55 protein-coding genes and 1 pseudogene are annotated in these 52,620 nt (G+C 67.5%); 33 read left to right on the top strand and 23 right to left on the bottom strand.

Going from position 1 to position 52,620, the window contains the following annotated elements:
• Nucleotides 1-133 precede the first annotated feature (133 nt).
• Together N5J73_RS13700 and N5J73_RS13705 are read right to left on the bottom strand one after the other, a co-directional pair.
• Nucleotides 134-709 (bottom strand): TlpA disulfide reductase family protein, encoded by a 576-nt coding sequence (locus N5J73_RS13700; protein ID WP_049447345.1) that lies wholly within the window; start codon nucleotides 707-709, stop codon nucleotides 134-136.
• Entirely contained in the window at nucleotides 706-1,980 is a 1,275-nt protein-coding gene (locus N5J73_RS13705) for a YihY family inner membrane protein (protein WP_049447343.1), read from the bottom strand. The genes N5J73_RS13700 and N5J73_RS13705 overlap by 4 nt, the downstream gene beginning before the upstream one ends.
• A gap of 77 nt (nucleotides 1,981-2,057) precedes the next feature.
• On the opposite strand from N5J73_RS13705, the gene wrbA reads away from it, so the two are divergent.
• From wrbA to N5J73_RS13720, 3 genes are all read left to right on the top strand, one after another.
• Nucleotides 2,058-2,651 (top strand): NAD(P)H:quinone oxidoreductase, encoded by a 594-nt coding sequence (gene wrbA, locus N5J73_RS13710; RefSeq protein WP_049447341.1) that lies wholly within the window; start codon nucleotides 2,058-2,060, stop codon nucleotides 2,649-2,651.
• On the top strand, nucleotides 2,648-2,983 hold the full coding sequence (locus tag N5J73_RS13715; RefSeq protein ID WP_049447338.1) for a DUF2069 domain-containing protein: 336 nt from the start codon (nucleotides 2,648-2,650) through the stop codon (nucleotides 2,981-2,983). The genes wrbA and N5J73_RS13715 overlap by 4 nt, the downstream gene beginning before the upstream one ends.
• A 79-nt stretch (nucleotides 2,984-3,062) precedes the next feature.
• Nucleotides 3,063-3,548 (top strand): asparaginase domain-containing protein, encoded by a 486-nt coding sequence (locus tag N5J73_RS13720; RefSeq protein ID WP_041864473.1) that lies wholly within the window; start codon nucleotides 3,063-3,065, stop codon nucleotides 3,546-3,548.
• Between the two features lie 89 nt (nucleotides 3,549-3,637).
• Here the strand turns inward: N5J73_RS13720 and N5J73_RS13725 are convergent, their stop codons facing one another.
• The 3 genes from N5J73_RS13725 to sufT all read right to left on the bottom strand — a co-directional run bounded on the left by N5J73_RS13725 (nucleotide 3,638) and on the right by sufT (nucleotide 7,543).
• Nucleotides 3,638-5,380, bottom strand: a complete 1,743-nt coding sequence (locus N5J73_RS13725; protein WP_049447337.1) for a S8 family peptidase — start codon at nucleotides 5,378-5,380, stop codon at nucleotides 3,638-3,640.
• Nucleotides 5,381-5,837: 457 nt separating this feature from the next.
• A complete protein-coding gene (locus N5J73_RS13730) occupies nucleotides 5,838-6,932 on the bottom strand; it encodes a branched-chain amino acid aminotransferase (RefSeq protein ID WP_010481775.1) in 1,095 nt (364 codons plus the stop codon).
• A 59-nt stretch (nucleotides 6,933-6,991) separates the two neighbouring features.
• Complete coding sequence (gene sufT / locus N5J73_RS13735; protein ID WP_024957743.1) at nucleotides 6,992-7,543, bottom strand: putative Fe-S cluster assembly protein SufT; 552 nt, start codon at nucleotides 7,541-7,543, stop codon at nucleotides 6,992-6,994.
• Nucleotides 7,544-7,665: 122 nt separating this feature from the next.
• Here sufT and N5J73_RS13740 point away from each other — a divergent pair, with 122 nt between their 5' ends.
• Nucleotides 7,666-8,085: a hypothetical protein gene (locus tag N5J73_RS13740; protein ID WP_049447335.1), complete on the top strand. Its 420-nt coding sequence runs from the start codon at nucleotides 7,666-7,668 to the stop codon at nucleotides 8,083-8,085.
• Nucleotides 8,086-8,284: 199 nt separating this feature from the next.
• Here the strand turns inward: N5J73_RS13740 and N5J73_RS13745 are convergent, their stop codons facing one another.
• Nucleotides 8,285-9,745, bottom strand: coding sequence for an NAD(P)(+) transhydrogenase (Re/Si-specific) subunit beta (locus N5J73_RS13745; RefSeq protein ID WP_049447332.1), 1,461 nt, complete (start codon nucleotides 9,743-9,745; stop codon nucleotides 8,285-8,287).
• Complete coding sequence (locus tag N5J73_RS13750) at nucleotides 9,742-10,062, bottom strand: NAD(P) transhydrogenase subunit alpha (RefSeq protein ID WP_005408173.1); 321 nt, start codon at nucleotides 10,060-10,062, stop codon at nucleotides 9,742-9,744. The genes N5J73_RS13745 and N5J73_RS13750 overlap by 4 nt, the downstream gene beginning before the upstream one ends.
• Nucleotides 10,063-10,160: 98 nt before the next feature.
• Between N5J73_RS13750 and N5J73_RS13755 the strand changes: the two genes are divergently transcribed.
• Genes N5J73_RS13755 through N5J73_RS13765 form a run of 3 tightly spaced genes read left to right on the top strand, consistent with a single transcriptional unit; the run spans nucleotide 10,161 to nucleotide 11,533 of the window.
• Complete coding sequence (locus N5J73_RS13755) at nucleotides 10,161-10,745, top strand: RNA polymerase sigma factor (protein ID WP_080354889.1); 585 nt, start codon at nucleotides 10,161-10,163, stop codon at nucleotides 10,743-10,745.
• The gene (locus N5J73_RS13760; RefSeq protein ID WP_049447330.1) at nucleotides 10,742-11,068 is read left to right on the top strand and encodes a hypothetical protein; all 327 of its coding nucleotides are present in this window, start codon (nucleotides 10,742-10,744) and stop codon (nucleotides 11,066-11,068) included. The genes N5J73_RS13755 and N5J73_RS13760 overlap by 4 nt, the downstream gene beginning before the upstream one ends.
• Nucleotides 11,069-11,071: 3 nt before the next feature.
• Nucleotides 11,072-11,533: a DUF3106 domain-containing protein gene (locus tag N5J73_RS13765; RefSeq protein ID WP_049447349.1), complete on the top strand. Its 462-nt coding sequence runs from the start codon at nucleotides 11,072-11,074 to the stop codon at nucleotides 11,531-11,533.
• A gap of 100 nt (nucleotides 11,534-11,633) precedes the next feature.
• Here N5J73_RS13765 and N5J73_RS13770 read toward each other — a convergent pair whose 3' ends face one another.
• Both N5J73_RS13770 and N5J73_RS13775 read right to left on the bottom strand, forming a co-directional pair.
• Nucleotides 11,634-12,713: an NAD(P) transhydrogenase subunit alpha gene (locus tag N5J73_RS13770; protein WP_164078722.1), complete on the bottom strand. Its 1,080-nt coding sequence runs from the start codon at nucleotides 12,711-12,713 to the stop codon at nucleotides 11,634-11,636.
• A gap of 52 nt (nucleotides 12,714-12,765) precedes the next feature.
• On the bottom strand, nucleotides 12,766-15,087 hold the full coding sequence (locus tag N5J73_RS13775; RefSeq protein WP_164078723.1) for a DUF1631 domain-containing protein: 2,322 nt from the start codon (nucleotides 15,085-15,087) through the stop codon (nucleotides 12,766-12,768).
• Between the two features lie 331 nt (nucleotides 15,088-15,418).
• Here N5J73_RS13775 and N5J73_RS13780 point away from each other — a divergent pair, with 331 nt between their 5' ends.
• From N5J73_RS13780 to N5J73_RS13795, 4 genes are read left to right on the top strand one after another with little or no spacing between them, the layout of a single operon-like run.
• Nucleotides 15,419-15,997: a nitroreductase gene (locus N5J73_RS13780; protein ID WP_049447348.1), complete on the top strand. Its 579-nt coding sequence runs from the start codon at nucleotides 15,419-15,421 to the stop codon at nucleotides 15,995-15,997.
• On the top strand, nucleotides 15,982-16,938 hold the full coding sequence (locus N5J73_RS13785; protein ID WP_170272475.1) for a 5'-3' exonuclease H3TH domain-containing protein: 957 nt from the start codon (nucleotides 15,982-15,984) through the stop codon (nucleotides 16,936-16,938). Before N5J73_RS13780 ends, N5J73_RS13785 begins: the two co-directional genes overlap by 16 nt.
• On the top strand, nucleotides 16,935-17,489 hold the full coding sequence (locus tag N5J73_RS13790) for an NUDIX hydrolase (RefSeq protein WP_010481791.1): 555 nt from the start codon (nucleotides 16,935-16,937) through the stop codon (nucleotides 17,487-17,489). The genes N5J73_RS13785 and N5J73_RS13790 overlap by 4 nt, the downstream gene beginning before the upstream one ends.
• Nucleotides 17,482-18,279, top strand: a complete 798-nt coding sequence (locus tag N5J73_RS13795; protein ID WP_049447325.1) for an N-formylglutamate amidohydrolase — start codon at nucleotides 17,482-17,484, stop codon at nucleotides 18,277-18,279. Before N5J73_RS13790 ends, N5J73_RS13795 begins: the two co-directional genes overlap by 8 nt.
• A 136-nt stretch (nucleotides 18,280-18,415) precedes the next feature.
• On the opposite strand, the gene N5J73_RS13800 is transcribed toward N5J73_RS13795, so the two are convergent.
• A complete protein-coding gene (locus N5J73_RS13800) occupies nucleotides 18,416-19,834 on the bottom strand; it encodes an MFS transporter (RefSeq protein ID WP_049447323.1) in 1,419 nt (472 codons plus the stop codon).
• A gap of 105 nt (nucleotides 19,835-19,939) precedes the next feature.
• Between N5J73_RS13800 and N5J73_RS13805 the strand changes: the two genes are divergently transcribed.
• Nucleotides 19,940-20,824 (top strand): LysR family transcriptional regulator, encoded by an 885-nt coding sequence (locus N5J73_RS13805; RefSeq protein WP_049447346.1) that lies wholly within the window; start codon nucleotides 19,940-19,942, stop codon nucleotides 20,822-20,824.
• 72 nt (nucleotides 20,825-20,896) lie between these two features.
• On the opposite strand, the gene pip is transcribed toward N5J73_RS13805, so the two are convergent.
• Nucleotides 20,897-21,838: a prolyl aminopeptidase gene (pip, locus tag N5J73_RS13810; RefSeq protein ID WP_049447322.1), complete on the bottom strand. Its 942-nt coding sequence runs from the start codon at nucleotides 21,836-21,838 to the stop codon at nucleotides 20,897-20,899.
• Nucleotides 21,839-21,886: 48 nt separating this feature from the next.
• On the bottom strand, nucleotides 21,887-22,744 hold the full coding sequence (prmC, locus tag N5J73_RS13815; RefSeq protein WP_049447320.1) for a peptide chain release factor N(5)-glutamine methyltransferase: 858 nt from the start codon (nucleotides 22,742-22,744) through the stop codon (nucleotides 21,887-21,889).
• Nucleotides 22,745-23,087: 343 nt separating this feature from the next.
• On the opposite strand from prmC, the gene ahpC reads away from it, so the two are divergent.
• From ahpC to N5J73_RS13840, 5 genes are all read left to right on the top strand, one after another.
• Nucleotides 23,088-23,651: an alkyl hydroperoxide reductase subunit C gene (ahpC, locus tag N5J73_RS13820; protein ID WP_005408159.1), complete on the top strand. Its 564-nt coding sequence runs from the start codon at nucleotides 23,088-23,090 to the stop codon at nucleotides 23,649-23,651.
• A 226-nt stretch (nucleotides 23,652-23,877) separates the two neighbouring features.
• The gene (ahpF, locus tag N5J73_RS13825) at nucleotides 23,878-25,470 is read left to right on the top strand and encodes an alkyl hydroperoxide reductase subunit F (protein WP_049447318.1); all 1,593 of its coding nucleotides are present in this window, start codon (nucleotides 23,878-23,880) and stop codon (nucleotides 25,468-25,470) included.
• A gap of 85 nt (nucleotides 25,471-25,555) precedes the next feature.
• Nucleotides 25,556-26,518 (top strand): LysR substrate-binding domain-containing protein, encoded by a 963-nt coding sequence (locus N5J73_RS13830; protein ID WP_049447316.1) that lies wholly within the window; start codon nucleotides 25,556-25,558, stop codon nucleotides 26,516-26,518.
• 123 nt (nucleotides 26,519-26,641) lie between these two features.
• Nucleotides 26,642-27,046 carry a nucleoside diphosphate kinase regulator gene (rnk, locus tag N5J73_RS13835; protein WP_049447312.1) on the top strand — a complete coding sequence of 135 codons (405 nt, stop codon included), beginning with the start codon at nucleotides 26,642-26,644 and terminating at the stop codon, nucleotides 27,044-27,046.
• A gap of 50 nt (nucleotides 27,047-27,096) precedes the next feature.
• The gene (locus tag N5J73_RS13840) at nucleotides 27,097-28,053 is read left to right on the top strand and encodes a transaldolase (protein ID WP_049447310.1); all 957 of its coding nucleotides are present in this window, start codon (nucleotides 27,097-27,099) and stop codon (nucleotides 28,051-28,053) included.
• Between the two features lie 566 nt (nucleotides 28,054-28,619).
• Here N5J73_RS13840 and msrA read toward each other — a convergent pair.
• Together msrA and N5J73_RS13850 are read right to left on the bottom strand one after the other, a co-directional pair.
• Nucleotides 28,620-29,285 (bottom strand): peptide-methionine (S)-S-oxide reductase MsrA, encoded by a 666-nt coding sequence (gene msrA / locus N5J73_RS13845; protein WP_032968772.1) that lies wholly within the window; start codon nucleotides 29,283-29,285, stop codon nucleotides 28,620-28,622.
• Between the two features lie 30 nt (nucleotides 29,286-29,315).
• Nucleotides 29,316-29,579 (bottom strand): DUF2007 domain-containing protein, encoded by a 264-nt coding sequence (locus N5J73_RS13850; protein WP_049444214.1) that lies wholly within the window; start codon nucleotides 29,577-29,579, stop codon nucleotides 29,316-29,318.
• A gap of 250 nt (nucleotides 29,580-29,829) precedes the next feature.
• On the opposite strand from N5J73_RS13850, the gene N5J73_RS13855 reads away from it, so the two are divergent.
• The 6 genes from N5J73_RS13855 (at nucleotide 29,830) to N5J73_RS13880 (ending at nucleotide 35,203) form a co-directional block, all read left to right on the top strand.
• Entirely contained in the window at nucleotides 29,830-31,578 is a 1,749-nt protein-coding gene (locus N5J73_RS13855) for a glutamine--tRNA ligase/YqeY domain fusion protein (RefSeq protein ID WP_164078730.1), read from the top strand.
• A gap of 43 nt (nucleotides 31,579-31,621) precedes the next feature.
• Nucleotides 31,622-32,275 carry a membrane protein gene (locus tag N5J73_RS13860; protein ID WP_049444218.1) on the top strand — a complete coding sequence of 218 codons (654 nt, stop codon included), beginning with the start codon at nucleotides 31,622-31,624 and terminating at the stop codon, nucleotides 32,273-32,275.
• A 51-nt stretch (nucleotides 32,276-32,326) separates the two neighbouring features.
• On the top strand, nucleotides 32,327-33,049 hold the full coding sequence (locus tag N5J73_RS13865) for a DUF6348 family protein (RefSeq protein ID WP_049444219.1): 723 nt from the start codon (nucleotides 32,327-32,329) through the stop codon (nucleotides 33,047-33,049).
• 98 nt (nucleotides 33,050-33,147) lie between these two features.
• Nucleotides 33,148-33,708, top strand: coding sequence for a nucleoside deaminase (locus N5J73_RS13870; protein WP_004154307.1), 561 nt, complete (start codon nucleotides 33,148-33,150; stop codon nucleotides 33,706-33,708).
• On the top strand, nucleotides 33,692-34,759 hold the full coding sequence (gene rlmM / locus N5J73_RS13875) for a 23S rRNA (cytidine(2498)-2'-O)-methyltransferase RlmM (protein ID WP_005408149.1): 1,068 nt from the start codon (nucleotides 33,692-33,694) through the stop codon (nucleotides 34,757-34,759). The genes N5J73_RS13870 and rlmM overlap by 17 nt, the downstream gene beginning before the upstream one ends.
• A 48-nt stretch (nucleotides 34,760-34,807) precedes the next feature.
• Nucleotides 34,808-35,203, top strand: a complete 396-nt coding sequence (locus N5J73_RS13880) for a hypothetical protein (RefSeq protein ID WP_049444221.1) — start codon at nucleotides 34,808-34,810, stop codon at nucleotides 35,201-35,203.
• Nucleotides 35,204-35,271: 68 nt separating this feature from the next.
• On the opposite strand, the gene N5J73_RS13885 is transcribed toward N5J73_RS13880, so the two are convergent.
• The gene (locus N5J73_RS13885) at nucleotides 35,272-36,453 is read right to left on the bottom strand and encodes a UbiH/UbiF family hydroxylase (protein ID WP_164078729.1); all 1,182 of its coding nucleotides are present in this window, start codon (nucleotides 36,451-36,453) and stop codon (nucleotides 35,272-35,274) included.
• Nucleotides 36,450-37,658: a 2-octaprenyl-6-methoxyphenyl hydroxylase gene (gene ubiH, locus N5J73_RS13890; protein ID WP_164078728.1), complete on the bottom strand. Its 1,209-nt coding sequence runs from the start codon at nucleotides 37,656-37,658 to the stop codon at nucleotides 36,450-36,452. Before ubiH ends, N5J73_RS13885 begins: the two co-directional genes overlap by 4 nt.
• 107 nt (nucleotides 37,659-37,765) lie before the next feature.
• Here ubiH and N5J73_RS13895 point away from each other — a divergent pair, with 107 nt between their 5' ends.
• From N5J73_RS13895 to N5J73_RS13940, 10 genes and pseudogenes are all read left to right on the top strand, one after another.
• On the top strand, nucleotides 37,766-38,350 hold the full coding sequence (locus N5J73_RS13895; protein ID WP_088024424.1) for a hypothetical protein: 585 nt from the start codon (nucleotides 37,766-37,768) through the stop codon (nucleotides 38,348-38,350).
• A gap of 8 nt (nucleotides 38,351-38,358) precedes the next feature.
• Entirely contained in the window at nucleotides 38,359-38,913 is a 555-nt protein-coding gene (locus N5J73_RS13900; RefSeq protein WP_154348549.1) for a cob(I)yrinic acid a,c-diamide adenosyltransferase, read from the top strand.
• 9 nt (nucleotides 38,914-38,922) lie between these two features.
• Nucleotides 38,923-39,861, top strand: a complete 939-nt coding sequence (locus N5J73_RS13905) for a histone deacetylase family protein (protein WP_049446378.1) — start codon at nucleotides 38,923-38,925, stop codon at nucleotides 39,859-39,861.
• Nucleotides 39,862-39,950: 89 nt separating this feature from the next.
• Nucleotides 39,951-42,452 carry an LPS-assembly protein LptD gene (gene lptD / locus N5J73_RS13910; RefSeq protein ID WP_088479747.1) on the top strand — a complete coding sequence of 834 codons (2,502 nt, stop codon included), beginning with the start codon at nucleotides 39,951-39,953 and terminating at the stop codon, nucleotides 42,450-42,452.
• A pseudogene (locus N5J73_RS13915) lies at nucleotides 42,449-43,777 on the top strand (peptidylprolyl isomerase); the annotation flags it as partial. The gene lptD and the pseudogene N5J73_RS13915, both read left to right, overlap by 4 nt.
• A gap of 18 nt (nucleotides 43,778-43,795) precedes the next feature.
• On the top strand, nucleotides 43,796-44,776 hold the full coding sequence (gene pdxA / locus N5J73_RS13920; RefSeq protein ID WP_164078727.1) for a 4-hydroxythreonine-4-phosphate dehydrogenase PdxA: 981 nt from the start codon (nucleotides 43,796-43,798) through the stop codon (nucleotides 44,774-44,776).
• On the top strand, nucleotides 44,773-45,576 hold the full coding sequence (gene rsmA, locus N5J73_RS13925) for a 16S rRNA (adenine(1518)-N(6)/adenine(1519)-N(6))-dimethyltransferase RsmA (protein WP_049446386.1): 804 nt from the start codon (nucleotides 44,773-44,775) through the stop codon (nucleotides 45,574-45,576). The genes pdxA and rsmA overlap by 4 nt, the downstream gene beginning before the upstream one ends.
• A 13-nt stretch (nucleotides 45,577-45,589) precedes the next feature.
• On the top strand, nucleotides 45,590-45,973 hold the full coding sequence (gene apaG, locus N5J73_RS13930) for a Co2+/Mg2+ efflux protein ApaG (RefSeq protein WP_049446387.1): 384 nt from the start codon (nucleotides 45,590-45,592) through the stop codon (nucleotides 45,971-45,973).
• A gap of 15 nt (nucleotides 45,974-45,988) precedes the next feature.
• The gene (locus N5J73_RS13935) at nucleotides 45,989-47,014 is read left to right on the top strand and encodes a symmetrical bis(5'-nucleosyl)-tetraphosphatase (protein WP_164078726.1); all 1,026 of its coding nucleotides are present in this window, start codon (nucleotides 45,989-45,991) and stop codon (nucleotides 47,012-47,014) included.
• On the top strand, nucleotides 47,011-47,658 hold the full coding sequence (locus N5J73_RS13940; RefSeq protein WP_049446391.1) for a DUF1287 domain-containing protein: 648 nt from the start codon (nucleotides 47,011-47,013) through the stop codon (nucleotides 47,656-47,658). Before N5J73_RS13935 ends, N5J73_RS13940 begins: the two co-directional genes overlap by 4 nt.
• An 88-nt stretch (nucleotides 47,659-47,746) precedes the next feature.
• Here the strand turns inward: N5J73_RS13940 and N5J73_RS13945 are convergent, their stop codons facing one another.
• The 7 genes from N5J73_RS13945 to N5J73_RS13975 are packed head-to-tail and all read right to left on the bottom strand — an operon-like array spanning nucleotide 47,747 to nucleotide 52,547.
• Nucleotides 47,747-48,238 (bottom strand): dihydrofolate reductase, encoded by a 492-nt coding sequence (locus N5J73_RS13945; protein ID WP_049446393.1) that lies wholly within the window; start codon nucleotides 48,236-48,238, stop codon nucleotides 47,747-47,749.
• 13 nt (nucleotides 48,239-48,251) lie between these two features.
• Nucleotides 48,252-48,815, bottom strand: a complete 564-nt coding sequence (locus N5J73_RS13950) for a hypothetical protein (RefSeq protein ID WP_239508906.1) — start codon at nucleotides 48,813-48,815, stop codon at nucleotides 48,252-48,254.
• Nucleotides 48,812-49,606 (bottom strand): thymidylate synthase, encoded by a 795-nt coding sequence (locus tag N5J73_RS13955; protein ID WP_154348545.1) that lies wholly within the window; start codon nucleotides 49,604-49,606, stop codon nucleotides 48,812-48,814. The genes N5J73_RS13950 and N5J73_RS13955 overlap by 4 nt, the downstream gene beginning before the upstream one ends.
• Nucleotides 49,603-50,490, bottom strand: a complete 888-nt coding sequence (lgt, locus tag N5J73_RS13960) for a prolipoprotein diacylglyceryl transferase (RefSeq protein ID WP_099589460.1) — start codon at nucleotides 50,488-50,490, stop codon at nucleotides 49,603-49,605. Before lgt ends, N5J73_RS13955 begins: the two co-directional genes overlap by 4 nt.
• Before the next feature lie 51 nt (nucleotides 50,491-50,541).
• Nucleotides 50,542-51,036: a TPM domain-containing protein gene (locus N5J73_RS13965; RefSeq protein ID WP_049446399.1), complete on the bottom strand. Its 495-nt coding sequence runs from the start codon at nucleotides 51,034-51,036 to the stop codon at nucleotides 50,542-50,544.
• Nucleotides 51,036-51,923: a TPM domain-containing protein gene (locus N5J73_RS13970; protein ID WP_279941081.1), complete on the bottom strand. Its 888-nt coding sequence runs from the start codon at nucleotides 51,921-51,923 to the stop codon at nucleotides 51,036-51,038. Before N5J73_RS13970 ends, N5J73_RS13965 begins: the two co-directional genes overlap by 1 nt.
• 3 nt (nucleotides 51,924-51,926) lie before the next feature.
• On the bottom strand, nucleotides 51,927-52,547 hold the full coding sequence (locus N5J73_RS13975; protein ID WP_049446403.1) for a LemA family protein: 621 nt from the start codon (nucleotides 52,545-52,547) through the stop codon (nucleotides 51,927-51,929).
• Nucleotides 52,548-52,620: the final 73 nt, after the last annotated feature.

Consider the following 52,620-nt stretch of genomic DNA (forward strand, 5'->3'; position numbering starts at 1 on the left):
CGTACTTGCAGCGGCCCCCGCAACCGGCCCCACCCCGCCATCCCTCAGGAGACCCGCCTTTGCTTCGGCTGTTGCCGTTGCTGTTGCTCTGGCCTCCACGGGTGCAGGGCCGCAGGCCCTGCCGACCAACCCACTACTTGGCAGCTGCGATCTGCTTTTCGATGTCGGCGGCCGTCACCGGGCCAAGGAACGTGTGCGCCAGCTTGCCCTGCGGATCCAGCAGGTGCGTCAGCGGCAGGCCACGCGGTGTGGCGAAGTCCGCCGGCGGATCGAACGGGTCCACGATCACGATCGGATAGGTCACCGGATGCTTGGTCAGGAACGACTGCATCTCCGGCACTTCGATGTCCTCATAAGCCAGGCCGACCACTTCGATGTTGCTGCGCATCGCATGCAGCGCGGACAACTCCGGCATCTCCTTCCGGCACGGTGCGCACCAGGTGGCCCAGAAGTTCACCACCACCCACTTGCCACGATGCGCGGCCAGATCGTAATCACTGCCATCCACCGCCTTCATCTTCAGCGTCGGGAACTCGGCGGTGGTGCGCTCGGCCGGGGTTTCATCGACCGGCGCCGGTGCGGCCGGCGTCGGTGCCTGTGCCGGCGGCTGGCTGCTGGCCGGGGTCGGCTCCTGCGCCGGCTTGCAGGCCGACAGGGCCAGCAGCAGGGTCAACGGGAGCAGCAGCGGCAACGTCGTCTTGCGGGTCATGGCATGTCTCCGGAATCGGTATAGATATCACTGACCTTGCGCTTCAGGCGTTCACGCAGGGGCAGTCGCAGATCGTCCAGCGCCGCCAATGCGGCACGGCCCAGGCTGTCGTCGCGGTACGGCAGGTGCTGCTCGGCTACCGGGATGCGCAGCTGGGTGCATTCGTACAGATCGGCCAGGCTCACCTGGTTCAGGTCGCGCGACAGCAACCACTCGCCGCGCTCGTCACGGCGCAGCAGGTCGATCTCCTGCAGGTTGCAGACCAGGTCATGCAGCAGCGAGTCGGTCAGCATCGGCTCCAGCCGCAGGATTTCATCATCGGCCAGGCCCCTGCCCTTGGCGCGTGCATGGTGGAAGCGGCCGAGCAGGCGCAGCAGGCCGTAGAACTCGTAGCCCTGCGGCAAGCGCAGTTCCACTGGCTGGTAGCGGAAGGCGGCCATCGACGAGGACAGCGACGCGCCCAGCAGCACCGCCACCCAGCACAGGTAGATCCACAGCAGCAGGATCGGCACGAAGGCGACCGTGCCATAGAGCTTCTGGTAGGACTGGAAGCTGCCCAGGTAGGCGCCGATGCCCCACTTCACCAGCTCCAGGATCACCGCGGCCAGGATCGCGCCGGGAACTGCGTGCCGCCATTTCACCGTGTGATGCGGCACCACCCGGAACATCAGCGTGATGCACACGAACTCGATCAGGATCGGCGCCACCCGCAGCGCAAGCTCGGCCAGCCAGCGGCCCTCCTGCGTGCCGAACAATGGCATTGCGAACACCCGCGCCGATACTGCCAGCGAAGCAGCGGCGAGCATTGCGCCCAGGGTCAGCACGGTCCAATAGACCAGGAAGCGGGTCAGCTTGGGCCGGGTCGAGCCGACCCGCCAGATCTGGTTGAAGGTCTCTTCAACACTGTTGAGCGTGATCAGCAGCGAGACCACCAGCGCAATGAAGCCGGCGGCGGTGAGCTGGCCGGCACTGGCCGAGAACTGCCGCAGGTAGCCCTCCGCGGCGCGCGCAGCGTTGGGCACGAAGTTGGAAAAGACGTAATCGCTGAGCTGGTCGCTCCAGCGGTCGAAGACGGGGAAGGCCGAGAGCACGCCGAACACCACGATCGCCAGCGGCACCAGCGCGAACACCGTGGTGTAGGCCAGCGCCGCCGCTGCCTGGAACAGGCGGTCGTCGAGGAAGCGATGCCACAGGAAGCGGCCGAAACTGATGGCCCGTGCGCGATCCCGCGCACGCTCCATCCACAGGTTGAGCGTATCCAAAGGTTCCATCGGTGGAAGGGTACCCGATGCGGAATGCTGGCAGGATAGCCATACTGGCGACCACACGACGAGGAGAAGCGGGCACGATGGGCGAGATTCTGGTGCTGTACTACAGCCGGGGCGGTTCGGTGGCACGGCTGGCGCGCCAGATCGCGCGGGGCATCGGCGAAGTACCGGGCATGAGCGCGCGCCTGCGCACGGTGCCGCCGGTGGCCGCCGTGACCCAGACCGCACAGCCGCCGGTGCCCGACGATGGCGCGCCCTACGTGAGCGTGCAGGACCTGGTGGAATGCCAGGGCCTGCTGCTCGGCAGCCCCACCCGCTTCGGCAACATGGCCGCGCCGGTCAAGCATTTCCTGGACGGGCTCGGCGCCGAATGGGTCAACGGCACCCTGTCAGGCAAGCCGGCCGGCGTATTCACCTCCACCGCCTCGATGCACGGCGGCCAGGAATCGACCCTGCTGTCGATGCAGGTGCCGCTGCTGCACCACGGCTGCGTGATCGTCGGCATCCCGTTCACCGAACCGGCGTTGAGCCACACCACCAGTGGCGGCACGCCCTATGGCGCCAGCCACGTGGCCGGCGCCGCCGATGACCCGCAGCCGACCGATGACGAGGCCGTGCTGGCCCGCGCGCTGGGCCGCCGGGTGGCCGACATCGCGCAACGGTTGTCCCGATGAGCCGCCCGGCGCGCACGGTCCTGCTGCTGGCCCTGATGGGGCTGGCTGCCCTGTTCGCCGGCTGGTTCATCAATGACAAGCACTGGCTGGCCACCCAGCTGGTGTTCACCGCGCCGCCACTGGCGTTGGCTGTTGCCCTGCAACTGGGTTGGCGCAAGGCCGGCTTCTGGGCCTCGGTGCTGGCGCTGGGCTGGTTCAGCCACGGCGTGATGAGCGCCTGGAGCCACCCGGAGACGCGCTGGCTGGCGTTGATCGAGATTGCATTGGCCCTGCTGGTGATCTTCAGCGCCAGCCTGCCGGGGCTGCGCGCCCGCTTCGGCAAGCGACGCTGACGCTGCGGCCGCCGGGCCGTATCATCTGTGTTCCTGGCCCCGCGCCGCTGTACCTGTCCTGGTTTCGCGCATGCACATGATGGAAGAGCTCCTGGTCGTCACCACCGGTGGCACGATCGACAAGATCTACTTCGACGACAAGTCGGACTACCAGATCGGCGACCCCCAGATCGGCATGATCCTGCGCGAGCTGGGCGTGACGTTCCGCTTCAACGTGATTCCGATCCTGCGCAAGGATTCGCTGCACATCAACGATGAGGACCGCGAACTGATCCGCGCCACCATCGCCGCGCAGCCGACCCGGCACGTGTTGGTGACCCACGGCACCGATTCGATGGTGCAGACCGGCCAGGTGCTTGCGACGATTCCGGAAAAGACCATCGTGATGACCGGCGCGCTGAGCCCGGCACGCTTCCGCGGCTCGGATGCCGAGTTCAACATCGGCTGCGCGATCGGTGCGGTGCAGTCGTTGCCGAGCGGCGTGTACATCGCCATGAACGGCCGGATATTCGATCCGCAGCACGTGCGCAAGAACGTGGCCGCGAACCGCTTCGAGTCGGTCTGAGGAACAGCGTGCCGACCAAGGTCGGCACCTACCCAAAGAGAAAACGCCCCGGCCTGGGCCGGGGCGTGCCCATGGAGAGGGACTTGGGCTCAGTACTGGGCGCTGAGGGTCAGGCCCGAGAAGGTGCTGTACGCCTTCACCCGCACATACCAGGTGCCGGCGGTGGGACTGTTGATGGTGCAGGTCTCGCTGTTTCCGCTCAGGTACGGACGGCAGGTGTAGGTGGTATCGGTCGGGGCACTGCCCTGGCGCACGTACAGGTCGGCATCACCGCTGCCGCCACTGATCGCAACGCGCAGCTGGGTGCTGCCGGCCGGAACGGCGACGGTGTAGTTCAGCTCGGCACCGGTCGCGGCGCCCAGGCCGGTCACCGGCACGTTGTTCTGCAGCACGTTGCCGCCCGGGTTCGGATTGCCGCCACCGTTGATCGCCGCAGCCACAGCGGCATTGGCGTCGATGATGCCGGCGCCGCAACCACCCGAGCAGGCGCCCGGCAGCGGACGTGCGGTGCTCTTGATGATGCTCTCGACCTGCGCCGGGCTCAGCGCGCTCGGCGCCACCGACTGCATCAGCGCGACCACACCGGCCACATGCGGCGCCGCCATCGAGGTGCCGTTGTAGGACGCGTAGGTGGCGCTGCCCGGCGTGGTGGTGCCGGTGTTGAGGGTGGACAGGATGCTCTGGCCCGGGCCGGAAATGTCGATGCCGGCACCATAGTTGGAGAAGCTGGCACGCGCACCGGCCGAGGTCGTGGCCGCCACCGCGATCACGTTCGCGCAGTTGGCCGGCACCGACGAGGACACGTTGGTGTTGCTGTTGCCGGCGGCAACCACCACGGTGGTACCACGGCTGACCGCGCCATTGATCGCGTTCTGGTAGGTAGCCGAGCAGGTGCCGCCACCGCCCAGGGACATGTTGATGACTTCGGCCGGGTTGGCATTGGCCGGCACGCCACTGACGGTGCCGCCGGATGCCCACACGATCGCATCGGCGATGTCGGAGGTATAACCACCGCACTTGCCGAGCACGCGCACGGGGACGACCTTCGCATTGAACGCCGTGCCAGCCACGCCGGTGCTGTTGTTGGTCACGGCCGCCACGGTGCCAGCAACGTGGGTGCCGTGCCAGCTGGAATTGGAGGCCGGGATGCCCGAGCCACACTCGTTGGCGCCGTACCAGTCGCCTTCGTCGTTCGGATTGTTGTCGCGGCCACCGCCATCACGGGCCATCGCGGCGTCGCTGATGAAGTCGTAGCCGGGCAGGATGTTGGCGTTGAGGTCGGGATGGTTGGTGATGCCCGTGTCGATCACGGCCACCACCACGCCGGTGCCGGTGGACTTGTCCCAGGCCGGCTGGATGTTGATGCCGGCGCTGGAGGTGCCAAAGCCCCACTGCTCGCTGAAACGAGTGTCGTTCGGGGTCAGCGTCGCGCGCATGATCTGGTCGACTTCGACGTATTCCACGTTCGGATCGGCGGCGAGCTTGCGCATCAGCAGCTCGGATTCGGCCTGGTCGAGCGGACGGTCGGTCTTGACCAGGGTCGGGCCCACGGCCAGCTTGCGGACCTGCTGCAGGCCCAGCGCGCGGCCCTGGCTCGTGGCCATGCCAGCGGCGGCGCTCTTCAGCGAAGAGGCCAATGCGGTGGTGTTGGCCACCGGGGCACTGCCGTCGCGGTACTTCACGATGAAACGCTGGTGGGTCGGCGCGGACTGCAGGCCGCTGAGCTGGACATCACCGGCCAGCGCAGGCGTGGCCAGCAGCAGCGATGACAGAACGGACGCACCAAGGACCACCCACACTCGACGCACACGCGGTTGCGTTACCTGGGACATCGTATTTCCCTTCCTAGTGGTGTGAATGCCGGAATCGGCAGAAGCACCGGCCGAACCATGGGCTGGCTTTCGTTGGCGAGGTTCGAAGTCCGGCGAGTCAGCGGATTCCCCTATCAATCCGCCGTGCAGATGACGCTAATGACCAAAACCGGACACCACAAGATTTTCAGCGTCTTTTCAGCAAGATGAAATGTCTGATCTGAGACTTTACGGGTCGAGGGTTTGTGAAGGTGAAGGAACTTTCTCGTGCCCTGCACAGACCTGACTGGGTCGTCACGTGTCCTGGAATGACTTTGCCGACATCGGCGTCCTCCGATCCCGGTCAGGTCCCTTTTCCCAAGGAAAGGGATCTGACCCCGTCCGCCTGACCAGAACGCAGAAAGCCCGTCACGGGGACGGGCTTTCCAGAAGAGCAGCCGAGCGTCGGCTCGGCTCTACAGTTCAGCGTGGGCGATCATCAGCCCAGCTTGACCAGCCAGTTGTGGCGGTCCGGCAGGCGGCCGTACTGGATGTCGGTCAGTTCCTTGCGCAACGACATGGTCACTTCGCCGGCCGGGGCGTTGATGTCGCCCACCGAGAAGCCCTCGCCCTTCAGCTGGCCGATCGGGGTGACCACCGCCGCGGTACCGCAGGCGAACACTTCGGCGATCTCGCCGGAGGCAACGCCGTCCTTCCACTCGTCGATGCTGACCTTGCGCTCTTCGACCTTCATGCCGCGGTCGCGGGCCAGCTGCAGGATGCTCTCGCGGGTGATGCCCTCAAGGATGCTGCCCGAGAGCTGCGGGGTGACCAGCGTGCCGTCCTTGTAGACCAGGAACACGTTCATGCCACCCAGTTCTTCCAGGTACTTGCCTTCGACCGGGTCGAGGAACAGCACCTGCGAGCAGCCCTGTGCCTGTGCCTTCTGCTGCGGCAGCAGCGAAGCCGCGTAGTTGCCACCGCACTTGGCGGCGCCGGTGCCGCCCTTGGCCGCACGCGCGTATTCGGTGGACAGCCAGATCGACACCGGGGCGACGCCCTTGGCGAAGTACGGGCCGGCCGGGCTGGCGATGACGTAGTAACCGGCCTTGTGCGCACCGCGCACGCCGAGGAAGGCTTCGTCGCCGATCATGAACGGACGGAAATACAGGCTCGACTCATCGGCCGACGGCACCCAGGCGCTGTCCACGGCGATCAGCTGCTTCAGCGATTCGACGAAGATCTCCACCGGCAGTTCCGGCAGCGCCAGGCGCTGCGCCGAACGCTGCAGTCGACGGCCGTTGGCATCCGGGCGGAAGGTCCAGATCGAACCGTCGGCATGGCGGTAGGCCTTGATGCCTTCGAAGATTTCCTGGCCGTAGTGCAGCACGGCCGCGGCCGGATCCAGCTGCAGCGGGCCGTAGGCACGCACGTTGGCGTTGTGCCAGCCGGTGTCCTTGTCCCAGCGCACTTCCACCATGTGGTCGGTGAAGTGCAGGCCGAAGCCCGGCTTCTCCAGGATCTGGGCGCGCTCTTCAGCGCTGCGCGGGTGGTCCGAACGGGTGACGGCGAAGCTGGGAATGGACTGGGACACCGGAGATTTCCTGTTCTGGTTGCGGGTAATGCCGGGCCCGCGTCACTGCGGGCCGTGGGTCAAAGCATGCCGGTCTCGAGCCGGGCCGCCTCGGACATCATGTGCTGGTTCCACGGCGGGTCGAACACCAGGTCGACGTCGGCCTCGGCCACTGTCGGGATCATTTCGAGCTTGCTGCGCACGTCGTCGACGAGGATGTCGCCCATGCCGCAGCCGGGTGCGGTCAGGGTCATCTTCACGTCGATCTCGCGCTTGCCTTCGTCCAGGTGCTTGATCTCGACTTCGTAGACCAGGCCCAGTTCGACGATGTTCACCGGAATTTCCGGATCGAAGCAGGTGCGCAGCTGCTGCCATACCAGCTGTTCCACCTGTTCATCGGTGGCATCGGCCGGCAGCTCCAGCGGTGCCGGCGCCTCCTTGCCGATGGCGTCGCCGTCTTTGCCGGCGATGCGGAACAGGTTGCCCTCGACAAACACCGAATAACTGCCACCCAGCGCCTGGGTGATGTACCCATAGCTGCCGGCGGGCAGGGTCACGGTATCGCCCTGCGGGACCATCACGGCCTCGCAATCGCGTTCGAAGTGGACAGGTTCGCTGCTACGGGAATACATGGGGACCGATATGGGGCCGTGGCCGCGGCCACGCAAGACGGCATTCTAGCCCAGCCGCCCTGCTGCCGCCGGTGCACTGCGGCAAACCACAGTATCCTGTGGGTGATCTTCAGGAAGCTTCGATGTCCTTCAATGCCGCGCGTGCCAGGACCGTGACCTGGCTCTGGCCCATCATGCTGTTGCTGGGCCTGTTTGTTGCTCCCCTCGCCTGGACGGTGCTGGCGCTGATGACCGGCCGGCAGGTCGGCTGGATGGCGGTACTGACCGCCCTGGAACTGGTGTTCATGCTGCGCATGGGTACGCTGGGCCCGGGCCGGCTGCGCATAGCTCTGGTCGTGCTGGGCACCCTGCTGGTGGCCGCCGTGGCCAACTGGACCATCGCCAGCGCCTGGATGGGCGGTTCGATCGGGCTGGACCTGTGGGACGCCACGATGCGGATGGGTCCGCACCTGGCCTGGACCCTGATTACCCTGGCCAACGGCGCGGTGGAATGGCTGTGGCTGGCCGTCGCCGTGGTCGTAGGCGCCTGGCTGGCGCGCTGACCGCGTAGATCCACGCGTGGATTCGGTAGTGCCGGCCGCTGGCCGGCAGAGCGTGCGGACCAAGGTCCGCACCTACCAGATCCAGCCGCGGCCTAATGCCCGCCGTAGATCCACGCCACGCGTGGACGGGGTCGTTCCGGCCGCTGGCCGGGAAAAAGCGTGCGGACCAAGGTCCGCACCCACCGGATGCAGCCGGATCTCAATGCCCGCCGTCGAGCGCTTTCAGTTCGCTCACCAGCGAGGCTGCCGCTTCCGCACCATCGCCGTACAGCATGCGCGTGTTGTCGGCATAGAACAGCGCATTCTCGATGCCGGCAAAACCGGTGCCCTTGCCGCGCTTGATCACCACCACGTTGCGCGCGTTGACCACGTCCAGCACCGGCATGCCGTAGATCGGGCTGGCCGGGTCGGTGCGTGCCACCGGATTGACCACGTCGTTGGCACCGATCACCAGCACCACGTCGGTGTTGGCGAACTCCGGGTTGATGTCGTCCATGTCGGCGATCAGATCGTACGGCACGCCCGCTTCGGCCAGCAGCACGTTCATGTGCCCGGGCATGCGCCCGGCCACCGGGTGGATGGCGAACTTCACCTTCACCCCGCGCTGGCCCAGCCGCTGTGCCAGCTCCCAGATCTTGTGCTGGGCCTGCGCCACGGCCATGCCGTATCCCGGCACGATCACCACGCGTTCGGCGTAGGCCATCATCGCTGCAACGTCCGACGCTTCAATCGGCTTCTGCGCACCGGTGATCGCCTGCGCTTCGCCCCCGGCACCGCCGCCGAAGTTGGAGAACAGCACGTTGCGGATCGGCCGGTTCATCGCCTTGGCCATCAGCCGGGTCAGCAGGATGCCGGCCGCGCCGACCATCATGCCGGCGATGATCAATGCCTCGTTGCCCAGCACGTAGCCTTCGAACGACACCGCCAGGCCGGTAAACGCGTTGTACAGCGAGATCACCACCGGCATGTCGGCGCCACCGATCGGCAACGTCATCAGCACGCCCAGCGCCAGCGCCAGCACGAAGAACGCGACGATCGCCCAGGTATTGAGGGTGCTGGCCGCGATGATCGCCAGCACCACCACCGCCAGTGCCACCAGCAGGTTCATCACCTGCTGGCCGGGCCAGGTCACGCGCTTGTCCAGGCGCCCATCCAGCTTGGCCCAGGCGATCACCGAACCGGACAGCGACACCGCACCGATCGCCGCGCCGACCACCGCCAGCAGCAGCATCATGCCCGATGGCTGGCGCGCGGCCAGGTCGGCCAGTGCCTGTGCACTCCAGTGGCTGGTATCGCGGTTGGCGAGGAAGGCGTAGCGCAGCAGTTCCACCGCGCCGATGGCCGCCGCCGAGCCACCGCCCATGCCGTTGTACAGCGCCACCATCTGCGGCATGTCGGTGATGGCAACCTTCCCGGCCGACCACCAGGCCAGGCCCGCGCCCAGCAGCAGCGCCACCAGGATCAGCGGCACGTTGTGCAGTTCGGGAAGGAAGAACGTCGCCACCGTGGCCAGCAGCATGCCCAGCCCCGCCCAGCGGATGCCGCTGCGCGCGGTCAGCGGCGAGGCCATGCGCTGCAGGCCCAGCAGGAACAGCGTGGCGGCGACGAGGTAGCTGGCCTTGACCAGCCAATCGAGCAGTTCGACGGTGCTGATGTTCAAGCCTGCGGCTCCTTCGGCTCGTCCTTGCCGCCTTTGGGCGCACTCGGCTTGAACATTTCCAGCATGCGCGCGGTGACCACGTAGCCACCGGCGGCGTTGCCGGCACCGAGCACCACGGCGAGGAAGCCCAGGGCTTTCTCCAGCGGTGTCTGCGCGTGCCCCAGCACCACCATCGCGCCGATCAGCACGATGCCGTGGATGAAGTTGGAGCCCGACATCAGCGGGGTATGGAGGATCACCGGCACCCGCGAAATGATCACGTGGCCGGCGATGGCCGCCAGCATGAAGATGTACAGCGCTACGAACCCGTCACTCACTGGCAACGCTCCTGCTCTGTCTTCGTCGTCCCATCATAACCATGGGCTGAATCCGGTGCGCGCCCGGCGTCAACCGAAGCCGCGCTCACGCGTTGTCGATGGTGACCCCGAGCGAGGAACCGTACCCTGTGCTGGTGAGCAGCCCCGTCCCCCCGAGCGCCGAGACCGATGCCCTGCCGGCATCGCTGGAGGCGTTCCTGGCCAGTGTCGGCCCGCGTGCGTTCCGCTTCGCCGAGGCCGGGTTGCGCCAGCGCGAAGACGCCATGGACGCGGTGCAGGACGCGCTGTTGCGCATGCTGGACTACGCCGACAAGCCGGCCGTCGAATGGGCGCCGCTGTTCTGGAGCATCCTGCGCCGGCGCGTGATCGACGTGCAGCGCCGGCGCCGTTTCCGCCTGCCGTTCTGGCGCGACAACCAGGACGCGGAAGGCGGCGAGATCGACTGGGCCGACCCCGGCCCGGACCCGGCACAGGCGCATGAACAGCGCCAGCAGTACCAGCAGCTGGTGGACGCGTTGCGCCGCCTGCCCGCCCGCCAGCGCGAGGCGTTCACCCTGCGCGTGCTGCAGGATCTGGACGGGGCCACCACCGCCCGCGCCATGGGCTGCAGCGAAGGCGCGGTAAAAACCCATCTGGCACGCGCCCGCCAGGCGCTGCAGGATTACCTGGAGATCCACCCGTGAACCGCTCCCTGCCTTCCGATGACTCCCTGCGCGGCCTGCACGCGCAGTCGCTGCGCGCGCTGTCGCCGGCAACGCTGGCCCGGCTGCGCCAGGCTCGCCACGGCGCCACGGCCACCCATCGCGGGCGCTGGCGCTGGTGGCTGGCCAGTGCCTGTTCGCTGGTGGTGGCGCTGGGTATCGGCCTGCAGTTCACTGGCCATGGCACGCTGACGGGCCCTGCGCCGGCACCGGTGCTTGCCTCGGTGGAAGACAACAGCGCGCTCTACGACGAAAATCCCGATCTGTACCTGTGGCTGGGCGATACCGACCTGGCGATGGAGTGAATGATGTCCCGACTGCACGCCCTGCCCCTGCTGATGACCCTGTTGCTGCTGCCGGCCCTCCCGGCACTGGCGCAGAGCGCCGCGCCCGCCCCTGCCGCACGCCCCGCGCCGGCCGCACCGCTGCCGGCCTGGGAACAGCTGAGTGAAGCACAGCGGGAATCGCTGCTGGCGCCGCTGCGCGACCGCTGGAACAGCGCCGATGCCGGCCAGCGCCAGCGCATGCTCTCGCATGGCCAGCGCTGGCAGTCGATGAGCCCTGAGGAACGCGACAAGGCCCGCCGTGGCCTGCGCCGCTTCGAGCACATGAGCCCGGAACAGCGTGAGCAGGCCCGGGCCCTGTTCGGCCAGATGCGGGATCTGCCGCCCGCGCAGCGCGATGCACTGCGCGAGCGCTGGTCGCAGATGACGCCGGAACAGCGCAAGGACTGGGTGCGCGAGAACCCGCCGCCGGCGAAGCCGCGGTAAGACCAGATTCAATCCTCTGTAGCGCCGAGCCCACGCCCGGCTGCTTCATCGCGTCTGCGCAAGCCGAGCATGGGCTCGGCTCTACAGCATGCAGGTCAGGTCACGCTTGCCAGCGCGTCTTGGCCAGCAACTCGTCTTCCCAGTCGAAACCGAGCTGCCCTTCGCGCACGAACAGCGCGACGAAGTTGAGCAGGTTGCGCGCATACATCTCGCTGGCCTGGGTCGCACCGCGGCTGGCCAGGCCCAGCGGGCCATCGATGGTCACACCCTGATGTTCGATGCACTGCCCCGGCTGGGTCAGTGCGCAGTTGCCGCCGCTCTCCGCCGCCAGGTCCACGATCACGCTGCCGGTGGCCATGCCCTCCACCATCGCGGCAGTCACGATCGTCGGCGCCGGTCGCCCCGGCACCGCTGCAGTACAGATCACCACATCCACGCTGCGCAGGTGGTCAGCCAGCCGGCGCTGCTGCTCGGCACGTTCCTCATCGGTCAACGCACGCGCATAGCCGCCTTCACCGGCCGCACTCACGCCAAGATCGAGGAAGCGCGCGCCCAGTGACTGGATCTGCTCGCGGGTTTCCGGGCGCACGTCGAAACCTTCCACCTGTGCGCCCAACCGGCGCGCGGTGGCAATGGCCTGCAGGCCGGCCACGCCGGCACCGATCACCAGTACCTTGGCCGGGCGCACGGTACCGGCCGCAGTGGTCAGCATCGGGAAGAAACGCGGCGCGCGTTCGGCTGCGATCAGCGCGGCCTTGTAGCCGGCCATGCCCGCCTGCGAACTGAGCACATCCATCGCCTGCGCGCGGGTGGTGCGCGGCAGCTGCTGCAGCGGGAACAGCTGCAGGCGGTCGCCAGCGGCCAATGCCGCAAGCGCCGGATCACTGGCCGGGGCCAGCAGGCCGACCACGCTGGCAGCGGGCTTGAGCTTTTCCAGGACCGACACCGGCGGCGCCTGCACGCACAGCAGGATATCGATCTCGCCCCAACGGCCCGCGTCGAACACACGTGCGCCGGCATCGTCATAGGCCGCATCGGTGAAGCCTGCCGCCAAGCCGGCGCCGGCCTCGTACCAGACGGCAACGCCGAGGGCACCGAGCTTGCGCGCGGTTTCCGGCGTCAACGCCACGCGCCGTTCGCCCGGCGCGGTCTCCTTGATCCCCAGCAACGCCACGGCCATGCAGGTCCCCGCTGATCGGTGAGTTTTCCCGATCCTAGCAGGCGGCCACGGCTCAGTGCAGTGTTGCGCTGCCCGGGTCCAGCCGATCGATCACACCCTGCATCGCGCTGTCGAAGGCGCCATCGTCGACGTGGGCGCGCAGGCGGCCCAGCCGCACCATCACCGCCAGTTCTTCCGGCGAGGCCACGCAGAAGCGCACGCCGCGGCGGTTGACGAACAGCAGGCGCGAGGAAATCGGGCTGACCCAGGACAGCTTGCCGGCCTGCACCTTGCCGTCCTTGTCGACGAAGTCCAGCCAGTTGCCGATTTCCATGCGGCGGAAGCGGTCGGCGTCGGCGTTGTCGAAGTCGTCGGCGTCGATCTGCCCGCCCAGCTCGACCGCTGGCGATTCAGCCACCGGCGGCGCCGGCAAGGCGACCTGCGGCAGCTCCGGCAGCGCGCGCTGCAGTTCCGGCCGCGATTCGGCAATGCCCTGCAGGGTGTCATGCAGGGCATCGATGGCGCCGGTGGCGGCATCACCATGCACACCCACGCTGGCGAACACCTTGGCCAGCACCGGCTGCCAGGCCTGCAGCCACGGTTTGCCGACGATCTGGCGGCGGGCCTCGGCCACTTCCTCCAGCAGGCCGTCAGCCAGGCTCAGTGCCTCGGCCACCGACGCGCCCTCCTCGCCCTCGCGCAACAGCGCCAGGGTCAGGTGGTGCTGCCACGGCTGGCGCAGGAACTCGGCAATGGCCGGCGGCAGGGTGGCATCGCCGATGCGGCGGTCCAGTTCGGCACCGGCACGGCTGCGGGCCATTTCCAGTTTTTCCTGGCCGCGCTGCGTTTCGGCGGCGCGACGCTCGGCGATTTCCACGCGGCGGCGATGCTGTACGAGGAACTCTCGGAATTCTTCTTCCAGCGTCAGGAAGATCGCCAGATTCTCGTTGAACTCGGCCACCAGGCGTTCGATGATCTCCTCGACCTTGGCCATCAACATGCGCTCGGCCTGGCTTTCGCCGGTATTGCCCTCGCAGGCTTCGGCCAGCGAGTTGAGCAGCTTGCGGGCCGGGTGGGTCTTCTGCACGAACATACGGCGGTCGAGCATGGCGACCTTGACGAACGGCACCACCAGGCGGCCGATCAGCTCGCGCGAGCGACCTTCCAGCTCGCGCTCGTCCAGCATCACGTCGAACAGCATGCCGACCAGATCGATCGCGTCCTCGTCCTGTGGGTCCAGGCGGGTCTGGCCGGGATCGACGCCGAGGCGGGTGGCGCTGGACAGCACTTCACTCTTCAACCGCTGCGCCAGCGATTCGCCATCCTCGCCGATGGCCGCACGCAGCGTCGCACTGGGCGTGGCCTGCAGCAGCGACAGTACCGACATCATCTCGCGCTGGCTCAACGGGCGGTGCTGGCCGACCGCGACCTGCGCGGCCGAGGTGGCGTCCTCGCGAACGTGGCGGGTCTGCTGCAGCAGCTCGTGCAGGGCCTCCAGCAACATGCCCTGCTGGCCGGCATACGCCTCGCCACTGCCGGCGTCCTCGCCCCCGAGATGCTGCTGCATGTGGCCACGGCGCTCGGACCAGCGCGCGGCGAAACGCTGCGCCCAGGCCGGCGCGACCTGTTCATCATCACCGAATTCGGATTCGAAGCCCGCCGCGTGGCGCGGCTCGACCAGATCGTCCACCCCCGGCGCCATGCGCGGGTCGGGCGCGGTCGACAACGGACGCCGCGGCGCCCCCATCTGCGACATCACGCCCGCGGCGGCCAACTGCTCGTCCAGCTTCTCGTAGATGCGGCCGACCGGCGCGCGCAGGTCGCGCTCGCACAGTTTGATCAGCACCAGGTGCACTTCCGGCGCCAGCTCGCAGCCGGCAAAAGCCTCATGGATGGCCACGCCCAGGTGTTCGGGGCTGACCGGGTTGTGGTCGGCATCCAGCTCGGCGCCGCCGATCAAGCGGCCCAGGCGACGGTCCAGCCGCGCCAGCACCGGCTTGAAATCGCGCAGCAGCACGGTGGCGAAATTGCGCACCGCCAGCCGCGACTCCAGTACATGTTCAGCCAGAAGGCTCAGGCCATCCTCGGCCGGCCCGGACAGGGTGGTTTCGGCCGACAGCGGCTCGCCACCGGCCAGTGCATCCCAGGCCCGCTGCAGGTGGCCGGCGAAGGCGGCGGCGATGTCCTCGCGGCGGCGGCGCAGCTCGCGCATCGCATCCAGGAACAGCAGCTGCGATGAGCCTGCATTGCCGGCCCGGTCGAACAGTGCATCGTCGAAACGCGCCAATGCGGCCCCGAAAGCCTGGCACAGCGCCGGCAGGACCATGTCCCGGGCACGCTGAAGCTGGACCGGGTCACGGCCCGGCGATCCCATCGGTGTGGGCGCGCTCATCATTCGGGAAGGCTCCCCACCTTCTCTGGTACGACAGACAGCATGGACATCGCGACGACCGGCACACCCCATGTGCCGGTACGTCGATGGTAGGCCGGCCAGCCCGTCACGGACAGTGAAACAGTCCTCACTTCAAACCTCATGACCGGCGGCCCGGCAAGATGGATATCGTAAGCCGTGCGAGGCCCACGAGGCGAGAGGAAGCGGTCGTCCCTTTCCCGCCAGTGGCATGATGTTCATCACAGTTTGTTATTCAGGGGCCGGACGCGACACAGACGGCGTCATTGACCACCCCGACTATAATCAAGCACCCGTGATGACCGGTTCAGACTCCATGCCCGACCCCGCTGCCCTGCTTGCCCTGGATGCCCGCCGCTCGGTGCCCTCGCGGCAACTGGGCGAGCCCGGACCGGATGCGGCCACCCTGCACCGCATGCTGACCTCGGCCGTGCGTGTGCCCGACCACGGCAAGCGCGTGCCGTTCCGCTTCCTGAAGATCGCCGGCGATGCACGTCACACTCTGGGCGACTTCCTGGCCGAGCGCAGCCGCCAGCGCGACCCACATGCTGGCGAGGCGGTTTTCGAAAAGGACCGCCAGCGTTTCAGCCATGCGCCGCTGGTGATCGTGGTGGTGGCCAGCCCGCGTCCGGACCCGAAGGTGCCCGAACAGGAACAGCTGATGACCGCCGGCTGTGTCTGCTTTGCCCTGCTGCAGGCCGCGCAGGCGCTGGGCTTCGGTGCACAGTGGCTGACCGCATGGATGGCCTTCGATCCAGTCGTGCAGGCACACCTTGGCCTGACTGAGGGCGAGGGCATCGCCGGCTTCATCCATATCGGGACACCCAAGGCGGAGGTGCCTGAGCGCGAGCGGCCAAGCGTCGCGACCCTGCTGCAGGACTGGACCGGCCAGTGAGCGTGGTGAATGCCATGCCGCTGCCGCCGCCGCTGTATCTGGTGGATGCCAGCATCTACGTGTTCCGCGCCTGGCATTCGCTGCCGGACGAATTCCAGGACAGCCAGGGCTGGCCGACCAACGCAGTACACGGATTTGCCCGCTTCCTGCTGGACCTGCTGGAGCGCGAGCGCCCCCGGCACATCGCCATCGCCTTCGACGAGGCGTTGGACAGTGGCTTCCGCCACCGCCTGTACGCGGCCTACAAGGCCAACCGCGACCCGGCGCCGGAAGCGTTGAAGCGCCAGTTCGTGCACTGCAAGGCGCTGTGCGCAGCGCTGGGCCTGGTGGTATTGGCCCACCATGACTACGAGGCCGACGACCTGATCGGCAGTGCCCTGCACCAGCACCGGCACAGCCATCGCGGCCTGATCATTTCCGCCGACAAGGACCTGTCGCAGCTGCTGCTGGACCACGACGAACAGTGGGACTACGCACGCAACCAGCGCTGGGACGTGGCCGGGGTGAAGGCGCGGCACGGCGTACACGCGCACCAGATCGCCGATTACCTGGCGCTTTGCGGCGATGCGGTGGACAACATCCCCGGCATCAGTGGCGTCGGCAGCAAGTCCGCCGCCGTGCTGCTGGCCCATTTCGGCAGCATGGATGCGCTGTACGAACGCCTGGACGAAGTGCCGTTCCTGCGCCTGCGCGGCGCCGCACAGATGGCGGTGCGCCTGCGCGAGCAGCGCGAGCACGCCCAGCTCTGGCGCCAGCTGACCACCATCGCGCTGGACGCGCCGCTGGAAGGCAGCCAGCCCGGCCTGCTGCGCCAGGCGGCCGACCCGGAGCTGCTCGGTGGCCTGTGCCAGACCCTGCGCTTCGGCCCGATGACCCGCCGCCGGCTGTTCGAAGCCGCTGGCGTGGCCGACCCTCTTCCCACCCACAGCGAGCCCGCATGAGCCAGCGCAACACCGAAGCCCCGCGTGTCGTCTATGAAGGCAAGTACCAGCGCATGCTGGTGCGCGGCACCTGGGAATACAGCGAACGTACCCATGCCGGTGGCCTGGCGGCGATCATCATCGCCGTCACCCCGGAGGACAAGGTGCTGTTCGTCGAGCAGTTCCGCGTGCCGCTGCAGGCACCCACCATCGAGATGCCGGCCGGCCTGGTCGGCGACATCCACGCCGGCGAATCGATCGAAGTCTCGGCGGTGCGCGAGCTGGAAGAAGAAACCGGCTGGACCGCCGATCACGCCGAAGTGCTGATGATTGGCCCCACCTCCTCCGGCGCCAGCAGCGAAAAAATCGCCTTCGTGCGAGCTACCGGCCTGCGCCGGATCGGCGAAGGTGGCGGCGATGACAGCGAGGACATCACCGTGCATGAGATTCCGCGCAGTGAGGCTGCGGCCTGGCTGGTGCAGAAGATGGGCGAAGGCTACGAGCTGGACGCCAAGCTCTGGGCCGGGCTGTGGATGATCGAGCATCACCTGGACGGACGCCCGCGTGGCTGACGCCGACCTGCATGCACTGCCGGCGCTGCTGGGCGCCGATGATCCGGCAATCTACGCGATCCACCGGGCGCAGGGCGCGTCGCCGTACCTGCTGCTGGCCGACCACGCCGGCCAGCAGGTGCCGCGTGCATTGGCGGGCCTTGGCCTGGCCCAGGCGGAGCTGGACCGCCATATCGGTTGGGACATCGGCATTGCCGGCACCACCCGGGCACTGGCCGAGCGGCTGGATGCCTGGGCGATCGAACAGACCTATTCGCGGCTGCTGATCGACTGCAACCGTCCGCTGGCCTCGCCGACGCTGATTCCGGAAGTGAGTGACCACACCGTGGTGCCGGGCAATGCCGGGTTGTCGGCGGCACATCGCCAGCAGCGCATCGATGCGATCCACGCGCCCTACCACGCGCGCATCGACGCAGAACTGGATGCGCGCGGAGGTGCCGGCCGCCCCACCCTGCTGGTGATGATGCACAGCTTCACCCCGGCGATGAACGGCACGCAGCGACCGTGGCATGCCGGCGTGCTGTACCACCAGGACACGCGCTTTGCGCATGCCTTGCTGCAGGCACTGCGCGAGGAAGGCGATCTGGTGGTGGGTGACAACGAACCGTATTCGGTCAGCAGCACCAGCGACTACGCGGTGCCGGTGCATGGCGAAGGCCGCGGGCTGGTGCACGTGGAACTGGAAATCCGCCAGGACCTGATTGCCGATGTGGCTGGGCAGCAGGCGTGGGCGGAGCGGCTGGCGCGGATCTTCAGCGCATTGCAGCCGCAGTTGCTGGCGTTCGGTTGAACGCGCGTGGATCCAGTCCGGATCGGTAGTACCGGCCGCTGGCCGGCAACCTCAGGGTAGTTGGATCAATGTATTTGCCGGCCAGCGGCCGGCACTACCGCAGGCATGGCACATCCCCCCACGGCAGCGCCTTCAATCATGCCTCGCTGACCGGGCAGACGGCGGCGGCCGATTCGACCGGCGCCGGGCGCAGGCCCAGCGCGATCACCACGCCGAGCGCGGCGAACATCGCGGCGCCGTACTGTGCATTGACCATGCCCTGCAGGGCGTCGGCACTGGTTGCTGCCTGCGTGCCGCGCGCGGCGTTGGCCACCATCACCAGCACCGCCAGTCCCAACGCGCCGCCGATCTGCTGTGCGGTGGCCGCCATGCCGGACGCGACACCCTGCTGCGGCCCCGGCACGCCCTGCCCGGCCACGATCCACATCGCCGTCCAACTCATGCCCTGACCGACGCTGAGCACCACGATGCCCGGCAGCAGCGGCCAGTAACCGGCGCCATGCGGCATCGCCAGCGCCACCGCAGCGATGCCGATGGCACCCGCAGCGAAGCCCCAGGCCAGCACCTGCCGTGGCGAACGGCGCCGCAGCATGCGTTCGGCAATACGGATGCCGAAGGTGCACACCAACGTCGGCAGCAGGAAGGCCATGCCGGCCTGCAGCGGGCTCCAGCCATAGCCATCCTGGAAGTAGAGCGCCAGGAAGTAGTACTGCACGCCATAGCTGCTCATGAACGCGAAGGTCAGGCCGAGTGCCGCGCGCAGGCCCGACAGGCGCAGCAGCGCGAACTGCATCAGCGGGTCACGGCTGCGCTTTTCGATCTGCACGAACACCGTCAACAGCACGGCTGAAAGCAGCAGGCAGATCAGCGTGGCCGGTGCAGTCCAGCCCCACTCCGGCCCTTGCACCAGGGTGGTGACCAGCAGGCTGCCGCCGGCGGTGACAGTGAGGCAGCCAGCCAGATCGAAGGAACGGCCCTGCACCCGCGGACCATCGGCCGGCAGCCATGCACCGGCGGCGACCGCGCAGGCGGTGGCCAGCGGCACGATCACCGCCAGCACCGCCGGCCAGCCGAACGCCTGGGTCAATACGCCGCCGAGCAGTGTGCCCAGCGCCAGGCCCACCGCGCTGGCCATGCTCCAGATCGCCAGCGCGCGGTTGCGCACCGGGCCTTCGGCGTACAGCGTGTTGATCAGCGCCAGCGTGGCCGGGAACAGCAGTGCGGCACCGATGCCCTGCGCTGCACGCGCGATGATCAGCCAGGTCGCATTCGGCGCCAGTGCGCCAAGCAATGAGGCCAGCGCGAACAGCAGCATGCCCAGCCGGTAGAAGCGGCGACGGCCGATCAGGTCGGCGGCGCGGCCACCCAGCAGCAGGCTGCCGCCGAAGGCGACGGTGTAGGCACTGACCACCCATTGCAGCTGCTGCGCATTGATCTGCAGCGCGCGCCCCATGTCGTGCAGGGCGACGAAGATGATGGTGGCGTCCAGGGCGATGATCAGCTGTGCGGTGGCCAGCAGGGTCAGCGCCCAGCGCGGGTATTTGAGGGGAGGCATCGGCGGTCTGGATCGATGGGGGAGCGCAGTCTCATTGATGCGACCGAATCAATAAACCCCCTGCCCACCATTTCTGTCATGATTTTCCGCATGAATGCAGCCTCGATGGACCTCAATGCGGTGCGCATGCTGGTGCAGGTGGCCGAAGCGCGCAGTTTCACCGTGGCCGCCGGTCAGCTCGGCCTGAGCCAGTCCGGCCTGTCCCGCGCGATCGGGCGGCTGGAGGCCACGCTGGGGGTGAAGCTGCTGCAGCGGAACACCCGCAACGTGGCGCTGACCCCGGATGGCCGCCAGTTCGTGGAACAGGTGGCACCGCTGCTGGCCGGCCTGGACGATGCCGAGCGGCAACTGGCCGACCGCCCGTGCACGCCCTCGGGCACGTTGAAGATCAGTGCACCGTCGATGTTCGGGCGCAAGGTGCTGGTGCCGATGCTGGCGCCGTTGCTGCAACAGCATCCGCACCTGCAGGTGGAAGCGGTGCTCAGCGACCGCCTGGTCGATCTGGTCGAGGAAGGTTTCGATGCCGCGCTGCGCACCGGCGTCATCGCCGACCAGCGCATCGTCGCGCGGCCATTGCGGCCGCTGCGCTGGGTGACGGTGGCCAGCCCCGCCTATCTGGCCCGCTGTGGCGCACCGGACGATGTGGCCGCGCTGCAGGATCACGCGTGCCTGGCGGTGCGCAACCTGCGCAGTGGCCGGCTGGTGGACTGGCAGTTCCTGCAGGACGGGCAACTGCGCGAGGTCACGCCACCGACGCGGATGGTGTTCGACAGCGGCGATCCGCTGGTGGAAGCGGCCATCGCCGGTATCGGCATCGTGCAGGTGATGGATTTTGCGGTGGCCGATGCGCTGGCCGACGGCCGCCTGCAGCGCGTGCTGCAGCCGTTCGAGGGCCGCAGCCGCGAACTGTCGTTGATCTACCCGCCGTCGCGCCAGCATTCGCCAAAGCTCCAGGTGCTGGCCGACGCGTTGCTGGCCGGGGATTGGTAGCGCCGGCCGCTGGCCGGCGTCTGCAGGAATCCAACCGTCTCAGGTTTGCTGGCCAGCGGCCGGCACTACCGATCAGGCGAAGCTATCGGTGGCGCGCACCAGCGCGTCCACGTTCTCGGCTTCGAACGCCGAATGGCCTGAAGCCGGGGTGATTTCCAGCTTTGCCTTCGACCACACCTTGGTCAGGTCCCAGGCGTTGGCCAACGGGCAGACCACGTCGTAGCGGCCGTGCACGATCACGCCGGGAATATCGGCGATGCGGTGCGCGTCGCGCAGCAGCTGGTCTTCCACCTCGAAGAAGCCGCCGTTGACGAAATAGTGGTTCTCGATGCGGGCGAACGCCAGCGCGAAATGCGGGTCTTCGTGGCTGTTGATGAAGTCGTCATCGACATGCAGGAAGCTGGTCGCACCTTCCCACACTGCCCACGCCTTGGCCGCTTCCAGGCGGGTGGTTTCGTCGTCGCTGGTCAGGCGGCGGTGGAAGGCGGAGATCAGGTCATGACGCTCCACCGACGGAATCGGCTTCAGGTAATGCTCCCAAGCATCCGGGAACAGGCGGTTGGCGCCTTCCTGGTAGAACCATTCCAGCTCCCAGCGACGCAGCATGAAGATGCCGCGCAGGACCAGTTCGGTCACGCGCTGCGGGTGGGTTTCGGCGTAGGCCAGCGCCAGGGTCGAACCCCAGCTGCCGCCGAACACCTGCCAGCGATCGACCTTCAGGTGCTCGCGCAGCTTCTCGATATCGGCAACGAGGTCCCAGGTGGTGTTGTCCACCAGGTCGGCGTGCGGGGTGGAACGCCCAGCACCGCGCTGGTCGAACAGGATGATGCGGTACTTGGACGGGTCGTGGAACTGGCGCATCTTGTCGCTGCAGCCGCCGCCCGGGCCACCGTGCAGCATCACCACCGGCTTGCCGTCCGGATTGCCGCACTGTTCGAAGTACAGCGTGTGGCGGTCGTCGACCTTCAGGGTGCCGACGTCGTAGGGGGTGATGGCGGGGTACAGCGTACGCATGCTTGCAGCTCCAGGGTGATGCCCTGCCGGGGCAGGAGAACCTCCATTCTAGGCCGGACGCCGGCCCAGGGTGATGCGGTCGCGCTGCTCCAGATCCTGCACGGTCTGCACCTCGGCAAAACCCGCTGCGTCGAACAGCGCGCGGATCGCCTCGCCCTGGTCCCAACCATGCTCGATCAGCAACCAACCGCCGGGCAGCAGGTGGGCCTGCCCACCGCCGATGATGCGGCGGATGTCATCCAGGCCATCCGGACCGGAGGCCAGTGCGGTGGCCGGCTCGAAGCGCAGGTCACCCTGTTTCAGATGCGGGTCGTCGCTGGCGATATACGGCGGGTTGCTGGCAATCAGGTCGAAGCGGGCACCCTGCAGCGGCGCATACCAGTCGTGCCCGCCCTCGGCGAAGCGGACGTTGCGCAGTTCATGGCGGGCCGCGTTTCGCGCAGCCACCGCCAACGCGCCTGGGCTGGCATCGGTGGCCAGCACCTGCGCCTGCGGCCGTTCGCTGGCCAGTGCCAGTGCGATCGCACCGCTGCCGGTGCCCAGGTCGGCCAGCTGCAGCGCGCGGCCAGGCGGCAGTCGCTCCAGCGCCAGTTCAACCAGCAGCTCGGTTTCCGGACGCGGGATCAGCGTGGCCGGGTCGACCTCCAGGTCGAGCGTCCAGAATCCGCGGCGGCCGGTCAGGTAGGCCACCGGCTCACCGGCCACGCGGCGGGCCAGCAACGCCTCGAAGGCGGCCTGGTCATTGGCGGCCAACGGATCGGTGGCGTGCGCGAACAACCAACTGCGCGGGCGGTCCAGTACGTGCAGCAGCAGCAGTTCCGCCTCGTGGCGGGCCTCGCTGCCGCCCAGGCGGGCGCTGGCATCGGCCACGATCTGGCGCAGGGTGGGTTCGGTTTGGAAAGACATGCCGCAATTGTAGAGTCGAGCTTGCTCGACTGCTTTTGATTGAGATGACGGGCGGGTCCGGAAAAGCCGTCGAGCAAGCTCGCCGCTACAAAAGCCGAGATCCGTTCAGGTTCTGGCGAACGAAATAAGGAGGGGCTATCGGCCCCATTCAGCGGCCCCGCAAGATTTTCCTTGTCACACAGCCAGTTGCAGGGTGGGCACGGCAAGGTTCAGTGCCGGCTCATGGCATTACGATAGACTACATCTATCAAATAGATGCAATCAATGGATTGTTCTTATCGCGAGCGAATCGGTAACCTAGCTCCTGTCGATTCACCCACTCCCCTTCACCAGAGGAAAAACGATGTCCCTGATCAATACCCAGATCCAGCCGTTCGAAGCCAACGCTTACCACAATGGCGAGTTCATCAAGGTTTCCGACGCCAGCCTGAAGGGCCAGTGGTCCGTCCTGATCTTCATGCCGGCCGCCTTCACCTTCAACTGCCCGACCGAGATCGAAGACGCGGCTGACCACTACGCCGAGTTCAAGAAGGCCGGCGCCGAGGTCTACATCGTCACCACCGATACCCACTTCTCGCACAAGGTGTGGCACGAAACCTCGCCGGCCGTCGGCAAGGCCCAGTTCCCGCTGGTCGGCGACCCGACCCACCAGCTCACCAATGCCTTCGGCGTGCACATTCCGGAAGAAGGCCTGGCCCTGCGCGGCACCTTCATCATCAACCCGGAAGGCGTGATCAAGACCCTGGAGATCCACTCCAACGAGATCGCCCGTGACGTGTCCGAGACCCTGCGCAAGCTGAAGGCTGCCCAGTTCACCGCCGCCAACCCGAACCAGGTCTGCCCGGCCAAGTGGAAGGAAGGCGAGAAGACCCTGACCCCGTCGCTGGACCTGGTCGGCAAGATCTAACGCAGTACCGGCCTGCCGTGGCCCCACGCCACGGCGCGCCTTTCATCCCCGTGCCGGCCCCCCCCGCCGGCGTGGGGGTGAACCCAAGACAGCCAACGCTCGCCCGCCTTGGCCAGCCAGCCCCTTCCACGGTCGCTGTCTTGGGTTCACCCCTACCCCCTGCTGGTCCGCTACCTTCTACAGCGGTGCCACGCCCCCTGTTTGCCTGAAGCCAGGAGATGACCCGATGTTGGACGCCAACCTGCAGTCGCAGCTGAAGACCTATCTGGAGCGCGTGACCCGCCCGATCCAGATCACCGCGCACGCCGACGACGGCGCCAAGTCGCAGGAAATGCTGGACCTGCTGCAGACCCTGGAAAGCCTGTCGGACAAGATCACGCTGCAGGTGCTGCGCGATGGCCAGGGCCGCGTGCCGTCCTTCGACCTCGGCACCCCGGGCCAGGACATCCACCTGACCTTCGCCGGCCTGCCGATGGGCCACGAGTTCACCTCGCTGGTGCTGGCCCTGCTGCAGGTGGGCGGCCACCCGTCCAAGGCCACCGCCGAGCTGATCGAGCAGGTGCAGAACCTGGAAGGCGAGTACACGTTCGAAACCTACTTCTCGCTGTCCTGCCAGAATTGCCCGGATGTGGTGCAGGCGCTGAACCTGGCCGCGGTGCTCAACCCGCGCATCCAGCACGTGGCCATCGACGGCGCCCTGTTCCAGGACGAAGTCGAGAAGCGCGAGATCATGTCGGTGCCGACCGTGTACCTCAACGGTGAAGTCTTCGACCAGGGCCGCATGACCCTCGAACAGATCGTGGCCAAACTGGATACCAATGCCAGCAAGCGCGATGCCGAGAAGATCGCCGCCAAGGACGCCTTCGACGTGCTGGTGGTGGGCGGTGGCCCGGCCGGCGCAGCAGCGGCGATCTACGCCGCACGCAAGGGCATCCGCACCGGCATCGCCGCCGAGCGTTTTGGTGGCCAGGTGCTGGACACCATGGCGATCGAGAACTTCATTTCGGTGAAGGAGACCGAAGGCCCGAAGCTGGCCACGGCGCTGGAACAGCACGTGCGCGAGTACGAGGTGGACATCATGAACCTGCAGCGCGCCAGTGCGCTGGTGCCGGCCGGTGAAGACGGCCTGGTGCAGGTGCAGCTGGAGAACGGCGCGGTGCTGAAGTCGCGTTCGGTGATCCTGTCCACCGGCGCGCGCTGGCGGCAGATGAACGTGCCGGGCGAAGACCAGTACCGCAACAAGGGCGTGGCCTACTGCCCGCATTGCGATGGTCCGCTGTTCAAGGGCAAGCGCGTGGCGGTGATCGGCGGCGGCAACTCCGGCGTGGAAGCGGCCATCGATCTGGCCGGCATCGTGTCGCATGTAACCCTGCTGGAGTTCGATTCCAGCCTGCGCGCCGATGAAGTGCTGCAGAAGAAGCTGCGCAGCCTGGGCAACGTCACCGTGTTGACCAGCGCGCAGACCACCGAAGTGCTGGGCGACGGCAGCCGTGTCACCGGCCTGGTCTACAAGGACCGCGTCGGCGGCGACGCCCACCGCGTCGAGCTGGAAGGCATCTTCGTGCAGATCGGCCTGCTGCCCAACACCGAGTGGCTGAAGGACACCGTGGCGCTGTCGCCGCGTGGCGAGATCGTCATCGACGACCGCGGCCAGACCAACCTGCCGGGCGTGTTCGCTGCTGGCGATTGCACGACGGTACCCTACAAGCAGATCATCATCGCCATGGGCGCCGGTTCGACCGCCGCACTGAGCGCGTTCGACCACCTGATCCGCTCGTCGGTAAGCAACAGCAGCGGTGCCGTTGCTGAAGCTGCCTGATCCACCGTTCCCAGATCACCGGGAGCATTGTCTGCCTGTCGGGTAACCACGCCGTCAGCCGGTCCGTTACCCATGGGGTGTAAGGATGAACCTACGTGATCTGAAGTACCTGGTAGCCCTGGCCGACCACAAGCATTTCGGCCGGGCTGCCGCCTCCTGCTTCGTCAGCCAGCCCACGCTGTCCACGCAGATCCGCAAGCTGGAGGAAGAGCTGGGCCTGCCGCTGGTGGAACGCGCACCGCGCAAGGTGATGCTGACCCCGGCCGGCCAGGAAGCGGCGGCACGGGCGCGGGTGATCGTGTCCGAAGTGGAACAGCTGAAGGAAGCGGCGCGACGCAGCCGCGATCCGGAAGCCGGTACGGTGCGCCTGGGGATCTTCCCGACCCTGGGCCCGTACCTGCTGCCGCATGTGATCCCGCGCATCCGCGATCGCTTCCCGGAGCTGGAACTGCTGCTGGTCGAGGAAAAGAGCGATGTGCTGCTGGACCGCCTGCGCGAAGGCAAGCTCGACGCAGCACTGCTGGCACTGCCGGTGATCGACGACCAGCTGCATGCCGAGTTCCTGTTCGAGGAACCGTTCCTGCTGGCTGTTTCCGGACGCCACCCGCTGGCCCGTCGCGAACACCTGGACGTGCAGGAGCTGGCCACGCAGAAGCTGCTGCTGCTGGAAGACGGGCATTGCCTGCGCGACCAGGCACTGGAAGTCTGCCGCCTGTTCGGTGCCAACGAGAAATCCGAGTTCCGCGCCACCAGCCTGGAAACCCTGCGGCAGATGGTCGCCGCCGACGTCGGCATCACCCTGCTGCCGAGCCTGTCGGTGCAGCCGCCGGTGCCGCGTTCGAACAACATCCGCCTGCTCGACTTCACCGGCGAGGGCCGTCCCAGCCGCCGCATCGCCATGATCTGGCGCCGCAGCTCGGCCATGAACGATTTCCTGATGGAGCTGGCCGACCAGTTCAAGCGCCTGCCGCAGACACTGTTCACCCTGGAGGCGGTCAACGCCGCCGACGACACGGCCGCCCTGCCCGGCCCCGCGCTGAACGGCTGAACCCCCGCAGCACCGGCCTGGAATCGGCAGGAGTCGATTCCGGCCGCATTTGTCCCCACAATACAGACAGGCGGCGCCAGCAGGTGCCGCCTTTTGCATGGCTTTCAACCAAGGAGCTTCACCATGAACACCGCCAGCGGCCTGCCGCCGTCGATCACCGTTTCTACCTTCGACATGGACCGCCTGGACGCCATGCTCGAATCCCCTGCGCTGAGCCAGACGCCTGCCGCGCTCGCGCTTGCCGAAGAACTCAACCGTGCCACCGTGCTGGCACCGGACCAGATTCCCGAAGGCATCGTCATGATGCATTCGCGCGTGGAGTGCGAAGATGAAGTGTCGGGCGAAAAGCACGTCCTGACCCTGGTCTTCCCCCGCGAAGCCAACGTCGATGAAGGCAAGGTCTCCGTACTGGCCCCGGTCGGCACCGCCCTGCTGGGCCTGGCCATCGGCCAGAGCATCGACTGGAACGCGCCTGGCGGCCGCAAGCTGCGCCTGCGCGTGACCGCGGTCCACAACGACCGCCCCTGATTACCGCTGCGCACCGCGCGCGATTCGATCCCCCTGCACCAGGAGCCGTAATGAGTACCCCGTCCAAACTGTCCCAGCTGCGCGAACTGTCCGTGGTCGTTGCCGATACCGGTGACTACGAGGCGATCAAGCGCCTGCAGCCGGTGGACTGCACCACCAACCCGACCCTGGTGAAGAAGGCGCTGGACCTGCCGGTCTACGCCGAGCTGATCGAACGCGAACTGGCCTGGGGCCGCCAGCAGGGTGGCGACCGCGAAGCCGTGGTGCACGCCGTGGCCGACCGCCTGACCATCGGCGTCGGCGCGCTGCTGAGCACGCTGGTGCCCGGCCGCGTGTCCACCGAAGTGGATGCCGACCAGGCCCACGACACCGCTGCCACCGTGGCCAAGGCCCGCCAGTTCATCCAGATGTACGCCGATGCCGGCGTGCCGCGCGAGAAGATCCTGATCAAGATCGCCGCGACCTGGGAAGGCGTGGAAGCCGCGCGCATCCTGCAGGCCGAAGGCATCGACTGCAACCTGACCCTGATCTTCAACCCGACCCAGGCGCTGGCCTGCAGCGAAGCCGGCGCGTTCCTGATCTCGCCGTTCGTCGGCCGCATCCTGGACTGGTACGTGGCCAACGGCCAGGCCCCGGCCAGCATCGACGAAGACCCGGGCGTGAAGTTCGTGCGTGGCGTGTATGCCGAATTCAAGCGTCGCGGTTCGCCGACGGTGGTGATGGGCGCCTCGTTCCGTTCGACCGCGCAGATCGAAGCACTGGCCGGCTGCGACCGCCTGACGATTTCGCCGGACCTGCTGGAGAAGCTGGACGCCGACCATGGCGAGCTGCCGCGCAAGCTGGTGGCCGGTGTGGCCGATGGCGTGGCGGTGACCCCGATCGATGCGGCGAAGTTCGCGGCGGACCTCGCGGCCGATCCGATGGCGACCGAGAAGCTGGCGACCGGTATCGATGCGTTTGCCAAGGATCTGGAAGCACTGCGCGAGCGGATCCGCGCGGCACTGTGATTCCGGCCAACGGCTGAGCCCCTCGTGGCGGGTCGGTTGGTCGCGAAAGGCATGAAGCAACAGCCGTGCTGGGTCGGGCGAGTTGGGTTCGCGGGAGACGCCGTGAATCCATCCCTGGAGGCTTGGCCGCCGCATCCATGCGGCGGACACTCCCGCGAACCCAACCCGCCCGCCCTCTGACAGTTTCCTGTGGCCGCCCGCCGCGGAAGAAAGAAAGAAGAGCAAAAGCGGGTCGCGCGCTTCGCTTGCTCGGAGCCGAGCATGGCTCCGCTCTACAGAAAGCACTGCAGGACCAAACAAAAAGGACGCGGCGAAGGCCGCGTCCTTTTTGTTTTCCTTCAATCGTCAGTAACCCATGCTCTTGCCCACCGTCACCGGGAAACTGTCGAAGGTGGGACGGGGGCGGCTGGCAGGACCGTTGGCGCCATGGATGGCGCCATCGAGCCCCCATGGACGGGTTTACGGCGTGTCCTGCCTGCCGCCCCCGTCCCGCCCAACCATCAGCAACCCAGAGCCGCTTTGGATGTTGATGTTGACGTTGCCCGCCGCAGGCTGACCACCGCGCGTCAGCGCGGCGCCTCCACATCCAACCCGATCGGGCAGCTCACGCCGGTACCGCCGATGCCGCAGTAGCCGTTCGGGTTCTTCGCCAGGTACTGCTGGTGATAGTCCTCGGCGTAGTAGTAGGCCGGTGCCGGGTACACGATCTCGGTGGTGATCGGGCCGTAGCCGGCCGCATCCAGCTGCGCCTGGTAGGCCTCGCGGCTGGCCAGCGCGGCGGCGTACTGCGCCTCGTCGGTGGCGTGGATCGCCGAACGGTACTGGGTGCCGGTGTCGTTGCCCTGGCGCATGCCCTGGGTCGGGTCGTGGCTTTCCCAGAACAGCTGCAGCAGCCGCTCCAGGCTCACCACCGCCGGGTCGAACACCACCTGCACCACTTCGGTGTGGCCGGTCAGGCCCGAGCAGACCTCTTCATAGGTCGGATTCGGGGTGATGCCGCCGGCATAGCCCACCGAGGTGCTGTACACGCCCGGTTCGGTCCAGAACTTGCGCTCGGCGCCCCAGAAACAGCCCAGCGCGAAACGGATCTGCTGCAGGCCGGCGAAGCGGTCCTTCAGCGGATGGCTGTTCACGAAGTGCTGGTTGCTGTGCAGCGGCAGCGGCTGGTCACGCCCCGGCAGTGCTTCTTCCGGGCGCGGCAGGCGCTGCTTGAAGGCGCCGATGCCGAGGATGCCCTCGCCAATTCCCAACATGATGCGCTCCTACGCCGGCAGTCCGGCTATGTCGTCTGCATCTGAAATGGGGGCGTCCGGCGCATGGCCCAAGTCCAGCCCCGCCACGATGTCCTCAGCCTGCGGGCGTGCTGCGTCGGGGATACCGACCCGCAGCACACCGAACAGCGGCAGTTCACCCATGCCGCCCAGCAACGACTCGCCGAACACGAAGGCCGGAATGCCGGCATCTTCCAGCGCGTGCTTGACCAGATGAGCGTCGAACAGGTTGTCGGCCTTGTACACGATGTGCATGCGGCGCCTCCGTGGGAGAGGGTTCCAGCATACGCCCGGGTGCTGAATGGTGGTGGTGACGGCGCATGACCGTTCTGCCGGCCAGCGGCCGGCACTTCCCACCCATCTTCCGGCAGCGGGCCGGCGGAATGTGGATCGCCGTGCAATTGGGTAGTGCCGGCCGCTGGCCGGCATCCGCACACCCCACCGGGCAGCCCTGCCCCGTACGCGCTAGACTGTTGGTCTTTCTGCCCTTTTTCGCCCCAGACTCATGTCCGAGCACACCCCCGCCAGCCCCGAGACCCCCGCCGACAGCCACGAGAAGCGCGATTTCATCCGCCAGATCGTGCGCGAGGACCTGGCCAGCGGAAAGCACCAGGCGATCAAGACCCGCTTCCCGCCGGAGCCGAACGGCTACCTGCACATCGGCCATGCCAAGTCGATCTGCCTGAACTTCGGCATCGCCGGTGAGTTCAGCGGCGTCTGCAACCTGCGCTTCGACGACACCAATCCGGCCAAGGAAGATCCCGAATACGTGGCCGCGATCCAGGACGACGTGCGCTGGCTGGGCTTCGAGTGGAACGAGCTGCGCCATGCCTCGGACTACTTCCAGGCCTACTATCTGGCCGCCGAGAAGCTGATCGAACAGGGCAAGGCTTACGTCTGCGACCTGTCGGCCGAAGAAGTGCGTGCCTACCGCGGCACCCTGACCGAGCCGGGCCGTCCGTCGCCGTGGCGCGACCGCAGCGTCGAGGAAAACCTCGACCTGTTCCGCCGCATGCGCGCCGGTGAATTCCCGGATGGCGCGCGCACCCTGCGCGCCAGGATCGACATGGCCAGCGGCAACATCAACCTGCGCGATCCGGCGCTGTACCGCATCAAGCACGTCGAACACCAGAACACCGGCAACGCGTGGCCGATCTACCCGATGTACGACTTCGCGCATGCACTGGGCGATTCGATCGAGGGCATCACCCACTCGCTGTGCACGCTGGAATTCGAAGACCATCGCCCGCTGTACGACTGGTGCGTGGACAACGTCGACTTCGCCCACGATGACGCGTTGACCCAGCCGCTGGTCGATGCCGGCCTGCCGCGCGAAGCGGCCAAGCCGCGCCAGATCGAGTTCTCGCGCCTGAACATCAACTACACGGTGATGAGCAAGCGCAAGCTGATGGCGCTGGTTACCGAGCAGCTGGTGGACGGCTGGGAAGACCCGCGCATGCCGACTCTGCAGGGCCTGCGTCGCCGTGGCTATACCCCGGCGGCGATGCGCCTGTTCGCCGAGCGCGTGGGCATCAGCAAGCAGAATTCGCTGATCGACTTCAGCGTGCTGGAAGGCGCGCTGCGCGAAGACCTGGACAGCGCCGCGCCGCGTCGCATGGCGGTGATCGATCCGGTCAAGCTGGTGCTGACCAACCTGCCGGAAGGCCACGAAGAGCAGCTCACCTTCAGCAACCACCCGAAAGACGAGAGCTTCGGCAGCCGCGAAGTGCCGTTCGCACACGAAGTGTGGATCGACCGCGAGGACTTCGCCGAAGTGCCGCCGAAGGGCTGGAAGCGCCTGGTGCCGGGTGGCGAAGTGCGCCTGCGCGGCGCCGGCATCATCCGCTGCGATGAAGTGATCAAGGATGCCGACGGCACCATCACCGAGCTGCGCGGCTGGCTGGATCCGGAATCGCGTCCGGGCATGGAAGGCGCCAACCGCAAGGTCAAGGGCACCATCCACTGGGTCAGCGCCGTGCATGGCGTACCGGCCGAGATCCGCCTGTACGACCGCCTGTTCTCGGTGCCGAACCCGGATGATGAATCGGAAGGCAAGACCTACCGCGATTACCTCAATCCGGAATCGCGCCGCACCGTCACCGGCTATGTCGAGCCGGCCGCGGCCAGCGCCGCGCCGGAGCAGTCGTTCCAGTTCGAACGTACCGGCTACTTCGTCGCCGACCGCCGCGACCACACCGAAGCCAAGCCGGTGTTCAACCGCAGCGTGACCCTGCGCGATACCTGGTCGGCCTGAGGACCTGCGCGGGCGCCAGCACGGCGCCCGCACGCCATCGACAATGATCACCGCCCTCTCCGTCCTGTTCTGGTTCATCTCGCAGCATCCGCTGCTGACGTTCTTTGCAGCAATGGTGCTGGCCGGGCTGGTCTCGTGGTGGCGGCGCTTTCCGGGCTACGCCATCGTGGTGTTCCCGCTGGCGATGCTCAACATGTTCCTCGGCCACTTCCTCAATGCCGCCTTCCTCAACGTGGTGGGCGAGCGTGGTGAAGCGGTGATCGTCAAGGCCGAGCAAACCAGCTCCACGCTCAACGAACAGTACATCTGGCGGTACGAAGGGGTGCTGCGTACCGCCGAGGGCCGCGACGTGGAGGTGGTGTTCCACACCAACACCGCCTCGCTATGGCCGCTGGAAAACGCCATCCGCATCCCGGCGCGCGACCAGCCGTTCGTGGTGAAGTACACGCCGGGCTTCCCGCGCAACTTCGTCATCCTCACCAACGAATCCCCGCATGGTGTCGCCCAGGCCCGGACCAGCGCGCGCGAGCGCGTGGAGGTGGCGGCGCGCAAGCTGCACTTCAGCCCGGGCAATGCCGAATTCCGCGCGGACTATCGCCGCGAGCTGGAAACCTGGCTGCGCGACCACGGCAACGATCCGCAGCAGCAATCCGACGCGCAGCGATATCGCGCCGAACTCGACGCGCTCGACCGCTAGATCCCCAGGCCCTGCCTGGATGTCCCCCCCCCATCCACCCACAGGCCTGACATGACCACGACCTCCGCCGCCCTCCTCCCGCTGCTGCAGCAGGTCCTGCAGGACGCGGGCGTCGCCAGCCACGTCGACGGCAACGCGCTGCTGCTGGACAGCGGCCTGCGCCTGACCCCGCATGCAATGGCCGCACACGCGCGCGACAACGGTGGTTGGCAGACCTCCACCGTCATCGAAAGCCAGCATCCGCAGTTGTTCGCCAATGGCCTGTTCGAGTACCAGCACGCAAATGGTGCCGATGAGCAGGCATCGCTGTTGTCCGGCTTCCTGGCCTGGGCCCGAGTGGACCTGGTGACCCTGCAGACCGCGATCGGCGCCCAAGACGCACAGGGCCTGCCGATGATGGGCCTGACCTATCCGGCCGGTGACAATGGCGAGGAACACGAGCGCACCGTGGTGCTGGGGCCGTTGGCGCACTACCGTGCACAGGAAGTGGATGCCTCCACCTGCAGCGAAGACGATCATGGCTCCTGCCCCTGCTGCCTGTTCACCCGCAGCATGGACGCCTTCGACGACCTGCTGAAGGCCCGCCAATTCCTCGCCATCCGCCTGTTCGCCTCGCGCGATGCCGATGGCCTGTGCGAGGCCGATTGCCGGGTCAACGGCCACGACTTCGCCGCCGCCCTGCCCCTGCTGCGCACCTACGCGGCCAGCTGGCCGCAGGCCGGGCTGGAGTTCCGCAAGCAGTACGTGGTGATCCGCACCGGCTCGCCGGGCTGACCCACCGCCACACCCGATACAGGCCGGTGCAGCTACACTGCGCGCCGGTTTCCCAAGCAACCGCACCTTCTTCCATTCCACTACGAGGCACCCCCGCGATGCTGTACGCGCAAGTCCACCTGACCCTTCCCGCCTGGATCCACGACCAGATCGACCTGGATCGTCGATATCCGGGCGATGAGGCCAAGGTCGCGCTGGCGATCGAGCTGTCGCGGCTGAACGTCGAGCACGCCAGTGGCGGTCCGTTCGGTGCCGTGGTGTTCGGCCCGGATGACAAGGTCATCGCCGCCGGCGTGAACCGGGTGATGCCGCACGCGACCTCGCTGGCGCACGCCGAGAACATGGCTTACATGCTGGCCCAGCAGCGCCTGCAGACCCCGCGCCTGAACGCGGTGCTGTCGCCGGTCACCCTGGCCACCAGCTCGCAGCCGTGCTGCCAGTGCTACGGCGCCACCGTGTGGGCCGGTATCGACCGCCTGCTGATCGGTGCCAACTCGGCCGACGTCGAAGAGCTGACCCCGTTCGATGAAGGTCCGCTGCCGGCCGACTGGGTGGGTGAACTCAACAAGCGTGGCATCGAAGTGGTGCAGGGCCTGAACCGCGACGCCGCGCGCAGCGTGCTGCGTGCCTATGGGGAAAGCGATGGCGCCCGTTACTGAAACCGGCATCGGCCTGCTGTGCCTGTGCCGGCAGGGCTTCGAGCCCGAGCTGGCCGGCGAGCTGCAGTTCCGTGCCGGCGAAGCCGGTTTCGCCGGTTATGCGCGTACCCAGCGCAATGACGGCTACGTGCTTTTCATGTGCGACGAAGCCGCCGCGCTGGCGCCGCGCCTGCGCTGGCGCGAGCTGATCTTCGCGCGGCAGAAGCTGGTGGTGCTGGCCGAACTGCCGCAGCTGGACCCGGCCGACCGCATTACCCCGATGCTCGACGTGCTGGCCGATGCGCCGCGCTTCGGCGACCTGTGGGTGGAACACCCGGACTCGGACGCCGGCAAGCCGCTGTCCGGGTTGGCCCGCGCCTTTGGCAATGCGCTGCGCCCGGCGCTGCGCAAGGCTGGCAAGCTGACTGACAAGCCGAACAACCGCCTGCCGCGCCTGCACGTGGTGTTCGTCGACGGCACCCATGCCTTCGTCTGCGTGGCCGACCCGGCCGACAGTGCGCCGTGGGCACTGGGCATCCCGCGCCTGAAGCTGCTGCCCGAAGCGCCTTCGCGTTCGGCGCTGAAGCTGGACGAAGCCCTGCTGACCCTGCTGACGCCGGAGGAGCGTGAAGCGCTGGCCAAACCCGGCATGCGCGCGGCCGACCTGGGTGCGGCCCCCGGCGGCTGGACCTGGGTGCTGACCCGCCAGCACATGCACGTGCTGAGCATCGACAACGGCCCACTGCGCCAGCACGTACTGGACACCGGCCTGGTCGAGCACCTTCGCGCCGATGGCTTCCACTGGCACCCGGAGCAGCCACTGGACTGGATGGTCTGCGACATGGTCGAGCAGCCGCGCCGCGTGGCCGAACGCATGGCCACCTGGTTCCGCGAAGGCTGGTGCAGGCACGCGATCTTCAATCTGAAGCTGCCGATGAAGAAGCGCTGGGACGAAACCCGCTTGTGCCTGGACCTGTTCCAGGACCAGGCCGGCAAGCCGCTGGTGGTACGCGCCAAGCAGCTCTATCACGACCGTGAGGAGATCACGGTATTGGCCTCGCCGCTGCGCTGAGGAACATGCCCGCCGGGCATGGGCCCGGCGCTACCGAGGAAGGGAACCATGCGATACCACTCGCTCGCCATGCTGATCACCCTGCTGGCAGCCACACCTGCCATTGCCCAGCAGCTGCCGCACACCCCTGCGCAGAGCCAGCCGCTGGGCCCCACCGGCGGCGCGATCCGCCAGCAACCGCTGGATGCTGGCCGGGTCAGCGGCAGCGTCGAGATTGCACAGCCGGCCGGCGAGGCACAGGTAACCGTGCGTTCGCTGGAACCGAGCAGCGTGGTCGGCCAGTACCGCATCCACTTCGCCGCGCTGGATGTGAACGGCGATGGTTTCATCAGCCGCGAGGAAGCACAGGCCAACCCGGCGCTGGCCGATGAGTTCAATGCGTTGGACGTGAAGCGTCGCGGCAAGCTGGATCGTGCCGACCTTGCCGGTTGGCTGGTTGACTGAAAAAAGGGACGGAGGGGATTAAGTCGTATGTGCACATACGACTTAATCCCCTCCGTCCCTTTTTTGCGTTAGACGCCGGCGGCGCGCTTCCAGAACGCCTGCACCAGCGGCGGCCACTTGCCGACACAGCCCAGCGCGCGGCCACGGGCCAGGGTCAGGTGCATTTCGTCGTTGGAGAACAGGCGGTTGATCGCATCGAAGCTGTAGGCGGCGATGTGGTTGTCGCTACGCCGTTCGCGCGCCCAGCGCTGCAGGCGCTGTGGCGACAGCCGCGGCTGGCCACGGCGCTCGGCCGATGGCGCCAGCCACTGCTGCAGGGCGGCCACATCGCGCAGGCCCAGGTTCACGCCCTGCCCGGCCAGCGGATGCACCACATGCGCGGCATCACCCAATGCCAGCACACGGCCGGCCACGTAGTGACGGGCCAGCTGGCGACGCAGCTGGAAGGCTGCGCGCGGTGACGCCAGCCGCAGGTCACCCAGGCGCGCCGCGAAGGCGCGGGTCAGTTCGCGGTTGAACGCATCTTCGTCCAAGGCCAGCACACGTGCCGCCTCATCCTCAGGCAGGGTCCAGACGATCGAGCTGCGGCGCTCGGCCACAGGCAGCAGCGCCAGCGGCCCGCTCGGCAGGAAACGCTGCCAGGCGGTGGCCTGGTTGGGAAGATCGCTGTCCACGTAGGCCACCACGCCACGCTGGTGGTAGTCGTGCCGCTCCACCTCGATTCCGGCCAGCTGGCGCAGGGTCGATTCGGCGCCGTCGGCGGCCACCGCCAACGCCGCTTCCAGGCGACGACCGTCATCCAGGCGCAGGCGCACGCCGTCTTCATCCTGTTCCAGCGCTTCCACCCGTGCCGGGCAGTGCAGCTGCACGCCCGCCGCCGGCAACGCCGCCCACAGCCGATCCTGCAGCAGGCCGTTCTCGACGATATAGCCCAGCTCACGACGGCCGAAGCGATCGGCGTCGAACAGAAGATCTTCGCCACCGGCGGCATCCCACACCTGCATGCGCCGGTAGGGCCAGGCGCGGGCCTGGGCGATTGCCGGCCACACGCCCAAGCGGTTCAACAGTTGTACGTTGTCAGCGGCGAAGGCAAACACGCGCAGGTCCGGCTGTGCGGCCTGCCACGGTGCCGGCTCACGGCCTTCCACCAGCGCAACCGACAGGCCGGCGTCGGCCACCGCCAGCGCGCAGGCGGCACCGACCACGCCGCCACCAACGATGGCCACATCAAGGCGCATGCGCCGGCTCATGCGGCTTCCCCGCGGCACAAGCGCGGCACGTCGCCACGGAAGCCCATCGCGCCACCGACCAGCATCGACTGCACCGAGGCGCGCTGTGCGGCCACCAGGCCGAGACTGCGCAACGGCCGCATCAGCGGCGCCGGGTTGCTGGTCAGCCGCGCCAGGCCTCCGGAGAACGCCACCGTCTGCCGGCGGTCTTCCTCGCGGCGCGCGACGTAGGCCTGCAGCATTGCATCACTGCCGGCATCCTCATGCGCATCCTCCAGCAGTTCGGCCAGGGTCAGCGCATCGCGCAGGCCCAGGTTGAAGCCCTGTGCACCCAGCGGGTGGATGGTCTGCGCGGCATTGCCCAGCAGCACCGTGCGCTCACCGGCCAGCGCGCGCGCCAGTACCTGGATGAGCGGGTAAGCACTGCGTGGGCCGGATTCGAGCAGGCGACCAGCACGCCAGCCGATCGCGTTCTGAAGGCGTTGCAGCCAGGCCGCATCGTCCAGCGCCATCACCGCATCGGCCTGGTCGCGCGCTACGCCATGCACGGTGCCGAAGTGACGATCACCACGCGGCAGCAGGGCAGTCGGGCCGGTATCGGTGAACCGCTCCCAGGCCGTGCCGTCCGGCGCGCTCTGGCTGCGCACGCGGGCCACGAACAGGGTCTGCTGGAAATCATGGCGGTCGACCTCGATGCCCAGCGCGCCACGCACGCCGCTGGTGGTGCCATCGGCCCCGACCACCAGGCGTGCCAGCAGCACGCGTTCGCCGGCCTCGTCAGCCACCCGTACCTGGCGGTAGCCATCGACCACGTCGCCCAGGCCCACGAATCGCATCGGCCGGTAACGGCGCAGGCGCGGCAGCTCCTGCAGGCGCGCTTCCAGCGCCTGGCCGAAATCGCGCGCGACCACCACCTGGCCGAACCACGGCCGGTCGTAATCGGCCGCTTCGAGCTGCACACGGCCGAAATCGCCGGCACGGCTGACATGGATGCGCCGGATCGGGCCCGGCGCCATCGCCAGTTTCTGCATCACCCCCAGCGCGGTCAGCGCATTGACGGTAGCAGCGGCGAAACTGAGATTGCGTTGATCGAACACCGCAGGCAGCTCACCGGCCGGGCTCGCCTCGAGCAGGCCCACGTCGCGGCCCAGCCGGTCCAGGGCGATGGCCAGGCTGGCACCGATCAGGCCACCACCGACGATCAGCACGTCATGTCGTTCACTCATGGTGTTCATGATACGCGCTCGCCCCGACTGTACGCCGAACGGGCGGCACCTGCGCCAACCTGCGCGGCGGGCTAGAATGAAACCTGAATCCGCTCCGGGCCCCCACCATGTCCGACACCGCCAACCGCGCCTTCGTCCTGTCCGTGCTCGTACTGCTGCTGGCGGCGACCCGGGTCAATCACTTCGCGGCGATCCCCGATGCCTCCTGGGCCGTGTTCTTCATCGGTGGCTTCTACCTGGCCCGCTGGACGCGCTGGGCGTTCCCGCTGCTGATGGTGTTCGCGGTGCTGGTGGACTGGATCGTGATCCGCAGCAGCGGCCTGGACTTCTGGCAGCACTACTGCGTGTCGCCGGGCTACTGGCTGCTGCTGCCGGCCTATTTCTCGCTGTGGGCCGGCGGCATGCTGCTGGGCCGCAACTACCAGAGCGCGCGCTGGCCGGTACTGGCCAAGGGCGCGCTGCTGCTGGTCGCCTCGGTGGCGGTCTGCCACCTGCTGGCGCAGGGCGGCTTCTACTGGACCAGCCGCAACGTGGCCGAGCCGACCCTGGCCGGCTGGGCACAGAACTACGCGCAGTGGTTCGGCCCCTACCTGCGCACCACGGCGATCTACGTGGCGCTGGCCGCCGCCCTGCAGCTGGCCGTGGAGCAGGTGTTGAAGCTCCAGCAGGCCCGCCGCGACATCCGCCACTGAGCCGCGACATGGGTCATCGCCTCTCGCGCATCTACACCCGCACCGGCGACGACGGCAGTACCGGCCTCGGTGACGGCCAGCGCGTGGCCAAGGATGACGCCCGGGTGGCGTCCTACGGCACCGTCGACGAGGCCAATGCCGCGCTCGGCCTGCTGCTGGCCGTGCCCCTGCCCGAGGATGTGCGCGCGCTGGTGGTGCATCTGCAGCACCAGCTGTTCGACCTGGGCGCCGAACTGTGCATCCCCGGCCACGCCGCGATCCACGCCGCCGACGTCTCGGCCCTGGAACAGCAGCTGGACCATTACAACGCCGACCTGCCGATGCTGAAGGAATTCATCCTGCCGGCCGGTGGCGAGGCCGCCGCGCGCTGCCACCTGGCCCGCACCATCGTCCGCCGCGCCGAGCGCGAAACGGTCACCCTGGCCCGCCACGAAGCCGTGCGCAGCGAGGCGCTGCAGTACCTGAACCGGCTGTCGGACCTGTTGTTCGTACTGGCCCGGGTACTGGCCCGCGCCGATGGCCAGGGCGAAGCGCTGTGGCAACCACAGCAGCGCCAGCGCTGAGTCGGCACGATGCTGGTCTATACCCACCCGTCCTGCCTGTTGCATGACCCCGGTCCCGGCCATCCCGAGTGCCCGCAACGTCTGCAGTACGTACTCGATGCGCTGCATGCAGCCTTCCCTGGGCAGCTCGAATGGCGCGAGGCGCCGCCAGCCAAGTTCGGCGAACTGACCCGGGTCCACGACAGCGCCCTGCTCGACTTCGTGCTGCAGCCGCAGACCGCGCCGCTGCGCCAGCTGGACATGGACACCTGGACCTCGCCGGGTTCGGCCAGCGCCGCCGTGCACGCCGCCGGTGCCGGTGTGGCCGCAGTCGATGCGGTGATGCTGGGCGAGGACCCTCTGGCCTTCTGTGCGGTGCGCCCGCCGGGCCACCACGCCACCAGCAGCACGGCGATGGGCTTCTGCCTGTTGAACAACATCGCCATCGCCGCCGCCTATGCCCGCGACCGCCATGGCCTGGAGCGGATCGCGGTGGTCGATTTCGACGTGCACCACGGCAACGGCACCCAGGACATCTTCCAGCACGATGCCCGGGTCTCGTACTACAGCACCCACCAGGCCGGGCTGTTTCCCAATTCCGGCCTGCGCCGCGACCGCGGTGCCGGCAACCTGATGAACATCCTGTTGCCGCCGGGCAGCGGCGGCTTCCGCTTCCGCAACGTCTGGGCCGACGAGATGCTGCCGGCCATCGACGACTTCCGCCCGCAGCTGCTGCTGATCTCGGCCGGCTTCGACGCCCACCTGCGTGATCCGCAGGCGGACCTGATGCTGGAGACCGACGATTTCGCCTGGATCACCCGTGAACTGCACGCGCTGGCGCGTCGTCACGCGGCCGGCCGGGTCGTGTCGATGCTGGAAGGTGGCTACGACCTGCAGGCCCTTGCAGAGTGCAGCGTAGCCCACGTCCAGGCCCTGATGTCACCGGCGTCCAGCGCCGCCGCCGGATGAACCCGAACCGGCAGGCTCCGGCGTCCTTCATTGCCCCTATGCAAGGGATGGGGCAAGCTACCGTCCGTTTTCGCCCGAATCCGAACCGCGTGCGCCGAGCCCTCCGCCTGCTTCCCCTGCCTCTGAGCATCGCCATCAGCCTGCCGGCGATGGCCGATGAAAAGCCGCTCAACTGGGGCCTGTGCCCGGCCACCGACGTCATTCCCGCGTTCACTGACGCCCCCACCCCTGTCCCGGCCCAGGACAAAGCTGCCGCCGCGGCCGCCCGCGAGAACCAGCCGACCGACATCGAAGGCGACCAGCTGCTGGGCACCACCACCGTGCCGCAGTACGAGGGCAACGTGGCGCTGCGCCGGGGTGACCAGTTCGTCGGTACCGACAAGCTCAGCTTCGACACCGAGACCGGCAACTACATCGCCGACGGCAATGTCCGCTACCAGGACGGGTCGATCCGGATGGTCGCCAAGCGTGCCGAAGGCAACCAGGAAAGCGACACCCACAAGATCTCCGACATCAAGTACCAGCTGGTGTCGCGCCGGGGCAACGGTGATGCCGAGTCGGTCGACCTGCAGGGCGCGGTCGGCCAGATGCACCGCTCCACCTACACCACCTGCGACCCCTCGCAGCCGGTGTGGAAGCTGTCGGCGCCGCAGATCGAAGTGGACAACGACGAAGGCTTCGGCACGGCCCGCAACGCCGTGCTTCGCATCGGCAAGGTGCCGGTGCTGTGGGCGCCGTACTTCAAGTTCCCGATCGATGACCGCCGCAAGACCGGCCTGCTGTTCCCGCAGCTGGGCATGTCCGGGCGCAACGGCTTCGACTACGCGCAGCCGATCTACTTCAATCTGGCGCCGAACTACGACGATACGCTGACCCCGCGCTACATGAGCCGGCGCGGCCTGCTGCTCGACAACGAGTTCCGCTACCTCTACAACGGCGGCCGCGGCGAGGTGCTGACCTCGTTCATGCCCAACGACCGCCTGCGTGACCGTGACCGCGGCCGGGTGATGTTCACCGGCTACCACAACGTGGACAGCCACTGGCAGGCCCGCGCCAACCTGGCCTGGGTCAGCGACGAGCGCTATGTCGAGGATTTCGCCAACCGCCTGGTCGGGGTCACCGCCTCCAACCTGCAGAGCACGGTGGGCCTGTATGGCACCGGCCAGAACTGGACGGCAGGCATCATGGCCGACCGCTGGCAGCTGACCGACTACACCCTCGACGAGCGCGCCCTGCCCTACAACCGCCAGCCGCGCCTGTACTTCAACTGGGACAAGCCGGTCCGTTCATGGCTGGAAACCGGCATCTACGCCGAAGCCGTGCGCTTCACCCACGATGACATCAACTTCAAGAACGCCGTCGGCACCGGCGAGGATCTGCAGTACACGCGAACGGGCCAGCAGCTCACCTCCGGCGTTGGTGTCAGCGGTGGTTCGCGACTGGACGTGAAGCCCTATGTGTCGTTCCCGATCAGCGGCGCAGCCTGGTATGTGACCCCGACCCTGGCCTACCGTTACACTGCCTACCAGCTTGATCGCGGCCTGGTCGACGGCGTCAACGGCATCCAGGCCCAGATCCTGCGCTCGCAGGGCATCGACCCGACCACGGCCACGCCCGAGCAGCTGCGCGGCAATACCTCGCCCAGCCGCAGCCTGCCGATCGGCAGCATCGACGCCGGCCTGTTCTTCGACCGCGAGACCCGTATCGGCGGCAAGTCCTTCCTGCAGACCCTGGAACCGCGTCTGTTCTACCTGCGCACGCCGTACCGCAACCAGGACGAGCTGCCGATCTTCGACACCCGTGACTTCACCTTCAGCTGGGGCCAGCTGTTCCGCGATTCGCGCTATACCGGCGCCGACCGCCAGAACGACGCCAACCAGCTGACCCTGGCGGTGAGCACCCGGTTCATCGACCAGACCACCGGCAAGGAACGTTTCTCGGCCTCGATCGGCCAGATCCAGTACTTCGATGAGTCGCGGGTGACCGTCACCCCCGGCGGCGCGCCGGTGGAAAAGGGCAAGTCGGCCTGGATCGCCGACGGCAACTACATGATCAACGACCGCTGGACCCTGGGCGCCACCTACCAGTGGGACCCGAAGTACAAGCGCGAGGATCTGGCCAGCGTCCGTGCCCGCTACCTGATGCCCAACGACGGCGTGGTCAACCTGAGCTACCGCTACCGCATCAATGCCGGCGCCCTGCCCGGCGCCAACAAGCATGACCGGACCCTGCTGGAGCAGGCCGACCTGTCGTTCCTGTACCCGCTGAACGCGCGTTGGAGCCTGGTCGGCCGCTATTACTACTCGCTGCAGGACAAGGAGCCGCTGGAAATCATCGGCGGCGTGCAGTGGGACAGCTGCTGCCTGGCCGTGCGTGTGGTCGGCCGACGCTATGTGCGCAATCGCGAAGGCGAGATGAACAACTCCATCCAGGTGGAGTTCGTCCTGAAGGGCCTGAGCTCCATCGGCCAGGACACGGACCGCACGCTGCGCCGTGCTATCCTCGGCTATAACCGCGACGACCTCTATCTGGTGCCGCCCAGCAACACCGGGGCGACCCGGGATGACTACGATCCGAATCTGATCCCATGACCAAGCGCTTCCCCGTTCTACTCGCCTCGCTGCTGGCGGTGTCCAGTGTGTCTGCCCCCCTGCAGGTGCTTGCCCAGGAGGCGCAGCCGCTTGACCGCATCGCCGCCGTCGTCGATGAGGACGTGATCCTGCAGAGCGAGCTCCAGCGTGCGATCGCCAACATCAAGGCGCAGTACGTCGGCCGTGAAAACCAGCTGCCGCCGGAAGACGTGCTCAGCCGCCAGGTGCTCGAGCGCCTGGTGCTGGTCAAGCTGCAGGTGGCCCGGGCCCAGGGCAGCGGCATCCGTATCGGCGACCAGGAGCTGAACCAGGCGATGAATGCCATCGCCCAGCAGAACGGTTCGACCCTGGACGCCCTGCGCCAGCGCCTGGCCCATGACGGCATCGACTTCAATGATTTCCGCGCTTCGGTGCGAGACGAGATCACCGTGCAGCGCCTGCGCCAGAGCTTCGCGCAGAGCCGCATCAGCGTCAGCGAGGGCGAAGTCGATGCTGCGCTGAAGCAGCAGGCTACCGTCGGCAACCAGTATCACCTGGCGCACATCCTGATTGCCCTGCCCGACGGCGCCAATGCCGACCAGATCTCCACCGGCCAGAAGAAGGCCGACGGCGTGAAGGCCCTGCTGGACAAGGGCGAGCTGGACTTCAACGCGGCCGCCGTTCGCTATTCGGACAGCCCCAATGCGCTGGAAGGCGGCGATCTGGGCTGGCGCAGCCTGGATGAAATTCCGCAGGCGTTCGCGCAGATGATGGAAAAGATGAAGCCCGGCGAAGTGGTCGGTCCGATCCGTGGCCCCAGCGGCTTCCAGCTGCTGAAGCTGGTGGACGTGCGCGATGCCAGTGCCGCTGCCGGCGCCAGCACCGTGACCGAGTACCACGGCCGCCACATCCTGGTGCGCGTGGACGATCACCAGACCGACGCGGCCGCCAAGGCCAAGATCGATACCCTGCGTGCCCGCATTGCCGGTGGCGCGGACTTCGAGACCGTGGCCAAGGAGTCCTCCGAAGACAACAACAGCAAGGGCCAGGGCGGCGATCTGGGCTGGTTCCCGGCCGACGCGTTCGGCCCGGCGTTCGGCCAGCAGGTCTCCGGCATCCAGGATGGCGGCGTCAGCCAGCCGTTCCGTACCGATGCCGGTTGGCACATCGTGCAGCGCGTAGCCACCCGCCAGACCGACGTGACCAACGACAACCAGCGTGCCCAGGTCCGCGAGACCATCGGGCGCCGCAAGCTGGAAGACGAGTACAACCGCTTCCTGCAGGAACTGCGTGGCGAAGCCTACGTCAGCTTCCGCAGCGGCGACCGCGCGGAAAACACCGCCACCCCGCCGCAGTCCTGACCGATGCGCCCCGAGCTCGCTCTGGTACCGGGCGAGCCCGCCGGGATCGGCCCGGAGCTGTGCATCCGCCTTGTCCAGCAGCCGCGTGAAGATTGCCGGCTGCTGGCCTTCGCCGATCCGGACACCCTGCGCGCGGCCGCTGCCGCGCTGAACCTGCCTCTGCAACTGCTGCCCGAGGACGCCGAAGCACGCGTCCCCGGTGATCTGCGTCTGCGCGTTGTGGCCAATACCGTGCCCAGCCACTTCGGCCAGGCCAACCCGGCCAATGCCGGTGCCGTCATCGGTGCACTGCTCGGTGCCGGCCAGGCCTGCCTGTCCGGCGAACTGCACGGCGTGGTCACCGGCCCGGTGCACAAGGCGGTCATCAACGAAGGCGGCATCGCCTACAGCGGCACCACCGAACTGCTGGCCGACCAGGCCGGGGTAAAGGTGGTGATGATGCTGGCCAACTCCATCGTGCGCGTGGCCCTGGCCACCACCCACCTGCCATTGCGCGAGGTGGCCGATGCAATCACCGCGCCCGGCCTGGAACACACCCTGCGCACCGTGCACGCCGCGCTGCGCCGCGAGTTCGGTCTGCCCGCGCCACGCATCGCCGTGCTCGGCCTGAACCCGCATGCCGGTGAAGACGGCCATCTGGGCCGCGAGGAATTGGACCTGGTCATCCCGCTGCTGCAGCGCCTGCGCGCGGAGGGCATGGACCTGATCGGGCCGCTGCCAGCCGATACCGCCTTCCTGCCGGCCAAGCTGACCGGCTTCGACACCGTGCTGGCGATGTACCACGACCAGGGCCTGCCGGTGCTGAAGTACTCGGGCTTCGAGCAGGCGGTGAACCTGACCCTGGGCCTGCCCTACCCGCGCGTGGCGGTGGACCATGGCACCGCGCTGGACCTCGCCGGCCGCGGCATTGCCGATCCTTCCAGCCTGCAGGCGGCAACGACGCTGTGTGCGCAGCTTGCGCGGCAACGTACACTGAGCGCATGAATTCCCCGCATTCCCCCTCCGGCCCGGTGTTCACCGCCCCGGCCAAGAAACAGCTTGGCCAGCATTTCCTGGCCGACCGCCACTACATCGACAAGATCGTGATGGCGGTCAACCCGAAAGACGGTGACCGCCTGGTCGAGATCGGTCCCGGCCAGGGCGCGATCACCCTGCCGCTGCTGCGCGTGCATCCGAAACTGACGGTGATCGAGTTCGACCGCGACCTGATCGCGCCGCTGACCGCCGCCGCCGAGCCGCTGGGTGAGCTGACCATCGTCCACCGCGACGTGCTGCGCGTGGACTTCACCGAGCTCGCTGCCGGCCAGCCGATCCGCCTGGTCGGCAACCTGCCCTACAACATCTCCTCGCCGATCCTGTTCCATGCACTGGAACATGCCGCGGTCATCCGCGACATGCACTTCATGCTGCAGAAGGAAGTGGTTGACCGCATGGCCGCCGGTCCCGGCAGCAAGGTATTCGGCCGTCTCAGCGTGATGCTGCAGGCGTACTGCGAGGTGACCTCGCTGTTCGTGGTGCCGCCGGGCGCGTTCCGGCCGCCGCCGAAGGTCGATTCGGCGGTGGTGCGGCTGGTCCCGCGCGACCCGGCCACGATCAACATCAACGACCACAAGCGTTTCGCCGAGGTGGTCAAGGCCGCCTTCGGGCAACGCCGCAAGACCCTGCGCAACGCCCTGAACAACGTGGTGTCCGCCGAACAGTTCGTTGCCGCCGGCGTGCGTCCCGATGCCCGCGCCGAACAGCTGGACGTGGCCGAATTCATCGCTTTGGCCAATGCCTCCTGATTACACTGCCGGTATGGAAGACGCTGACGTTTACGCCATCTCCGTCGAAGTCGCACCGCGCTTCCTCGACGATCAATCCGCGCCGGAAGACGGGCGCTACGCGTTCGCCTACACGATCCGCATCCACAACCAGGGGCGTGTTGCCGCGCGCCTGGTCGCACGCCACTGGCGCATCACCGATGCCAACGGTCGCGTCGAGCATGTTGACGGCGACGGGGTGATCGGCGAGCAGCCGCGCCTGCGTCCCGGTGAAGACTTCCATTACACGTCCGGTGTCATGCTGGGGACCGATCACGGGACCATGCAGGGCCACTACGACATGGTCGCCGACGACGGCACCGAATTTGCCGCGCCGGTCGCACCTTTCGTGCTGGCCGTCCCGCGTACCCTGCACTGACACGGAGGCCGAACGATGAGTGTGTGGGCGATCGGCGACCTGCAAGGCTGCTATGACGTCACCCAGCGACTGCTGGAGAAGATCCGTTTCGACCCGGCCCAGGACACCCTGTGGTTCTGCGGCGACCTGGTCAACCGCGGTGGCCAGTCACTGGAAACGCTGCGGCTGGTGCATTCGCTGCGCGAGCACAGCGTGGTGGTGCTGGGCAACCATGACCTTTCGCTGCTGGCCGTCGGTGCGCGCACCGAAGAGGAACAGCGCAAGGTCAACCCGGACCTGCTGCGCATCGTGCAGGCCGAGGACCGCGACGAGCTGCTGGACTGGCTGCGCCTGCAGAAGCTGGTGCACGTGGACCGCGAACTGGGCTGGATGATGGTGCACGCCGGCCTGGCGCCGAAGTGGACCACGCAGATGGCCGAGAAGCATGCGGCTGAAGTCGAGGCACAGTTGCACGGCGCCGGCTACCGCAAGTTGTTCCGCAACATGTACGGCGACAAGCCGAGCTGGGCGCCCAACCTGTCCGGCTACGACCGCTCGCGCGCGATCATCAACGTGCTCACCCGCATGCGCTACTGCACCCCGCGCGGGCGCATCGGCATCGAGGACAAGGGCACGCCGGGCACGCAGGAACAGGGGCTGTACCCGTGGTTCGAAGTGCCGGGCCGGGTCGAGCGTGACCTCAAGGTCGTCTGCGGCCACTGGTCGGCGCTGGGCCTGACCATCACCCAGGGCGTGCACGCCATCGACACCGGTGCGGTCTGGGGCGGCAAGCTGACCGCGATCCAGCTCGATACCGATGAGCTGCGCGTGGTGCAGGTGCCAGGCCGCGATGTGCCGGCACCGGTGCCGCATGCACGACCGCCGGCGCGACCAGCGCACGAGCGTCCCGCCGCTGCGGTGCAGGGCAAGGAACAGGGTGGCGGCAGTGCCCCCGCTGCCAACCCCGGCAACCGTGGCCCGCGTCGTCGTCGCCGTCGAGGTGGCGGTGGCGGCGGTGGTTCCGGCGGTCCCAACAACAACGGCGCAGCGCCGCAGGCATGATGCGGCGTGGCTGGGCACCATGGACGGTGCTGCTGCTGACGCTGGCCCTGGCCGGCGGCTGCCAGCCCACGTCGGCCCCGACTCCCACCGGCGGCAGGAATGCAGACCACACGCCATCGCAACCGCAGGCGCCTTCGCCGCCACTGGTGGCTGCAGCGCGCGCGCAGATCGGCGTCACCACCCGCTACGACCCTGCCTATCAGGTGCTGGCCTATCCCGGCGGAGATGTCCCGATTGATCGCGGCGTGTGCACCGACGTGCTGGTGCGCGCCCTGCGCAGCCAGGGCCTGGACCTGCAGGCGCGCGTGCACGAAGACATGCGCGGCAACTTCAGCGCCTATCCCACGATCTGGGGCCTGTCACGACCGGATCGGAACATCGATCATCGTCGCGTACCGAACCTGATGCGCTGGTTCGAGCGGCAGGGCTGGCAGCAACCGATCACGGCCCTCGCCGCCGACTACGCGGCCGGCGACATCGTCGCGTGGAAGCTCAACGGCAACGGCCTGCTGCACGTGGGCATCGTCTCCGACCGGCGCCTGGCCAATGGCACACCGCTGGTGCTGCACAACATCGCGCGCGGCACGCGCGAAGAGAACCTGCTGTTCCAGCACACCATCATCGGGCATTACCGGAGGCCGTAGGCAATCCTGTAGAGCCGAGCCATGCTCGGCTACGGGATGTGTCCGGCAACAGCAGCCGAGCATGGCTCGGCTCTACAGGAAACCATCTTCAGCGGCGCACGTAGTGCACGAAGCGGAACGCGTAGGCGTGTCGTTCGTCGGCCGGGTGCGGCTCGCTGCTCACTTCCCGCCAGTCCTGCACGTCCACTTCGGGGAAATGGGTATCGGCAGGGACTTCGGCATCCACCCAGGTCAGGTACAGGTCACTGGCCTGGTCCAGCAGCTGGTGGAAGATCTCGCCGCCGCCGATGATGCACAGCTCGCTGGCGCCCTCGCCTTCGGCAATCGCCTTCGCCTCGTCCAGCGACGCCACCGCCCGCATGCCCTCGAACGGCACCTGGCCGCTGCGGGTCAGCACCAGGTTGGTCCGACCCGGCAACACGCGGCCGATCGACTCGGCCGTCTTGCGGCCCATCAGGATCGGCTTGCCCAGGGTGAGCGCCTTGAAGTGCTTGAAATCATCCGGCAGGTGCCAGGGCATTGCATTGCCCTGGCCGATGCCACGGTTGCGGTCCAGCGCCACGATCATCGACAGCTTCATTACGACCACCTCCTCAGCTGGCGTCGATCTGCAGGCGTTCGCAGGCAGCGTTGGCGGCACTGGCGGCCTGCAACGCCGCCGCCAGCGCAGGGCTGGACGTGGAGTGCTCATCCAGGCCACCGAGGATCTTCTGCTTCTGCGCCTCTTCGATATCTTTCAGGCCCGGTCCCGACAGGATGTCTGCCGACAACGCAGCCGTGTCGGTGCTGGCACGACGTGCCAGAAATGCCTGCAACTGGTCACTGGAATAGACGGTGGCAAGCTGCTGCTCGAGCGTGCGCTGATAGGCCGGATCTTCGATACCGGCCTTCAGGTGCTCGGTCATCGCCTTGTACATGCCGGTTGCCGCCTCACGCATCTGCGCCCGGCAGCCTTCCGGCACATCCTGGGGCATCATCGTGCTGCCGTTGAATGCCCCGGCGAACGCCTGCACTTCCTCGCGCATGTGCTTGTGCACGATCTGCTCATTGACCTGCCGGGCCAACGACAGCGCATCGGCCGGTCCGGCCTGCACCATGGCCAGCGGCAGCATGCCGCACAGCGCCAGCAGGCCACTGGAAATCAGGCGGGTACTCATACCGCCACCGGCGCCTTGATCGCCGGGTGCGGATCGTAGCCGTCGATGCGGATGTCGTCGAACTGGAAACCGAACAGGTCGGTCACCTCCGGGTTCAACCACAGCTTGGGCAGCGCGCGCGGTTCACGCGACAGCTGCTCGCGCGCCTGCTCGAAGTGGTTCGAATACAGGTGCGCATCGCCCAGCGTATGCACGAAATCACCCACGCCCAGGCCGGTGGCCTGCGCCACCATGTGGGTCAGCAGCGCGTAACTGGCGATGTTGAACGGCACGCCCAGGAAGATGTCGCCGCTGCGCTGGTACAGCTGGCAGCTGAGCTTGCCGTCCACCACGTAGAACTGGAACAGGTTGTGGCACGGCATCAGCGCCATCTGCGAAAGCTCGCCCACGTTCCAGGCACTGACCACCAGCCGCCGCGAATCGGGGTTGCGCTTGATCTCGTCCACCAGCCACTGCATCTGGTCGATCTCGCGGCCATCGGCGGTGGCCCAGCTGCGCCACTGCTTGCCGTAGACCGGGCCGAGGTCGCCGTTCGCGTCGGCCCACTCGTCCCAGATCCGCACCTGGTTGTCCTTCAGGTAACCGATGTTGGTGTCGCCTTTCAGGAACCACAGCAGCTCATGGATGATCGAGCGCAGGTGCAGTTTCTTGGTGGTGACCAGCGGGAAGCCTTCAGCCAGGTTGAAACGCATCTGCCAGCCGAACACGCTGCGGGTGCCGGTGCCGGTGCGATCGCTCTTCTCGGCGCCGTGCTCGAGCACGTGCGAGAGCAGGTCCAGGTAAGCCTTCATGCCTTGCCCTCGGCAGCCACCGGCAGCTGCGGCTGCAGTACCGGCGCACGGCGCGACATCACCAGCAGCACCAGGCCGAAGGCGATCAGCGGCAGGCTGAGGATCTGGCCGCGCGTCAGCCAGTCGAAGGCCACGTAGACGCCGTTGTCGGGCATGCGCACGAACTCCACCGCGAAGCGGAACAGGCCGTACATCAGCGCGAACAGGCCACCCACCAGATAGCGGTGACGTGGCTTGGCCGACACGGCCCACAGCACGATGAACATCACCAGGCCTTCCAGGAACGCTTCATACAGCTGCGACGGATGGCGCGCGAACTGGTTCAGCGCGCCGCTGGCGAACTGCGCCTGCAGGGTGGCGTGGTCGAGCTGGTTCAGCGGCGCCGGCAGGCCGGACGGGAACACCACGCCCCAGGTACCGTCGGTGTACTTGCCCCACAGCTCGGCACCGATGAAGTTGCCGATGCGCCCGAAGCCCAGGCCCAGCGGCACCAGCGGCGCCATGAAATCCATGGTGTCGAAGAAATGCAGCCTGTGCTTGCGCGACCACCACCAGCAGGCGCCCAGCACGCCCAGCAGGCCGCCGTGGAAGCTCATGCCGCCATCCCATACCTTGAACAGCAGCAGCGGGTTGTGCAGGAAATCACCCAGCGCGTAGAACAGCATGTAGCCAACGCGCCCGCCCAGCACCACGCCGAGCATGGCGTAGAACAGCAGGTCGGAGAAGCCGTTGGCATCGACGCCCGGCAGGCGCCCATCGGCGATGCGCTTGCGGCCCAGCAGCCAGGCTGCGGTGAAGCCGAGCAGGTACATGATGCCGTACCAATGCACCTTGATCGGCCCCAGCGAAAGGGCGATGGGGTCGATGTCGTGGAAATAGATCATGGAAGGTGCCTTGCGGTTGAACGCCTATTCTCGGGCCAGTGCCGCCCCGGCTCAACCAAGGAGCTGGGGCGAGTTCGGCAACGCGTCATCGTTCGACCGCGTCGAGGCCGGAAAGTGCCCTTCGATCAGGCTGGAGACCTCGTCGATGGCATCCTGCAGCGCCTCCACCGGATGGGAACCACGCAGGCCCTCGCGCAGATGGGTGCAGACCCGCTGCCACTGTGCGGCGCTGACCCGGCCCTGCAGGCCACGGTCGGCAACGATCTCGATGGCATGGTCAGCCAGCAGCAGGTAGATCAGAACGCCATTGTTGTGGGTGGTATCCCAGGTGCGCAGGCGCGCGAAGGCATGCTCGGCGGCCTGGCGCGGGGTGACCTTGTGCCACAGCGCGGCCAGCGGCAGGTCCGCTTCCACCGCGAACATCACCTGCCCGCCGTGGCGCTGCTCACCGGCTGCGATGGCCTCGGTGATCGCCTGCAGCGTGGCCGGCGGGAACGCGCGCCGTACCGACGGCGAAAACACATGACGACACAGTCGTTGGATCATCACCAGCCCCCCGAAGCACCGCCACCACCGGAGCGGCCACCACCGCCGCCCCAGCCGCCGCCGCCACCGAATCCACCGCCCCCGCCGAAGCCGCCTCCGCCGCCCCAGCTGCCACCTCCCCAGCCACCCCCACCGGCAAAGCGGCCCGGGTGACCGGAGAGCATGGCCACGATCAGCCCTACGATGCCTGCCAGGCCACTGGCCAGCAGCGTGGAGGTGAACAGGAACGCCGCCATCGCTGCACCCGCGCCGCCGAGCAGGCCGCGCAGCGGACGTGGCACGCGCGAGAACACGCCTCGCAGGATGCTGCCAGCGAACACACCGATGAACAGCGCCAGGAACCAGGTATCACCGCCACCCTCGGGCTCGCGGCCACGCTGGCTGCTGACCGGCGCAGGCAGCGTTTCGCCGTCGATCAGCTTGACCAGCACGCCGGTGGCGTCGGTGATACCACCTGCGTAGTCACCGCTGCGGAAGCGCGGCACCAGGTATTCCTGGATGACCCGGTTGGCGATCGCATCGGGGATTGCGCCTTCAAGACCGTAGCCCGGCTCGATGCGCACACGCCGGTCGTCCTTGGCCACCACCAGCAGCACGCCGTCATCCACGCCCTTGCGGCCGATCTGCCATTGGTCGAAGACCCGCGTGGTGTACTGCGCGATGTCCTCCGGCTGGGTAGTGGGCACCACCAGCACCTGCAGCTGGCTGCCCTTGCGCTGCTGCAGCTCGATCGCCTGCTGCACCAGCGCCTGCTTCTGCGTGGCATCCAGCGTGCCGGTGGTGTCGACCACCGGCGAATCCAGCGCGGGAACCGGCACCAGCTGCTGTGCATGCGAGCCCAGCGGCAGCCACAGCAGCAGGGCCAGCAGCGCAGTGGCCAGGCGCATCGATCAGTTCCCCGGCTGCGGTGCCGGCTGCTGCTGCGGCGTGTTGCCGAAATCGACCGCCGGCGCGTTGGAGATCTGCGCTTCGTTCTCCACCGTGAAGTTCGGCTTGGTCTTGTAGCCGAAGATCTTGGCGGTGATCACCTGCGGGAACGAGCGGATGTAGGTGTTGTAGTCCTGCACCTGCTGGATGTAACGGCCGCGGGCGACGGTGACCCGGTTCTCGGTACCTTCCAGCTGCGCCTGCAGGTCGCGGAAGTTCTGGTTGGACTTCAGCTCCGGGTAGTTCTCGGTGACCACCAGCAGCCGCGACAGCGCGCTGCCCAGTTCGCCCTGGGCCTGCTGGAACTGCTTGAGCGAGGCTTCGTCGTCGGCATTGACGTTGATCTGGCCGACACGCGAACGGGCGTTGGTGACTTCGGTCAGCACGCGTTCTTCCTGGCTGGCGAAGCCCTTCACGGTCTGCACCAGATTGGGCACCAGGTCGGCGCGGCGCTTGTACTGGTTGATGACCTCCGACCAGCTGGCCTTGACCGCTTCATCCTTCTGCTGGATGGCGTTGTAGCCGCAGCCGGACAGCAGGGAGGCCAGCAGCATCAGGGGCAGGACACGGGTGAACAGGCGCATGGCGGACGTTCCAGGTGGACTTGGCGCCGAGCATGCCACGGTTCGGGTGAAAGACCGGCCATCGGGCGCCGCC

Source organism: Stenotrophomonas sp. GD03654 (assembly GCF_029845105.1).
Taxonomy (GTDB): Bacteria; Pseudomonadota; Gammaproteobacteria; order Xanthomonadales; family Xanthomonadaceae; genus Stenotrophomonas; species Stenotrophomonas africana.

Bases quoted from the DNA above. Each gene is read 5' to 3' on its own strand.
- N5J73_RS13935 (WP_164078726.1), top strand. From the start codon at position 45,989: ATGAGTGTGTGGGCGATCGGCGACCTGCAAGGCTGCTATGACGTCACC.
- N5J73_RS13740 (WP_049447335.1), top strand. From the start codon at position 7,666: ATGTCCTTCAATGCCGCGCGTGCCAGGACCGTGACCTGGCTCTGGCCC.
- pdxA (WP_164078727.1), top strand. From the start codon at position 43,796: ATGCGCCCCGAGCTCGCTCTGGTACCGGGCGAGCCCGCCGGGATCGGC.
- prmC (WP_049447320.1), bottom strand. From the start codon at position 22,744: ATGTCTTTCCAAACCGAACCCACCCTGCGCCAGATCGTGGCCGATGCC.
- N5J73_RS13850 (WP_049444214.1), bottom strand. From the start codon at position 29,579: ATGCACATCGTGTACAAGGCCGACAACCTGTTCGACGCTCATCTGGTC.
- N5J73_RS13765 (WP_049447349.1), top strand. From the start codon at position 11,072: ATGTCCCGACTGCACGCCCTGCCCCTGCTGATGACCCTGTTGCTGCTG.
- N5J73_RS13705 (WP_049447343.1), bottom strand. From the start codon at position 1,980: ATGGAACCTTTGGATACGCTCAACCTGTGGATGGAGCGTGCGCGGGAT.
- wrbA (WP_049447341.1), top strand. From the start codon at position 2,058: ATGGGCGAGATTCTGGTGCTGTACTACAGCCGGGGCGGTTCGGTGGCA.
- N5J73_RS13720 (WP_041864473.1), top strand. From the start codon at position 3,063: ATGGAAGAGCTCCTGGTCGTCACCACCGGTGGCACGATCGACAAGATC.
- sufT (WP_024957743.1), bottom strand. From the start codon at position 7,543: ATGTATTCCCGTAGCAGCGAACCTGTCCACTTCGAACGCGATTGCGAG.
- N5J73_RS13900 (WP_154348549.1), top strand. From the start codon at position 38,359: ATGGGTCATCGCCTCTCGCGCATCTACACCCGCACCGGCGACGACGGC.
- N5J73_RS13950 (WP_239508906.1), bottom strand. From the start codon at position 48,815: ATGAGTACCCGCCTGATTTCCAGTGGCCTGCTGGCGCTGTGCGGCATG.
- lgt (WP_099589460.1), bottom strand. From the start codon at position 50,490: ATGATCTATTTCCACGACATCGACCCCATCGCCCTTTCGCTGGGGCCG.
- N5J73_RS13855 (WP_164078730.1), top strand. From the start codon at position 29,830: ATGTCCGAGCACACCCCCGCCAGCCCCGAGACCCCCGCCGACAGCCAC.
- N5J73_RS13885 (WP_164078729.1), bottom strand. From the start codon at position 36,453: ATGAGCCGGCGCATGCGCCTTGATGTGGCCATCGTTGGTGGCGGCGTG.
- N5J73_RS13905 (WP_049446378.1), top strand. From the start codon at position 38,923: ATGCTGGTCTATACCCACCCGTCCTGCCTGTTGCATGACCCCGGTCCC.
- N5J73_RS13840 (WP_049447310.1), top strand. From the start codon at position 27,097: ATGAGTACCCCGTCCAAACTGTCCCAGCTGCGCGAACTGTCCGTGGTC.
- N5J73_RS13755 (WP_080354889.1), top strand. From the start codon at position 10,161: ATGGTGACCCCGAGCGAGGAACCGTACCCTGTGCTGGTGAGCAGCCCC.
- N5J73_RS13780 (WP_049447348.1), top strand. From the start codon at position 15,419: ATGCCCGACCCCGCTGCCCTGCTTGCCCTGGATGCCCGCCGCTCGGTG.
- ahpC (WP_005408159.1), top strand. From the start codon at position 23,088: ATGTCCCTGATCAATACCCAGATCCAGCCGTTCGAAGCCAACGCTTAC.
- rlmM (WP_005408149.1), top strand. From the start codon at position 33,692: ATGGCGCCCGTTACTGAAACCGGCATCGGCCTGCTGTGCCTGTGCCGG.
- N5J73_RS13975 (WP_049446403.1), bottom strand. From the start codon at position 52,547: ATGCGCCTGTTCACCCGTGTCCTGCCCCTGATGCTGCTGGCCTCCCTG.
- N5J73_RS13860 (WP_049444218.1), top strand. From the start codon at position 31,622: ATGATCACCGCCCTCTCCGTCCTGTTCTGGTTCATCTCGCAGCATCCG.
- N5J73_RS13970 (WP_279941081.1), bottom strand. From the start codon at position 51,923: ATGCGCCTGGCCACTGCGCTGCTGGCCCTGCTGCTGTGGCTGCCGCTG.
- N5J73_RS13715 (WP_049447338.1), top strand. From the start codon at position 2,648: ATGAGCCGCCCGGCGCGCACGGTCCTGCTGCTGGCCCTGATGGGGCTG.
- N5J73_RS13805 (WP_049447346.1), top strand. From the start codon at position 19,940: ATGGACCTCAATGCGGTGCGCATGCTGGTGCAGGTGGCCGAAGCGCGC.
- N5J73_RS13965 (WP_049446399.1), bottom strand. From the start codon at position 51,036: ATGATCCAACGACTGTGTCGTCATGTGTTTTCGCCGTCGGTACGGCGC.
- N5J73_RS13895 (WP_088024424.1), top strand. From the start codon at position 37,766: ATGTCCGACACCGCCAACCGCGCCTTCGTCCTGTCCGTGCTCGTACTG.
- N5J73_RS13775 (WP_164078723.1), bottom strand. From the start codon at position 15,087: ATGATGAGCGCGCCCACACCGATGGGATCGCCGGGCCGTGACCCGGTC.
- N5J73_RS13700 (WP_049447345.1), bottom strand. From the start codon at position 709: ATGACCCGCAAGACGACGTTGCCGCTGCTGCTCCCGTTGACCCTGCTG.
- rnk (WP_049447312.1), top strand. From the start codon at position 26,642: ATGAACACCGCCAGCGGCCTGCCGCCGTCGATCACCGTTTCTACCTTC.
- pip (WP_049447322.1), bottom strand. From the start codon at position 21,838: ATGCGTACGCTGTACCCCGCCATCACCCCCTACGACGTCGGCACCCTG.
- N5J73_RS13880 (WP_049444221.1), top strand. From the start codon at position 34,808: ATGCGATACCACTCGCTCGCCATGCTGATCACCCTGCTGGCAGCCACA.
- N5J73_RS13865 (WP_049444219.1), top strand. From the start codon at position 32,327: ATGACCACGACCTCCGCCGCCCTCCTCCCGCTGCTGCAGCAGGTCCTG.
- N5J73_RS13725 (WP_049447337.1), bottom strand. From the start codon at position 5,380: ATGTCCCAGGTAACGCAACCGCGTGTGCGTCGAGTGTGGGTGGTCCTT.
- N5J73_RS13945 (WP_049446393.1), bottom strand. From the start codon at position 48,238: ATGAAGCTGTCGATGATCGTGGCGCTGGACCGCAACCGTGGCATCGGC.
- N5J73_RS13870 (WP_004154307.1), top strand. From the start codon at position 33,148: ATGCTGTACGCGCAAGTCCACCTGACCCTTCCCGCCTGGATCCACGAC.
- N5J73_RS13770 (WP_164078722.1), bottom strand. From the start codon at position 12,713: ATGGCCGTGGCGTTGCTGGGGATCAAGGAGACCGCGCCGGGCGAACGG.
- N5J73_RS13830 (WP_049447316.1), top strand. From the start codon at position 25,556: ATGAACCTACGTGATCTGAAGTACCTGGTAGCCCTGGCCGACCACAAG.
- N5J73_RS13940 (WP_049446391.1), top strand. From the start codon at position 47,011: ATGATGCGGCGTGGCTGGGCACCATGGACGGTGCTGCTGCTGACGCTG.
- N5J73_RS13790 (WP_010481791.1), top strand. From the start codon at position 16,935: ATGAGCCAGCGCAACACCGAAGCCCCGCGTGTCGTCTATGAAGGCAAG.
- N5J73_RS13800 (WP_049447323.1), bottom strand. From the start codon at position 19,834: ATGCCTCCCCTCAAATACCCGCGCTGGGCGCTGACCCTGCTGGCCACC.
- apaG (WP_049446387.1), top strand. From the start codon at position 45,590: ATGGAAGACGCTGACGTTTACGCCATCTCCGTCGAAGTCGCACCGCGC.
- rsmA (WP_049446386.1), top strand. From the start codon at position 44,773: ATGAATTCCCCGCATTCCCCCTCCGGCCCGGTGTTCACCGCCCCGGCC.
- ahpF (WP_049447318.1), top strand. From the start codon at position 23,878: ATGTTGGACGCCAACCTGCAGTCGCAGCTGAAGACCTATCTGGAGCGC.
- ubiH (WP_164078728.1), bottom strand. From the start codon at position 37,658: ATGAGTGAACGACATGACGTGCTGATCGTCGGTGGTGGCCTGATCGGT.
- N5J73_RS13955 (WP_154348545.1), bottom strand. From the start codon at position 49,606: ATGAAGGCTTACCTGGACCTGCTCTCGCACGTGCTCGAGCACGGCGCC.